This is a genomic window from Gordonia crocea, from assembly GCF_009932435.1.
GTDB classification, from domain to species: Bacteria; Actinomycetota; Actinomycetes; order Mycobacteriales; family Mycobacteriaceae; genus Gordonia; species Gordonia crocea.
This window is the reverse complement of the sequence record NZ_BJOU01000002.1, coordinates 171,114-225,922: the sequence shown is the minus strand read 5'-3', so window position 1 is coordinate 225,922 and position 54,809 is coordinate 171,114. Positions and strand designations below refer to the sequence as shown.

Annotated in this window: 63 protein-coding genes, 3 tRNA genes and 2 pseudogenes (2 of these 68 cut by a window edge); 24 read left to right on the top strand and 44 right to left on the bottom strand. The window is 68.7% G+C overall.

Going from position 1 to position 54,809, the window contains the following annotated elements; all coding sequences use genetic code 11:
• Positions 1-223 carry the 3' end of a CE1 family esterase gene (locus nbrcactino_RS12795; protein WP_228460857.1) on the top strand. 737 nt of this gene lie to the left of the window's left edge, so 223 of the gene's 960 nt are visible here — the last part of the coding sequence; its start codon lies off the left edge, out of view; its stop codon occupies positions 221-223.
• Between the two features lie 92 nt (positions 224-315).
• Here nbrcactino_RS12795 and nbrcactino_RS18215 read toward each other — a convergent pair.
• The 3 genes and pseudogenes from nbrcactino_RS18215 to nbrcactino_RS18520 all read right to left on the bottom strand — a co-directional run.
• Positions 316-444, bottom strand: a pseudogene (locus nbrcactino_RS18215) (aldehyde dehydrogenase family protein); the annotation flags it as partial.
• A 117-nt stretch (positions 445-561) separates the two neighbouring features.
• Positions 562-942: a hypothetical protein gene (locus nbrcactino_RS18210; protein ID WP_228460856.1), complete on the bottom strand. Its 381-nt coding sequence runs from the start codon at positions 940-942 to the stop codon at positions 562-564.
• A 22-nt stretch (positions 943-964) separates the two neighbouring features.
• A pseudogene (locus nbrcactino_RS18520) lies at positions 965-1,369 on the bottom strand (esterase/lipase family protein); the annotation flags it as partial.
• A gap of 187 nt (positions 1,370-1,556) precedes the next feature.
• Here nbrcactino_RS18520 and nbrcactino_RS12780 point away from each other — a divergent pair.
• Positions 1,557-2,144: a TetR/AcrR family transcriptional regulator gene (locus nbrcactino_RS12780; protein ID WP_161927930.1), complete on the top strand. Its 588-nt coding sequence runs from the start codon at positions 1,557-1,559 to the stop codon at positions 2,142-2,144.
• Positions 2,145-2,183: 39 nt separating this feature from the next.
• Here nbrcactino_RS12780 and nbrcactino_RS12775 read toward each other — a convergent pair.
• From nbrcactino_RS12775 to nbrcactino_RS18205, 6 genes are all read right to left on the bottom strand, one after another.
• Positions 2,184-2,255: transfer RNA gene (locus nbrcactino_RS12775), tRNA-Val, on the bottom strand.
• A 72-nt stretch (positions 2,256-2,327) separates the two neighbouring features.
• Positions 2,328-2,792, bottom strand: a complete 465-nt coding sequence (locus nbrcactino_RS12770; protein ID WP_161927929.1) for a peroxiredoxin — start codon at positions 2,790-2,792, stop codon at positions 2,328-2,330.
• Between the two features lies 1 nt (position 2,793).
• A complete protein-coding gene (locus tag nbrcactino_RS12765) occupies positions 2,794-3,207 on the bottom strand; it encodes a DUF3052 domain-containing protein (protein WP_161927928.1) in 414 nt (137 codons plus the stop codon).
• 108 nt (positions 3,208-3,315) lie between these two features.
• Positions 3,316-3,792: an Rv2240c family protein gene (locus tag nbrcactino_RS12760; RefSeq protein ID WP_161927927.1), complete on the bottom strand. Its 477-nt coding sequence runs from the start codon at positions 3,790-3,792 to the stop codon at positions 3,316-3,318.
• A gap of 14 nt (positions 3,793-3,806) precedes the next feature.
• Positions 3,807-4,319 carry an Rv2240c family protein gene (locus nbrcactino_RS12755; RefSeq protein WP_161927926.1) on the bottom strand — a complete coding sequence of 171 codons (513 nt, stop codon included), beginning with the start codon at positions 4,317-4,319 and terminating at the stop codon, positions 3,807-3,809.
• Positions 4,316-4,687: a hypothetical protein gene (locus nbrcactino_RS18205; protein ID WP_228460855.1), complete on the bottom strand. Its 372-nt coding sequence runs from the start codon at positions 4,685-4,687 to the stop codon at positions 4,316-4,318. The genes nbrcactino_RS12755 and nbrcactino_RS18205 overlap by 4 nt, the downstream gene beginning before the upstream one ends.
• Before the next feature lie 223 nt (positions 4,688-4,910).
• Here nbrcactino_RS18205 and aceE point away from each other — a divergent pair, with 223 nt between their 5' ends.
• The 6 genes from aceE to nbrcactino_RS12720 all read left to right on the top strand — a co-directional run bounded on the left by aceE (position 4,911) and on the right by nbrcactino_RS12720 (position 13,267).
• The gene (gene aceE, locus nbrcactino_RS12745) at positions 4,911-7,697 is read left to right on the top strand and encodes a pyruvate dehydrogenase (acetyl-transferring), homodimeric type (protein WP_228460854.1); all 2,787 of its coding nucleotides are present in this window, start codon (positions 4,911-4,913) and stop codon (positions 7,695-7,697) included.
• A 24-nt stretch (positions 7,698-7,721) separates the two neighbouring features.
• On the top strand, positions 7,722-8,993 hold the full coding sequence (locus tag nbrcactino_RS12740; RefSeq protein WP_161927925.1) for a PucR family transcriptional regulator: 1,272 nt from the start codon (positions 7,722-7,724) through the stop codon (positions 8,991-8,993).
• A gap of 195 nt (positions 8,994-9,188) precedes the next feature.
• Positions 9,189-10,097 carry an ACP S-malonyltransferase gene (locus nbrcactino_RS12735; RefSeq protein ID WP_161927924.1) on the top strand — a complete coding sequence of 303 codons (909 nt, stop codon included), beginning with the start codon at positions 9,189-9,191 and terminating at the stop codon, positions 10,095-10,097.
• Between the two features lie 91 nt (positions 10,098-10,188).
• The gene (gene acpM / locus nbrcactino_RS12730; RefSeq protein WP_161927923.1) at positions 10,189-10,494 is read left to right on the top strand and encodes a meromycolate extension acyl carrier protein AcpM; all 306 of its coding nucleotides are present in this window, start codon (positions 10,189-10,191) and stop codon (positions 10,492-10,494) included.
• Positions 10,491-11,762, top strand: a complete 1,272-nt coding sequence (locus tag nbrcactino_RS12725) for a KasA/KasB family beta-ketoacyl-ACP synthase (RefSeq protein WP_161927922.1) — start codon at positions 10,491-10,493, stop codon at positions 11,760-11,762. Before acpM ends, nbrcactino_RS12725 begins: the two co-directional genes overlap by 4 nt.
• A 56-nt stretch (positions 11,763-11,818) precedes the next feature.
• A complete protein-coding gene (locus nbrcactino_RS12720) occupies positions 11,819-13,267 on the top strand; it encodes an acyl-CoA carboxylase subunit beta (protein WP_161927921.1) in 1,449 nt (482 codons plus the stop codon).
• A gap of 99 nt (positions 13,268-13,366) precedes the next feature.
• On the opposite strand, the gene nbrcactino_RS12715 is transcribed toward nbrcactino_RS12720, so the two are convergent.
• The 9 genes from nbrcactino_RS12715 to nbrcactino_RS12675 form a co-directional block, all read right to left on the bottom strand.
• Entirely contained in the window at positions 13,367-13,885 is a 519-nt protein-coding gene (locus nbrcactino_RS12715) for a DUF3145 domain-containing protein (protein ID WP_161928032.1), read from the bottom strand.
• 86 nt (positions 13,886-13,971) lie between these two features.
• On the bottom strand, positions 13,972-14,361 hold the full coding sequence (locus nbrcactino_RS12710) for a hypothetical protein (protein WP_161927920.1): 390 nt from the start codon (positions 14,359-14,361) through the stop codon (positions 13,972-13,974).
• A 36-nt stretch (positions 14,362-14,397) separates the two neighbouring features.
• Positions 14,398-15,522 (bottom strand): baeRF11 domain-containing protein, encoded by a 1,125-nt coding sequence (locus nbrcactino_RS12705; protein ID WP_161927919.1) that lies wholly within the window; start codon positions 15,520-15,522, stop codon positions 14,398-14,400.
• Positions 15,523-15,592: 70 nt separating this feature from the next.
• Positions 15,593-16,402, bottom strand: a complete 810-nt coding sequence (locus nbrcactino_RS12700; RefSeq protein WP_161927918.1) for a serine hydrolase domain-containing protein — start codon at positions 16,400-16,402, stop codon at positions 15,593-15,595.
• A 3-nt stretch (positions 16,403-16,405) separates the two neighbouring features.
• Positions 16,406-17,296 carry a hypothetical protein gene (locus tag nbrcactino_RS12695; protein WP_161927917.1) on the bottom strand — a complete coding sequence of 297 codons (891 nt, stop codon included), beginning with the start codon at positions 17,294-17,296 and terminating at the stop codon, positions 16,406-16,408.
• Positions 17,297-17,431: 135 nt separating this feature from the next.
• Positions 17,432-18,562, bottom strand: coding sequence for an NDMA-dependent alcohol dehydrogenase (locus tag nbrcactino_RS12690; RefSeq protein WP_161927916.1), 1,131 nt, complete (start codon positions 18,560-18,562; stop codon positions 17,432-17,434).
• A 117-nt stretch (positions 18,563-18,679) separates the two neighbouring features.
• Positions 18,680-20,278, bottom strand: coding sequence for a fatty-acid--CoA ligase FadD5 (fadD5, locus tag nbrcactino_RS12685; RefSeq protein WP_161927915.1), 1,599 nt, complete (start codon positions 20,276-20,278; stop codon positions 18,680-18,682).
• A gap of 27 nt (positions 20,279-20,305) precedes the next feature.
• Positions 20,306-21,094 carry an enoyl-CoA hydratase-related protein gene (locus nbrcactino_RS12680; RefSeq protein ID WP_161927914.1) on the bottom strand — a complete coding sequence of 263 codons (789 nt, stop codon included), beginning with the start codon at positions 21,092-21,094 and terminating at the stop codon, positions 20,306-20,308.
• A 53-nt stretch (positions 21,095-21,147) separates the two neighbouring features.
• Positions 21,148-21,837 carry a hypothetical protein gene (locus nbrcactino_RS12675; protein WP_161927913.1) on the bottom strand — a complete coding sequence of 230 codons (690 nt, stop codon included), beginning with the start codon at positions 21,835-21,837 and terminating at the stop codon, positions 21,148-21,150.
• Between the two features lie 95 nt (positions 21,838-21,932).
• Between nbrcactino_RS12675 and nbrcactino_RS12670 the strand changes: the two genes are divergently transcribed.
• The 5 genes from nbrcactino_RS12670 (at position 21,933) to nbrcactino_RS12650 (ending at position 25,729) form a co-directional block, all read left to right on the top strand.
• Positions 21,933-23,066 carry an acyl-CoA dehydrogenase family protein gene (locus tag nbrcactino_RS12670; RefSeq protein ID WP_161927912.1) on the top strand — a complete coding sequence of 378 codons (1,134 nt, stop codon included), beginning with the start codon at positions 21,933-21,935 and terminating at the stop codon, positions 23,064-23,066.
• A 3-nt stretch (positions 23,067-23,069) separates the two neighbouring features.
• Positions 23,070-23,747, top strand: coding sequence for a GntR family transcriptional regulator (locus nbrcactino_RS12665; RefSeq protein WP_161927911.1), 678 nt, complete (start codon positions 23,070-23,072; stop codon positions 23,745-23,747).
• 73 nt (positions 23,748-23,820) lie between these two features.
• Positions 23,821-23,893: transfer RNA gene (locus nbrcactino_RS12660), tRNA-Asn, on the top strand.
• Positions 23,894-24,006: 113 nt separating this feature from the next.
• Complete coding sequence (locus nbrcactino_RS12655; RefSeq protein ID WP_161927910.1) at positions 24,007-25,404, top strand: threonine/serine exporter family protein; 1,398 nt, start codon at positions 24,007-24,009, stop codon at positions 25,402-25,404.
• Positions 25,405-25,504: 100 nt separating this feature from the next.
• Entirely contained in the window at positions 25,505-25,729 is a 225-nt protein-coding gene (locus nbrcactino_RS12650) for an excalibur calcium-binding domain-containing protein (RefSeq protein WP_161927909.1), read from the top strand.
• Positions 25,730-25,732: 3 nt separating this feature from the next.
• Here the strand turns inward: nbrcactino_RS12650 and nbrcactino_RS12645 are convergent, their stop codons facing one another.
• Positions 25,733-26,818, bottom strand: coding sequence for a flavin-containing monooxygenase (locus tag nbrcactino_RS12645; protein ID WP_161927908.1), 1,086 nt, complete (start codon positions 26,816-26,818; stop codon positions 25,733-25,735).
• A 213-nt stretch (positions 26,819-27,031) separates the two neighbouring features.
• Here nbrcactino_RS12645 and nbrcactino_RS12640 point away from each other — a divergent pair, with 213 nt between their 5' ends.
• Positions 27,032-27,520 (top strand): FBP domain-containing protein, encoded by a 489-nt coding sequence (locus nbrcactino_RS12640; RefSeq protein WP_161927907.1) that lies wholly within the window; start codon positions 27,032-27,034, stop codon positions 27,518-27,520.
• Positions 27,521-27,561: 41 nt separating this feature from the next.
• A tRNA-Ile gene (locus tag nbrcactino_RS12635) sits at positions 27,562-27,638 on the top strand.
• On the opposite strand, the gene nbrcactino_RS12630 is transcribed toward nbrcactino_RS12635, so the two are convergent.
• Positions 27,595-28,791: an aminotransferase class I/II-fold pyridoxal phosphate-dependent enzyme gene (locus nbrcactino_RS12630; protein WP_161928031.1), complete on the bottom strand. Its 1,197-nt coding sequence runs from the start codon at positions 28,789-28,791 to the stop codon at positions 27,595-27,597. The genes nbrcactino_RS12635 and nbrcactino_RS12630 overlap by 44 nt on opposite strands.
• A gap of 82 nt (positions 28,792-28,873) precedes the next feature.
• On the opposite strand from nbrcactino_RS12630, the gene nbrcactino_RS12625 reads away from it, so the two are divergent.
• The gene (locus nbrcactino_RS12625; protein ID WP_161927906.1) at positions 28,874-29,317 is read left to right on the top strand and encodes a hypothetical protein; all 444 of its coding nucleotides are present in this window, start codon (positions 28,874-28,876) and stop codon (positions 29,315-29,317) included.
• 1 nt (position 29,318) lies between these two features.
• Here nbrcactino_RS12625 and nbrcactino_RS12620 read toward each other — a convergent pair whose 3' ends face one another.
• Together nbrcactino_RS12620 and nbrcactino_RS12615 are read right to left on the bottom strand one after the other, a co-directional pair.
• Positions 29,319-29,480 (bottom strand): hypothetical protein, encoded by a 162-nt coding sequence (locus tag nbrcactino_RS12620; RefSeq protein WP_161927905.1) that lies wholly within the window; start codon positions 29,478-29,480, stop codon positions 29,319-29,321.
• Position 29,481: 1 nt separating this feature from the next.
• Positions 29,482-30,189: a TetR/AcrR family transcriptional regulator gene (locus tag nbrcactino_RS12615; RefSeq protein ID WP_161927904.1), complete on the bottom strand. Its 708-nt coding sequence runs from the start codon at positions 30,187-30,189 to the stop codon at positions 29,482-29,484.
• Between the two features lie 88 nt (positions 30,190-30,277).
• Between nbrcactino_RS12615 and nbrcactino_RS18365 the strand changes: the two genes are divergently transcribed.
• Positions 30,278-30,886, top strand: a complete 609-nt coding sequence (locus nbrcactino_RS18365; protein WP_267130404.1) for an ATP-binding cassette domain-containing protein — start codon at positions 30,278-30,280, stop codon at positions 30,884-30,886.
• Positions 30,883-31,413, top strand: coding sequence for an ATP-binding cassette domain-containing protein (locus nbrcactino_RS18360; protein WP_371864576.1), 531 nt, complete (start codon positions 30,883-30,885; stop codon positions 31,411-31,413). Before nbrcactino_RS18365 ends, nbrcactino_RS18360 begins: the two co-directional genes overlap by 4 nt.
• On the opposite strand, the gene nbrcactino_RS12605 is transcribed toward nbrcactino_RS18360, so the two are convergent.
• The 6 genes from nbrcactino_RS12605 to nbrcactino_RS12580 form a co-directional block, all read right to left on the bottom strand.
• Entirely contained in the window at positions 31,334-32,071 is a 738-nt protein-coding gene (locus nbrcactino_RS12605) for a hypothetical protein (RefSeq protein WP_161927902.1), read from the bottom strand. The two genes, nbrcactino_RS18360 and nbrcactino_RS12605, sit on opposite strands and share 80 nt — an antisense overlap.
• 131 nt (positions 32,072-32,202) lie before the next feature.
• Positions 32,203-32,982 carry an HNH endonuclease family protein gene (locus tag nbrcactino_RS12600; protein ID WP_228460853.1) on the bottom strand — a complete coding sequence of 260 codons (780 nt, stop codon included), beginning with the start codon at positions 32,980-32,982 and terminating at the stop codon, positions 32,203-32,205.
• 35 nt (positions 32,983-33,017) lie between these two features.
• A complete protein-coding gene (locus nbrcactino_RS12595) occupies positions 33,018-33,677 on the bottom strand; it encodes a hypothetical protein (protein ID WP_161927901.1) in 660 nt (219 codons plus the stop codon).
• A 3-nt stretch (positions 33,678-33,680) separates the two neighbouring features.
• A complete protein-coding gene (dnaG, locus tag nbrcactino_RS12590) occupies positions 33,681-35,591 on the bottom strand; it encodes a DNA primase (protein WP_161927900.1) in 1,911 nt (636 codons plus the stop codon).
• A gap of 65 nt (positions 35,592-35,656) precedes the next feature.
• Entirely contained in the window at positions 35,657-36,937 is a 1,281-nt protein-coding gene (locus nbrcactino_RS12585) for a deoxyguanosinetriphosphate triphosphohydrolase (RefSeq protein ID WP_161927899.1), read from the bottom strand.
• Positions 36,930-37,409: a cold-shock protein gene (locus nbrcactino_RS12580; RefSeq protein ID WP_161927898.1), complete on the bottom strand. Its 480-nt coding sequence runs from the start codon at positions 37,407-37,409 to the stop codon at positions 36,930-36,932. Before nbrcactino_RS12580 ends, nbrcactino_RS12585 begins: the two co-directional genes overlap by 8 nt.
• A gap of 94 nt (positions 37,410-37,503) precedes the next feature.
• On the opposite strand from nbrcactino_RS12580, the gene nbrcactino_RS12575 reads away from it, so the two are divergent.
• Positions 37,504-37,923: a VOC family protein gene (locus nbrcactino_RS12575; RefSeq protein WP_161927897.1), complete on the top strand. Its 420-nt coding sequence runs from the start codon at positions 37,504-37,506 to the stop codon at positions 37,921-37,923.
• Positions 37,924-37,935: 12 nt separating this feature from the next.
• Here the strand turns inward: nbrcactino_RS12575 and nbrcactino_RS12570 are convergent, their stop codons facing one another.
• From nbrcactino_RS12570 to nbrcactino_RS12560, 3 genes are all read right to left on the bottom strand, one after another.
• Positions 37,936-38,439 carry an O-acetyl-ADP-ribose deacetylase gene (locus nbrcactino_RS12570; RefSeq protein ID WP_161927896.1) on the bottom strand — a complete coding sequence of 168 codons (504 nt, stop codon included), beginning with the start codon at positions 38,437-38,439 and terminating at the stop codon, positions 37,936-37,938.
• 92 nt (positions 38,440-38,531) lie between these two features.
• Positions 38,532-39,923, bottom strand: coding sequence for a glycine--tRNA ligase (locus tag nbrcactino_RS12565; RefSeq protein WP_161927895.1), 1,392 nt, complete (start codon positions 39,921-39,923; stop codon positions 38,532-38,534).
• A 96-nt stretch (positions 39,924-40,019) separates the two neighbouring features.
• On the bottom strand, positions 40,020-40,523 hold the full coding sequence (locus nbrcactino_RS12560; protein ID WP_161927894.1) for a VOC family protein: 504 nt from the start codon (positions 40,521-40,523) through the stop codon (positions 40,020-40,022).
• Positions 40,524-40,600: 77 nt separating this feature from the next.
• On the opposite strand from nbrcactino_RS12560, the gene nbrcactino_RS12555 reads away from it, so the two are divergent.
• Genes nbrcactino_RS12555 through nbrcactino_RS12545 form a run of 3 tightly spaced genes read left to right on the top strand, consistent with a single transcriptional unit; the run spans position 40,601 to position 42,204 of the window.
• Complete coding sequence (locus nbrcactino_RS12555) at positions 40,601-41,401, top strand: helix-turn-helix domain-containing protein (RefSeq protein WP_161927893.1); 801 nt, start codon at positions 40,601-40,603, stop codon at positions 41,399-41,401.
• A 42-nt stretch (positions 41,402-41,443) separates the two neighbouring features.
• Complete coding sequence (locus nbrcactino_RS12550) at positions 41,444-41,797, top strand: ArsR/SmtB family transcription factor (protein ID WP_161927892.1); 354 nt, start codon at positions 41,444-41,446, stop codon at positions 41,795-41,797.
• Complete coding sequence (locus nbrcactino_RS12545; RefSeq protein ID WP_161927891.1) at positions 41,794-42,204, top strand: Fur family transcriptional regulator; 411 nt, start codon at positions 41,794-41,796, stop codon at positions 42,202-42,204. The genes nbrcactino_RS12550 and nbrcactino_RS12545 overlap by 4 nt, the downstream gene beginning before the upstream one ends.
• 28 nt (positions 42,205-42,232) lie before the next feature.
• Here the strand turns inward: nbrcactino_RS12545 and nbrcactino_RS12540 are convergent, their stop codons facing one another.
• From nbrcactino_RS12540 to nbrcactino_RS12525, 4 genes are read right to left on the bottom strand one after another with little or no spacing between them, the layout of a single operon-like run.
• Positions 42,233-42,616 carry a hypothetical protein gene (locus nbrcactino_RS12540; protein WP_161927890.1) on the bottom strand — a complete coding sequence of 128 codons (384 nt, stop codon included), beginning with the start codon at positions 42,614-42,616 and terminating at the stop codon, positions 42,233-42,235.
• Positions 42,613-43,377: an isoprenyl transferase gene (locus nbrcactino_RS12535; protein WP_161927889.1), complete on the bottom strand. Its 765-nt coding sequence runs from the start codon at positions 43,375-43,377 to the stop codon at positions 42,613-42,615. The genes nbrcactino_RS12540 and nbrcactino_RS12535 overlap by 4 nt, the downstream gene beginning before the upstream one ends.
• The gene (gene recO, locus nbrcactino_RS12530) at positions 43,374-44,126 is read right to left on the bottom strand and encodes a DNA repair protein RecO (RefSeq protein ID WP_161927888.1); all 753 of its coding nucleotides are present in this window, start codon (positions 44,124-44,126) and stop codon (positions 43,374-43,376) included. The genes nbrcactino_RS12535 and recO overlap by 4 nt, the downstream gene beginning before the upstream one ends.
• 12 nt (positions 44,127-44,138) lie before the next feature.
• Positions 44,139-45,623 carry a YhgE/Pip domain-containing protein gene (locus nbrcactino_RS12525; protein WP_161927887.1) on the bottom strand — a complete coding sequence of 495 codons (1,485 nt, stop codon included), beginning with the start codon at positions 45,621-45,623 and terminating at the stop codon, positions 44,139-44,141.
• A 34-nt stretch (positions 45,624-45,657) separates the two neighbouring features.
• Between nbrcactino_RS12525 and nbrcactino_RS12520 the strand changes: the two genes are divergently transcribed.
• A complete protein-coding gene (locus tag nbrcactino_RS12520) occupies positions 45,658-46,620 on the top strand; it encodes a hypothetical protein (protein ID WP_161927886.1) in 963 nt (320 codons plus the stop codon).
• On the opposite strand, the gene era is transcribed toward nbrcactino_RS12520, so the two are convergent.
• From era to hrcA, 9 genes are all read right to left on the bottom strand, one after another.
• Entirely contained in the window at positions 46,617-47,534 is a 918-nt protein-coding gene (gene era / locus nbrcactino_RS12515; RefSeq protein WP_161927885.1) for a GTPase Era, read from the bottom strand. The two genes, nbrcactino_RS12520 and era, sit on opposite strands and share 4 nt — an antisense overlap.
• Positions 47,527-47,850: a cytidine deaminase-like protein gene (locus nbrcactino_RS12510; RefSeq protein ID WP_161927884.1), complete on the bottom strand. Its 324-nt coding sequence runs from the start codon at positions 47,848-47,850 to the stop codon at positions 47,527-47,529. Before nbrcactino_RS12510 ends, era begins: the two co-directional genes overlap by 8 nt.
• Complete coding sequence (locus tag nbrcactino_RS12505) at positions 47,837-49,159, bottom strand: hemolysin family protein (protein ID WP_161927883.1); 1,323 nt, start codon at positions 49,157-49,159, stop codon at positions 47,837-47,839. The genes nbrcactino_RS12510 and nbrcactino_RS12505 overlap by 14 nt, the downstream gene beginning before the upstream one ends.
• A gap of 4 nt (positions 49,160-49,163) precedes the next feature.
• The gene (ybeY, locus tag nbrcactino_RS12500; protein ID WP_161927882.1) at positions 49,164-49,703 is read right to left on the bottom strand and encodes an rRNA maturation RNase YbeY; all 540 of its coding nucleotides are present in this window, start codon (positions 49,701-49,703) and stop codon (positions 49,164-49,166) included.
• Complete coding sequence (locus tag nbrcactino_RS12495) at positions 49,700-50,719, bottom strand: PhoH family protein (RefSeq protein ID WP_161927881.1); 1,020 nt, start codon at positions 50,717-50,719, stop codon at positions 49,700-49,702. The genes ybeY and nbrcactino_RS12495 overlap by 4 nt, the downstream gene beginning before the upstream one ends.
• A 63-nt stretch (positions 50,720-50,782) precedes the next feature.
• On the bottom strand, positions 50,783-51,574 hold the full coding sequence (locus nbrcactino_RS12490) for an alpha/beta hydrolase family protein (RefSeq protein WP_228460852.1): 792 nt from the start codon (positions 51,572-51,574) through the stop codon (positions 50,783-50,785).
• A complete protein-coding gene (locus tag nbrcactino_RS12485) occupies positions 51,553-52,314 on the bottom strand; it encodes a 16S rRNA (uracil(1498)-N(3))-methyltransferase (RefSeq protein ID WP_161927880.1) in 762 nt (253 codons plus the stop codon). Before nbrcactino_RS12485 ends, nbrcactino_RS12490 begins: the two co-directional genes overlap by 22 nt.
• 4 nt (positions 52,315-52,318) lie before the next feature.
• Positions 52,319-53,470: a molecular chaperone DnaJ gene (gene dnaJ / locus nbrcactino_RS12480; RefSeq protein ID WP_161927879.1), complete on the bottom strand. Its 1,152-nt coding sequence runs from the start codon at positions 53,468-53,470 to the stop codon at positions 52,319-52,321.
• Between the two features lie 68 nt (positions 53,471-53,538).
• Entirely contained in the window at positions 53,539-54,573 is a 1,035-nt protein-coding gene (hrcA, locus tag nbrcactino_RS12475) for a heat-inducible transcriptional repressor HrcA (protein ID WP_161927878.1), read from the bottom strand.
• A gap of 67 nt (positions 54,574-54,640) precedes the next feature.
• Here hrcA and nbrcactino_RS12470 point away from each other — a divergent pair, with 67 nt between their 5' ends.
• Positions 54,641-54,809 carry the beginning of a type II toxin-antitoxin system VapB family antitoxin gene (locus nbrcactino_RS12470; protein WP_161927877.1) on the top strand. Its footprint extends 215 nt past the window's final position, so 169 of the gene's 384 nt are visible here — the first part of the coding sequence; the start codon lies at positions 54,641-54,643; its stop codon lies beyond the right edge, outside the window.

Sequence of the window (54,809 nt, the reverse complement as noted above, 5' to 3'; positions counted from 1 at the left end):
TCAACCGCCGGTGCAGCGCCGAATCGCCGCGGAGACCGTGCGCACCGACTGGTACCTGTGCCGCCCGCTGGGCATCATGATCAGCCACGTGCGGATCGACGGCGGGACCCATCGCTGGCCGGGATCCACCGACGCCGGGTGGCGGCCGTCGAACCGGATCAACGCCGCCGCCCTGATCTGGCAATTCTTCGCCCTCCAACGCCCCGGGCTGTACGGGAGCTGAGTAGCGTGCCCGAATCGGTACGCCCCGTGAATCTCTGTCGAACACAGTGGGCGTACCCCGGCCGGAGGTCGGCAAAGATGTGCCAGCGCCGCGGCGAATCGTTCCAGAATGTCTGCACGATCATCAGGGCTCATCGCGGACCATCCCGGGAGTGCGGCTCGCGCGGCGGACACCGCCGCGTCGATGTCCGTGATGCGGTTTCGCGAACGGTGGCGCGTCACGGCAGCACAGCGGCGAACGGGAGAACCGGGACACACCGCGGTGTCCTCGGGCGGGCCGGATCGAGCGCTTTCCGGATCAAGTCGAGGGCGCGAGGATCGAAGAGTCCGGAGAGGTGATCAGACAGATCGATTGGGCACCCGTTCTGCAGGACGATGTTGCGTACCCCCGGGTGCCGAAGGAACTGAGACGGGGAGGGGGGTGACCACTTCGTCATACCTGCTGGCGATCATGGTGTATTCGACCCCGCGCTGGATTTCGCCGGCGAACCGCTCGCCCGGATAGTGCGTCGCGCTGTTCAGGCGCCGCATGGACTCCGAGTGTGGGTAGAACTGCTGGCAGGCACGGCACGCAAACCTCAGCGGGTCCGCCTTGGGCGGGACGTGCTCGATGAGCGCGCTGGTGCCGAACATCGTCGTGCCGTGCGTGCCGGGGTTGAGGCCGACAAAGGCGCCGACTTTGGGTGTTCCGTCGGGCCACACGGAGTCGCCGTAACGCATCCAATAGCGGCATTGCCCCACCTTGAGACTGACCGACGATGTCAACCCGCCGGGTGCCGGTCGCCCGAAGCACCCGGTTGAGGAAGGGGCCGAACTGCTTCATCGCCGAGACTTCCACCGGTCCGGTGCCCTTGAAGATCGAACCGACGGGCGCGCCGTAGTTGAGGGCGTATACGCAGTACCCGTCGTTCTTCAGCAGCGGTGACAAGGTGTTCCAAGCCAGACCGCGCGGGGAAATGGTCCCGTGTACCAGTATCACCGGTCGCCGATGAGCCTTCGACGGTTTGCATGACCAGTCGTTCGCACCGGGCGGCACCGCGTCCGGGGCGGCGAGCCATGAAGCATATGCGGGCGCTGCGCTGTACGACACGGGGAGAGTCGCTGCGGCAGGTGCGGCATGGGCGAGTGCTGCCGGCACGAACAGCATCGTCGCGAAGATGATTGTCACTATGCGTGCACGCATGGACCGGGTCCTTCCGCTAGTTCTTGGATCAATCGAGGGCGTGGAACTGCGAGCCCGGGTACCGCCCGGTGGGCGACTCCCACTTCTTGACAATTAGTCACGTTTTGAGCACGTACGATGATCTGACAATCTGTCAACCTTCGGAGGGGCGATGGCGCAAGCGCGGCGAAACAAACGTGGTGAGGCCCAGCGACAGGAGCTGCTTGAGGCGGCGGCACAGAGATTCGCCCACGAGCCGTATGACCAGGTCTCGTTGGACGCGATCGCAGCTGACGCGGGCATGTCGCGGCCGAGCCTGTACTACTACTTCGGCTCCAAGCGCGACTGCTATCTGGCGGTCATCGAATCTTGGGGCAGCCAGATGTTGATCACCGCGGATGCCGCGAAGGGTCTGGGGAGGGACGACGTCGTCGCCCGCTTGCTGGACACGTACCTGGACTTCGCGGAGAACTCCGAGGAGGCTTACCGCACGGTCATGGGCGGCGGCCTGGGCAACGATCCACAGGTGCAAGCCTTCATCAATCAATGGCGGACGCGATTCAGCGAGCTCATCATGCATCTCGCCGGGAGGGATGCGCCCGTGACTCCAGCGATCCGGATACAACTCAGCGGGTTCCTGGGCTTCATCGAAGGAGCGACGCTTGATTGGCTAGATCACCGCGACGTACCCCGCTCGGACCTCAGTGCGCTGCTTCGCGACGCCGGCAAGCAGATCATGCTCGAACACTCGCAGGCCTGAACATCACGATGCCAAGCTGACCGGCGCGTGGTTTGACGGTGCGCGCAAAGGGATTCGAACCCCTGACCGCTGGTGTGTAAGACCAGAGCTCTACCGCTGAGCTATACGCGCCTATCCCCCGCGACCCGCGGTGGAACCCCGCAAATCTAGCGCGCCCGGCGCCACGGGTTCAAACGAGAGCGGTCAGGCCAGACTCAGCGCGCGCTCCCACACCGTCTCGTCGCGCGGCGCGCCCGGTTCGGCGACGTCGGAGAACCGCACGCGGCGGTCCCGGTCGACCAGGACGGTGCCGCGCAGCGGGTAGCCGTGCTGCTCGCTGAACACCCCGTACTGCTGTGCGACGGCCCCGTGCGGCCAGAAATCACTCAACAGGGGAAACAGGAAGCCCTGGGCACTCGACCAGACCTTGTGCGTCGGCGGGGGTCCGACCGACAGCGCCACCGTCGTCAGCGACTCGTTGTCGAACTCCGGCTCCCGGTCTCGGATCAGCGCCAACTCTCCTTCGCAGTTCCCGGTGAAGGCGAGCGGGAAAAAGACCAGCAGTACCTGCCGGTCGGCCGCGAGAGCGGCGAGGTTCACCCGACGGTTGTTCTGGTCGGGCAGGGTGAAGTCCGGTGCGAGGTCCCCGACGGCAATCAGATCCCGCATCTCAGCGGGAACCGCGCGACTTGGGCTGGACCAGTCGCGTCGCAGTCCAGTCGCCCAGGTTGATGACGCTGGTCTGGGTGAGCCCGGTCGTGGCCGCAGCTTCGCTGACCTCGCTCGGCTCGACGTGCCCGTTGCGCCCCGTCTTGGGCGAGAGGACCCATAGGTAGCCGTCATCGGCCAGCGGGCCGATGGCCTCGATCAGCGCATCGGTCAGGTCGCCGTCGTCGTCGCGCCACCACAGCACCACCACGTCGATGACCTCGATCGCGTCCTCGTCGAGCATCTCGGCGTCGATGATGTCTTCGATGTCAGCTCGCAGGTCGTCGTCGGTATCGTCGTCCCAGCCCAACTCCTGGACGACGAGCCCCTTGCTCAGTCCCAACTTTTGCGCACCGGAACCATCGGCGGCGACCACGCGCAACCTCCCTCGATCTGGACGGGCGCCGAGTGGATCTCGACGACCTGTGTTGTTATCCCACCGTCTCGCGGCCGTGAGCGCAAGCCGAAACCCCGATCCCGACGACTATCGGGGAAGAAACCTGCCGCATACCCGGACCAACCGCTGGCGCGCCCGGTCCCACCGACGGGCGGCGGGGTTGAGCTCGTCGCGCTTCTTGCCGACCACCGCCTTGCGGATCGCCGAGGTTGCCTCGGCGGCCCCGGCGAACGGTTGTGTCAAGCCGGCGGGCAACGACTTGCCCTGAGCCGCACGGAGGTTCGCCAAATCGTGGTCGAGCCGAATGATCACCGCGCGGTCGGCGCCGCCAAGTGAGCCCATGTCCTGGGATGAGTTCAGCGCGCTGATCATGGTGTTGTACGCGGCAACCGAGGCACGCATGCCGGCCAGCGTGGTGGCGCATGCCGCCTCGCCGTTGGCGTGTTCGCGCGCGGCCGACCGCTCGGCGACGTAGGACTCGACCTGGGCGCGCGGGGTCTGCGCCTGCCCGGTCACCGTGCACCCCGTCGCCCCGACGATGACGGCGACGACGGCCGCCGCCACCGCTACGACCGGGTTCAGCCGACGTAGGTCTTGCACAAGTCGCGGAACCGGTCCCGCTCGGCATTCATGTCCCGAGCCGCCGAGTTCATGGTGTTGGTATTGCGGGACAGGACGGCGGCGCGCTGGGCCTCTCGGCCGGTGATCATCTTGGCCATCTGCGCCTTGAGGTCCTCGGGCAGATTCCGCTGCGACGACTCGCGCAGCTTGTTGATGTCCAGGTCGATCCGCGCGATCGCCTTGTTCACCAGGTTCGGGTCCCACCCGCCGGAGGCGTTGAAGGCACGCACCATCTCGTTGTAGACGTCGACGCTCTCGCGCATCGTGATCGGGATGGTGACGCATTCCACGAGCGCGTTGGCCTTCTGCTTCTTGACCTCCTGCTGCGCCTTGTAGGCCGCAACCTCGGCGGTCGGAGCGGTGGCCGAGCCCGAGACGGTACACCCGCTCAGCACCCCCACCGCAGTCGCGGCAGCGGCTACGCCGACCACCAGACGACGACGTGCGGATCCAGCGATGGCGTGGTTCATGATTCTCCGTATTGTTTGGCGATGGCCTTGACCCGGCTCAACTCCGAGATATTGCCAAAGATTGCGATCCAGTTGTAGATCAGCGCGGACAAGATCCCGAACCAGCCGAGGCACAGGCAGTGCGCCTGCGCCGCCCAAAACGCCCGGCGCACGTCGGCCAGCGACCCGGTCACCTGCTTCGGACTTGTCAACGACATGATGAGCAGCCCGGTGTGGGCCTTGAAGACCGCGGTGTACACACCCGGGCCCTGGGCGTACTGCGGCTGGGCATACTGCGGCTGCGCGGTCGGAGGCTGAACGGGCGGTGCGATCGGCGCGTACTCCCCCTGCGGCAACGAACCCGGCTGCGGCGGAACGGGTGCGGTCATTGGATCCCCCTCGGATGTCTCAGGCCTCCGACGCTGTTTCCGCCGGTTGCGTCCTTGAGGATAATCGCACGGGCGCCCGGGCACACGCCGAGCCATCCGGCCGCGGGAACCGATGCCACCCCCGGGCCCTCCCCTGAGACCCGCGACACCATTAGGCTGGAGGTGCGAGGCACCTCACCCATGGTGTCCGCCAACCCATTCCACCGCGCACCACCACCGTGCGGTGACAACAGAATCAGAGGAACCGATCACCGTGTCTGACGAGTCGACAACCACCAACCGCGTCCGCGTCATCCGAGAGGGCGTGGCCTCCTATCTGCCCGACATCGACCCGGAGGAAACCTCCGAGTGGGTCAACTCCCTGGACGGGCTGATCGATGCGGCGGGGCCGGCCCGCGCACGGTACCTGATGTTGCGCCTCCTCGAGCGCGCCGGCGAGCGACACGTGTCGATCCCCGCGCTCACCTCGACCGACTACGTCAACACCATCCCCACCGAGAACGAACCCTGGTTCCCCGGCGACGAAGAAGTCGAACGCAACTTCCGCCGCCTCATCCGCTGGAACGCCGCGATCATGGTGCACCGCGCCCAGCGCCCGGGCATCGGGGTCGGCGGCCACATCTCCACCTACGCGTCATCGGCGTCGCTCTACGAAGTCGGTTTCAACCACTTCTTCCGCGGCCAAGACCATCCCGGCGGCGGCGACCAGGTCTTCATCCAAGGTCACGCCTCGCCGGGCATCTACGCCCGCGCCTTCCTCGAGGGCAGACTCACCGAGAGCCAACTCGACGGCTTCCGGCAGGAGCACAGCCATGCCGGGGCCGGCGGTGGGCTGCCGTCCTATCCGCACCCGCGACTGATGCCCGACTTCTGGCAGTTCCCGACGGTGTCGATGGGCCTCGGCCCGATGAACGCGATCATGCAGGCGCGCTTCAACCACTACCTCCACGACCGCGGCCTCACCGACACGAGTGAGCAGCACGTATGGGCGTTTTTGGGCGACGGTGAGATGGACGAGCCCGAATCCCGCGGACTGCTCCAGGTCGCTGCCACCGAGGGCCTGGACAACCTGACCTTCGTCGTCAACTGCAACCTGCAGCGCCTCGACGGCCCGGTCCGCGGCAACGGCAAGATCATCCAGGAACTCGAGTCCTTCTTCCGCGGGGCCGGATGGAACGTCATCAAGGTCGTGTGGGGCCGCGAATGGGACGCCCTCCTGCACGCCGACCGCGACGGCGCCCTGGTCAACCTGATGAACTCAACGCCCGACGGCGACTACCAGACCTATCGCGCCAACGACGGCGCCTTCGTCCGCGAGCACTTCTTCAACCGTGACCCGCGCACCAAGGAACTCGTCAAGAACCTCTCCGACCAGGAGATCTGGAACCTCAAGCGCGGCGGCCACGACTACCGCAAGATCTACGCCGCCTACGCCGCGGCGATGGCCCACAAGGGCCAGCCGACGGTCATCCTGGCGAAGACCATCAAGGGCTACACGCTGGGCAAGCATTTCGAGGGCCGCAATGCGACGCACCAGATGAAAAAGCTGGCCCTCGACGACCTGATCGCCCTGCGGGACACCCTGCGCATCCCCTTCACCGACGAGCAGCTCGAGGCCGACCCGTACCTCCCGCCGTACTACCACCCCGGCGCGGATTCCCCAGAAGTCCGCTACATGGTGGAACGGCGGCACAACCTCGGTGGTTTCGTGCCGAGCCGGCGCACCGCGTCGACTCCGTTGCACCCCGACACCGCCCCCGCCATCGCCGCGGTCGCCAAGGGTTCGGGCAAACAGCAGGTGGCGACCACGATGGCGCTGGTCCGCATCTTCAAGGAACTGCTGCGCGACTCCGAGATCGGTCAGCGGATCGTCCCGATCATCCCGGACGAGGCGCGCACCTTCGGCATGGATTCCTGGTTCCCGTCGCTGAAGATCTACAACCGCCACGGCCAGCTCTACACCTCGGTCGACGCCGAGCTGATGCTCGCCTACAAGGAGAGCCACGCCGGCCAGATCCTGCACGAGGGCATCAACGAGGCCGGTTCCACCGCGAGCTTCACCGCCGTCGGCAGTTCCTATTCGACCCACGGCCTGCCGATGATCCCGCTCTACATCTTCTATTCGATGTTCGGGTTCCAGCGGACCGGGGACAGCTTCTGGGCCGCCGCCGACCAGATGGCGCGCGGGTTCGTCATCGGCGCCACCGCCGGGCGCACCACCCTGACCGGCGAGGGCCTTCAACACAACGACGGCCAGTCGCCGCTCCTCGCGTCGAGCAATCCCGCCGCCGTCATCTACGACCCCGCGTTCGCCTACGAACTCGCCTACATCGTCGACAGCGGCTTGACGCGGATGTACGGGGATTCACCCGAAGACGTCTTCTTCTACATCACCGTCTACAACGAGCCGTTCCACCAGCCGGCGGTACCCGAGGGCCTCGACGTCGACGCACTGCTGCGGGGCATCTACCGCTACTCGCCGGCACCCCAGGTCACGAACGGGGCCCCGGCCAACATCCTCGTCTCGGGGGTCACGATGCCCGACGCCCTGCGGGCGCAGGAATTGCTCGCCGCCGACTGGAACGTCGCGGCCACCGTCTACTCGGTGACGTCGTGGGCCGAACTCGCCCGCGACGGCATCCGGGCCGATCGAGCGACTCTGTTGTCCCCGTCCGCCGACATCGAAGCACCGTTCGTGACGCGTCAGCTCAGTGCCGATGCCACCGTCGCGGTCAGCGACTACCAGCGGGCGGTCCAGGAACAGATCCGCGCCTACGTGCCGGGCACCTACCTGACGCTGGGCACCGACGGCTTCGGCTTCTCCGACACCCGGCCGGCCGCGCGCCGGGTGTTCAACGTCGACGCCGAGTCGATCGTCGTCGGTGTCCTGCTCGCGCTGGCCCGCGACGGGAAGCTGGACAGGTCGGTCGCCGCGCAAGCCGCACAGCGGTACCGGATCGACGACGTCAATGCCGCGCCGGAGCAGACCAGCGACCCAGGGGTGGCGTAGGCCCGGCGGCCATACACTGAGGGGATGCCCGACGCGCAACCGAGTCAACAGTTCCCCGGCATGGATGTGTTCGGGGAACGCGGCGCGCACGTGCCCACCCCGGCGAACGTGCGTGACGCACTCCCGGACACACTGCTGCGCCGGATCAAGCAGTACAGCGGACGCCTGGCCACCGAGGCCGTGCATTCGATGTCCGACCAGCTCCCCTATTTCTCCGAACTCGACGCCGCCCAGCGCGCCTCGGTGCAGTTGGTCGTCCAGACCGCGGTGGTCAACTTCGCGGAGTGGATCCAGGACCCCGAGGGGAACGTCAAGTTCACCGTCGAGGCCTTCCAGGTGGTCCCGCAGGACCTCGCCCGCCGGATCACACTGCTGCAGACCGTCGAAATGGTTCGCGCGGCGATGGAGTTCTTCGAGAAGTGGCTGCCGCTGCTCGCCCGCAACGACGAACAGCTGCGGGCGCTGACCGAATCGGTCCTGCGCTACGGACGCGAGATCGGCTTCGCCGCCGCTTCGATCTACGCCACCGCGGCCGAGTCGCGCGGCGCATGGGACTCGCGGCTGGAGGCGCTGGTCGTCGACGCCGTCGTGCGCGGCGACACCGGCCCGCAGCTGATGTCGCGCGCGGCCGCGTTGAACTGGGCCTCCGACGCCGCCGCGACGGTGATCGTCGGCAACCCGCCGCCGGAACAGAACGTGTCGGTTCCGCTCACGATCCACAACACCGCGGTCGCGCACGACCGCTCGGCGCTCTCCGTCGTCCAGGGGTCGGCGCTGGTCACCATCGTGAGCGGGCCCATCACCGCCACCGAACCGTTCGTCGCCGAGTTGCTGGACAACTTCGCCGAGGGCCCGGTGGTCATCGGTCCGACCATGCCCGACCTCGAGAGCGCCCACACCAGCGCCGTCGAGGCGCTGGCCGGAATGGAGGCGGTCGTCGGATGGCCGGGCGCCCCGCGCCCGGTGCACAGCCTGGAGCTGTTGCCCGAACGCGCACTGGCCGGGGACCCGACCGCGGCGGTCACCCTCATCCAAACCCTCACCAAGCCGCTCAGCGCCGCGGGGGCGAATCTCACGGCGACGTTGGAGGCCTACCTGGACGCCGGCGGGTCGGTCGAGTCATGCGCCCGGACGCTGTTCGTCCACCCCAATACTGTCCGATATCGACTAAAACGAATCGCCGAAATCACCGGGCGTGACGCAACTAACCCGCGTGACGCCTATGTCTTGCGCGTGGCAACTACTGTCGGTCGTTTGACTCACTTCCGAGACAAATTGCAATCACCAGCCACTTGAGTCACACGGGCAACATGGGCGTCTTACTGTTTTCCCAGGTTGAGGGGGTTTGGACTCGATTTGGTAACGGATAACGACCCGGCGTCGGAGACGGCACACCCAGGGGCGCCTTTGTAGGAATCCTACAAATTGCGCCGTCAAGGTTCATGCTCGACAACACCGTCATCAGATGCGTTTAGGGTGTTCCCTAACAAGGTGCTTACGTTGCTTGCGCCCGGACAGGGCTCTCAGACGCCCGGCATGCTCACCGATTGGTTGGAGCTTGCCGGCGCCCGCGATCAGCTGGCGACTTGGTCGAAGCTGACCGGGCTCGAGCTGGAACGGCTCGGGACCACCGCGACGGCCGAGGAGATCACCGACACCGCGATCACCCAGCCGCTCGTCGTCGCCGCGGCCCTCCTCGCCTACGACGAGGTCGCCAAGCAACATCCGCTTCCCGCCGACACCATCGTCGCCGGACACTCGGTCGGCGAGTTGGCCGCCGCCGCCATCGCCGGCGTGATCACCGCGGACGAGGCCGTCACCCTGGCCGCGATCCGGGGCCGGGAGATGGCCCGCGCCTGCGCGCTCACCCCGACCACGATGGCCGCCGTTCTCGGCGGCAACGAGGACGAGGTCCTCGCCCGCCTCGACGAACTCGACCTGGTGCCCGCCAACCGCAACGCCGTCGGGCAGATCGTCGCCGCCGGCACTGTCGATGCCATCGATGAGCTCGTCGCGAACCCGCCGGAGAAGGCACGCACCCGCAAACTGGCCGTGGCCGGCGCCTTCCACACCGCATATATGGAACCCGCCCAGCAGGCCGTTGCCGAGGCCGCGGCCGCCATCACCCCGTCCGATCCCGCGCTCACACTGCTGTCGAACTCGGACGGCAAGGCCGTCACCGACGGCGCCGAGGCGCTGGCCAAGCTCGTCGCCCAGGTGACCCGGCCGGTGCGCTGGGACCTGTGCTCGGTGACGATGCGCGAATTGGGTACCACCGGCCTCGCCGAACTGCCCCCCGCCGGGACCCTCGTCGGGATTGCCAAGCGCGAACTCAAGGGCACCCCCACCCTGGCCCTGAAGACCCCCGACAGCATCGCGGGCCTCAAAGAACTTGGATGAACCGGAACTCACCAGAGTTGTCCAAGCAGCCGTAGCCGCTGCTCCGGTAGGTAATCGAACACCGAATTCGTAGACAGAAGGGAGCCACATCGTGGCCGCCACCCAGGAAGAACTCATTGCCGGCATCGCCGAGATCATCGAGGAAGTCACCGGTATCGACCCGTCCGAGGTGACGATCGAGAAGTCCTTCGTCGACGACCTGGACATCGACTCGCTGTCGCTCGTCGAGATCGCCGTGCAGATCGAGGACAAGTACGGCGTCAAGGTTCCCGACGAGGACCTCGCCGGCCTGCGCACCGTCGGTGACGCCGTCAGTTACATCCAGAAGCTCGAGGCCGAGAACCCCGAGGCTGCCGCTGCGATCGCCGCCAGCGTCAAGGAGGGCAAGGACGCGTGACCGCATCGCTTCGCGAGTACTCCACGCTGGGAGGGAACTTTCCCAGCGTGGTGGTGACGTCGATGGTCGCCACCACCTCGCTGGGCGTCGACCTCGATTCCACGTGGGACGGACTGCTCAAGGGTGAGTCCGGTATCCGCGAGCTGACCGGAGACTTCGTCACCAAATACGGCGAACTCCCTTGCCGCATCGGCGGCAAGCTCCTCCAGGACCCGTCCGAGGAAGTCACGCGCGTCGAGGCTCGCCGCATGGCCTACGTCGAGAGGGTCGCGCACGTCATGAGCAAGCGCCTCTGGGCGCATGCCGGCGAGCCCGAAGTGGATCCCAACCGTCTCGCAGTCGTCCTTGGCACCGGCCAGGGTGGCGGCGACGCGATGATCCACAACTGGGCCGCCATGGAAGAGTCGATGAACTACCGCAAGGTGTCACCGCTCGCCGTCCAGATGGCCATGCCCAACGGTCCGGCCGGCGTCGTCGGCCTGAACGTGGGCGCGCGCGCCGGCGTGATCACCCCGGTCTCGGCGTGTTCGTCGGGTGCCGAGGCGATTGCCCACGCGTGGCGACACATCGTCCTGGGCGACGCAGACATGGTCGTCTGCGGTGGTGTCGAGGGATACATCGATGCGATTCCGATCGCCGCATTCACCATGATGCGGGCGATGAGCACCCGTAACGACGAGCCGGCCGCCGCGTCGCGCCCGTTCGACAAGGACCGCGACGGCTTCGTGTTCGGTGAAGCCGCCGCCATGCTCATCCTCGAGCGCGAGGAGCACGCCAAGGCGCGCGGGGCGCACATCCACGCCCGCGTCCTCGGTGCCGGTATCACCTCAGATGGTTTCCACCTGGTGGCACCCGATCCCAGCGGACAGGGGAACTCGCGGGCGATGTCCCGCGCGATCCAGACCGCTGGATTGAGTCCCAAGGACATCAGCCACATCAACGCCCATGCCACGTCGACCCCGGTCGGCGATACCGCCGAGGCGGCAGGCATCCAGGCGGCGGTGGGCAACCACGCGGCGATCTACGCTCCCAAGTCGGCGCTGGGCCACTCGATCGGCGCCGTGGGTGCCCTCGAGTCGGTGCTGACGATGAAGGCGGTGGAGGAAGGCGTTGTTCCGCCGACCCTCAACCTGGAGAATCTGGATCCCGAGTGCGGTGACATCGACGTCGTCCACGGCGAACCCCGTCGCGGCGACTTCGAGTACGCGCTCAACAACTCGTTCGGTTTCGGCGGCCACAACGTGGCCATCGCGATCGGGCGGTACTAACCGAAGATGTGACGCACAACCGGCCACTCCGCTAACACCGACGCGAGGAGGAAGCGATGACCACCTTGGCACCACTGACCAGCCAGGAGGGATCGGCGGATCCGCGAGATCCGCTGCTTCGCTTGACCAACTTCTTCGACGAGGGGACCGTGCAGCTCCTGCATCCCCGGGATCGTTCCGGGGTGCAGGCGGCCACCGGTCTGGTGAACGGAGTCGAGACCGTCTCCTACTGCACCGATGGCACCGTCATGGGCGGGGCCATGGGGGTGGTCGGTTGTGCACACATCGTCGATGCCATCGACACCGCGATTGCCAAGCAGGCACCGGTCGTCGGCATCTGGCACTCCGGCGGGGCCCGCCTCGCCGAGGGGGTGGAGGCCCTCCACGCGGTCGGCCGGGTCTTTGAGGCCATGGTCCGCGCCTCGGGCTACATCCCCCAGCTTTCCGTCGTCGTCGGCTTTGCCGCCGGCGGCGCCGCCTACGGCCCGGCGCTGACCGACGTCGTCATCATGGCTCCGGCCGGACGGGTCTTCGTGACCGGCCCCGACGTCGTGCGCAGTGTCACCGGCGAGGACGTCGACATGGAGACGCTGGGCGGGCCGCACACCCACGGCAAGAAGTCCGGCGTCTGCCACATCACCGCCGATTCCGAGTCCGATGCCCTGTGGCGGGCACGGCGCCTCGTCGCGACCTTCGGCAAGCAAGGCGACGTCGACGAGGATCGGGCACGGGCCGGCGACACCGACCTGCGGGCCCTGCTGCCCGAGTCCAACCGCCGCGCCTACGACGTACACCCGATCGTGCGCCAACTCCTCGACACCGACACCGGTGTCGACGGCACCGAGATCTCCTCGTTCGAGGAGCTCCAGGCCAAGTGGGCCCCCAACATCGTCATCGGCTTCGGCCGCCTCGCCGGGCGCAGCGTCGGCGTCATCGCCAACAACCCCCTGCGGATGGGCGGTTGTCTCAACTCCCTCAGCGCCGAGAAGGCCTCGAGGTTCGTCCGCCTGTGCGACTCCTTCGGCATCCCGCTCGTGGTGCTCACCGACGTCCCCGGGTATCTCCCCGGCGTCGGACAGGAGTGGGAGGGTGTCGTGCGCCGCGGTGCCAAGCTCCTGCACGCGTTCGCCGAGTGCAGCGTCCCCCGGGTCACCCTGGTGACGCGCAAGATCTACGGCGGCGCCTACATCGCGATGAACTCCCGCGCCCTGGGCGCCACGGCGGTCTTCGCCTGGCCGGGCTCCGAAGTGGCCGTGATGGGCGCCAAGGCGGCCGTCGGCATCCTGCACAAGAAGGCCCTGGCCGCCGCACCCGACGATGAGCGGGAGGCCCTGCACGAGCAATTGGCCGCCGAGCACGAGGCGATCGCGGGCGGCGTCGGCCGCGCCCAGTCGATCGGCGTGGTGGACGAGATCATCGATCCCGCCGTCACGCGCAGCACGCTGGCCGCGGCGATCGCGCAAGCGCCGGCCCGCCGCGGGCGACACAAGAACATCCCCCTCTGACCGTCCGTCCGACCCTCAGTCACAACGGGCCGCCAGACACCACGAGCCCCCCGCATCCGTTGACGCGGGGGGTTCGTGTCATCCAACGTTTGCGGTCTACTACCCCACCCGTTGGGCAAGCCAGGTCGCCTCGGCCCCGACGGAGCCCATGCGATAGTTCTCCAGTTCGTTGTCCCAGGCGGTGCCCAGGGCCGCGTGCAACTCGCCGGCGAGGCCGCGGCCGTCCGGCTGGGCGTCCATCAGCGACCGAACCTGCATCTCGCCCAGGATCACGTCGCCGTTGGCGGCCGTCGAACCGTGCCACAGCCCCAATCCGGGCACGTAGCTGAAACGCTGGCCGTCGACGCCGTCACTGGGATCCTCGGTGACCTCGAAGCGCAGCGAGGACCACTCGCGCAGGGCCGTGACCAGGCGCGCGGCAGTCGCGACCGGCCCCACCCAGTCCGCGGTGGCCCGCTGCATGCCGGGCTCGGCATCCTGCGGCGACCACTTCAACTGGGCGCGGACATTCAGGGTCGACGACAACGCCCACTCCACATGTGGGCAGAGCGCCACGGGAGCGGCATGGATGTACACCACACCCGTCGCGTAGTCCGCAAACTGCGTCAGGTTGCGCACCTTGATCACCTCCGGTTCGACGAGGAACGTCTTCCCCAACACACCTCGTCGACGCCCGGTGGCGCTTGTTATCACATCTCTCGTGTCTAGTGTGCCCTATGGGACGCGTGTTGCGCTAGTTCTTCGTGGTGTAAATGTTTCTCGAATCCGACCTCGGTGATTCGCCGGATCCGCGCCCACACCGACTCGAACGTCAGGAACACCGCACACGCGATCGCCACCGAGCCCGGAATGAAGACGAGCAGGTTGTCGATCCGCTCCCAGGCGCGCGGGCTCCACAGCGCGACCCACGTCAGCAGCAGCGCGATCACCGTCGCCGCCTCCCCCAAGAAGCTCGCGACCACGAAGACGATCGCCGCCTTGCGGTGCCGCTGGACCATCTTCGACGAGAAGTGGAAGTTCGCGGCGAAGGCCAGCAGCAGGACCGCGTAGACCGACAGGAGTAGACCGAGGTCATCGGACGAGAGCTCGCGCATGCGCCGAGGTTAACCGAGTCCGGTGCCGCCTGCGGCCTACTGCGACAACGGGTGGCGCAGCCGGGCCACCGCCGTTCCGTTCCAGATCTCCGCGTCGATGTCGGCGGCGCGCACCGGCACCACCGTGCCGCCGTTGGCCAGCACGACGATCGCGATCCGCGACAGCAGGTCGTACCCGTCGTCGGAGTACTCGAGGGCCCCGGTGTCGTTGTGCAGCCGACCCAAGACGTCGACGGTGAAGTCGTAGACCAGGGTGTCGACGGAGCCGCCGACCGCAGCGCGGGCGATGTCGACGAGATCGGTGGCGACCAGCCCCTTGCCGACCCCGTCGGCGATGGTGTTGACCGTCGTGCTGGCCCGGGCGGCGTTGATCCCGTCCAGTCGGGAGCGGATGGCCTCGTCGATCTGGTCGGCCCGCAGCTCATCCGGGCTACCGGGGACGACCACGACCTCGCGGGTGCCGAAACCGACGTGGCCGACCATGTCCTGCAGCGGATCGGCGGCGAAGAGGAACAACGGCCGCTGGCCGGTGGGGTCATCGCGGTTCAGCGCGAGCCCGACGGTCTCGGCGACCTGCTTGGCGTAGCTCTCCAGCAACACTTTGTTGCCCTCGTCGCCCTGCAGCCGGCGCACGGCCGCGCGCCCCCGCACGGTCGCACGGTTGGTGGCCTCGGCGACGTCGCCGATGCCCTCGGCGTCGATCTCGAACTCGTGGGCCACCTCGTCGGCCGAGGCGTGCCAGACGTTCCAGCCGTGGGCGGAGACCGTCAACGCGTAGGCATCCTGCGGGCCGGCCACGGCGCGCACGAACTGGCCCAGGTCGAAGTACTTGCTCACCTGCAGCTGGTGCGCCAGGTTGTTCGGCACGACGAAGATCTCCGCCTTCTCGGCAGTGCTGAAGATCGCCAGCGAACGCGACAGCCGGTGCCAGCAATCATCCGCCAAGATCTCCGCGGAGCGCTCACGGAAGGCGGTCTCCAGCGCATGGTTGGCGCCGCGCTCGCGCAGGGTGCGGATCGCTTCATCCATCGAGCTCTTGACCGTGGTCTTCGCCACTTCGTGCTCGGCCGCGGTCGCCGGCAGATAGACCGTCACCGCGTTCTCCTGGGGAGCGCCCATCTCGATCAACTCGGCGGTGGTGGGGAATTCGTAGCGGGCCACTGACGCTGTCTCCTTGCAGTCGTCAACCGGTCAATCTGACCGCCCTCACCCTAGCGCGGAATCCGGCCCCCTACGGCGCTAAAAGGCGGGCATAAATGCTCTCGTTGAAGTCGGCCCACAACGGCTTGGCCCACGGCCCGAAGGCACGGTCGGTCAGGACCACGCAGGCGGCCGGAAGGTCCGGGTCGACCCACAGGAATGTCCCCGACTGGCCGAAATGGCCGAACGTCGACGGGGAGGCGCTCGGCGCGGTCCAGTGCGGCGACTTGTAGCCGCGGATTTCGACGCCGAGGCCCCAGTCGCACGGCCGGTGCCGGCCGTATCCCGGGACGAAACCGTCCAGCCCGGGGCACCACACCGACCGCGCCGCCAGCGCGGTCTCGGGCGAGAGCAGCCGCGGGACGAGCAGGTCCCGGGCGTAGGCGGCGAGGTCGGCGACGCACGAGGTCGCCCCGTGCCCGGCCGGGCCGTCGAGGGTGGTCGTCGCCATGCCGAGGGGCTCGGCGACGGCTTCGGCCAGGTAGTCGGGGAAGGCTATCCCGGTGGCCCGTTCCACCGTCTCGGCGACCAACTCGAATCCCGCCGACGAGTAGATGCGCTGGGTGCCGACCGGCGCGATCTGTTCGCGCGAGTCGAAGGCCAGCCCCGAGGCATGCGCGAGTAGATGCGCCACGGTCGAGCCGGGCGGTCCGACCGGGGTGTCGAGCTCGACCGCACCCTCTTCCACCGCGACCAAGACCGCCGACGCGACCAGCGGCTTGGTGACCGAGGCCAACGCAAAAGCCCGGGCGGTGTCACCGAAGGTCTCGATGACACCGCCCGGGCCGATGAGCGCGCCGGCGACGTTGTCGACCGGCCAGTGCCCCAGTTCTTGCAGCACTCGTCAGGCGGCGGGGCGCTGCGTGGTGGTGGCGGGCTTGGACGGCAGCGGGGTCACGTTGCCCGGCGCCTCGGTGCCCGGCTCACTCGGCACGGCCGACGGCTCGGTCGAGGCCTCGATCGCCGCCAGGCCCTTGTTGACCCGGTCGACATCGGCCTGGGTGAAGCCGCAGTAGTTGATCGCCTCGGACTCCCAGCGCGCGGTCAGCCGGTCCTTCCCCGCCTCGTGGGCGGCGGCGACGGTGCCGTTGTAGATGGTGTTGTCCTTGGACTGCTTGTTCACGTCGGGGACCTTCTCGCAGACGTGGAACACCTTGCCGCTCTTGGTCCAGAACACCTCGTCGACGCCGTTCTTCAGCAGCTTGATGGTGTTGGTCTCCACCGTGTACTGCTCCTTGGAGGGCGCATTCCAGTCGGCGCTGAGCAGGCCGACGGCCACCGCGACGGCGATCGCGATACCGCCCACGATCCCCTTCTGCTTCCCGTCCATGTCCTTGTCCAGGAAGATCAGGACGATCAGCGGCAGGAAGGCGATCACGGTGATGATCACGCCCAGCTGGTTCTGGATGAAGAAGCGGAACTTGTCCTTCTCCGATGCCGGGTCGAGGCGGTTGGCCTTCTTCCACAGGAACGAGCCGGCCAGCGCGAAGACACCGATACCGACGATGAATCCGATGAGCCACCACAGCTTCTCGTCGCCGGAGCGGTCGGAGCGGATGATCCAGAAGATGGCGACAATCTCGGCGGCGATGGCGATCGCCCACAGGATTGCCGCGAAGATGCGGAAGCGGATCGCCTTCGACTTGGCCTCGGGAGTCGGCTCCCAGGTCCGCGCCGCCTCGGCGGCCTCAGCCGAGGCCGACGCCTTGACGCTGACCTTCTTCTTCTCTGCCATGTGACAAACTGCCCTTCAAGAGGTTGGTCTCGCGACGGGGATCGCGACGACATGACTGTAATGCACAAGCGGGCCCCGACGCCCGATGACCGGACTCACGCTAGGTGAGCCCGGTCACCCGGCGGGATTAATCGATCACCAATCCTCTTCGGTGTAGCGGATGACGCCGCGGATGTTGCGGCCCTCCAGCATGTCGGTGTAGCCCTCGTTGATCTGGTCCAGCTTGTACTCGCGGGTGATCATGTCGGCGATGTTGAGCCGGCCGGCGCGATACATCGACAGCAACAGCGGAATGTCGAGCTTGGGGTTGGCGCCGCCGAAGATCGAACCCTGCAGGTTCTTCTGCAGCAGCGTGAGCATCGCCAGGTTCAAGGTCACCTGGTTCTCCACCATGTTGCCCATGCCGGTCAGCACACAGGTGCCGCCCTTGGCGGTGATCCCCATCCAGGTGTCGACGTCGGAACCGTGAACCTCGCCGACGGTGACGATGACCTTCTGGCACATCCCCCACTCGGTGGCGTTGCCGATGTCGTTCATCGCCTCCTCGACCGTGGCGAACGCCTGCGTCGCACCGAACTTCAGCGCCTGCTCGCGCTTCCACTCCACCGGGTCGATGGCGAACACGTGGCGGGCACCGGCGATCACCGCGCCCTGCAGGGCCGCGGTACCGACGCCGCCGACGCCGATGATCGCGACGTCCTCACCCGGCCGGACGTCGCCGCTGCGCGTCGACGAACCGTAGCCGGTGGGAATGCCGCAGCCACAGAGCGCGGCCACCTCGAACGGAATCTCCTTGTCGATCTTCACCACCGACGCCTCGTGCACCACCATGTACGGGCTGAAGGTGCCCAGCAGTGTCATCGGGTAGACGTTCTCCCCGTCGGCGGTGTGGATGCGGAAGGTGTGGTCGGACACGGCCTCGCCCTGCAGGAGCATCGCGCCGAAGTCACACAGGTTCGCCATCCCCGACTGACACGACTTGCACTTGCCGCACGACGGGATGAACGACAGCACGACGTGGTCGCCCACCTGGTAGTCGGTGACACCCTCGCCGATCTCGACGACCTCGCCGGCGCCCTCGTGGCCACCGAGGATCGGGAAGCCGCCCATCGGGATGCCGCCGGTCATCAGGTGGTGGTCGGAGTGGCACATGCCCGCGGCATGCATCTTGATCTTGACCTCGTGGGCCTGGGGATCGCCGATGTCGATCTCCTCGATCTTCCACGGCGAATTCAGTTCCCGGAGAAGCGCACCTTTAGTCTTCACTGTCCATCCTCACTCGTGACTTTGTCGGCGGGCCGTCCCGCCCTCGGATGTGAGCGTAGTCACCCGTACCAAGAATTGGAACACGTTCCAATTCCAGTGTCGCGAGCGGGTCGGGGTTCAGCCCCGCAGACCGGCGTCCTTACTGCCGTATTCGCTGCGCAACGACGGTTTCACCACCTTGCCGCCGGCGTTGCGGGGCAACTCGTCGACGAGGACCAGGTCCTTCGGGTGCTTGTACCGCGCAAGGTTCTCGTTGAGGAAGGGCTCCAGCTCTGCCAGCGTCAGATCGCCGCCGTCGGCCACCACGACGACCGCGACCGGCACCTCGCCCCACTTGTCGTCGGCCCGGCCGATGATCGCCGCCTCGGCGACGCGCGGATGGGCGAACAGCACGTTCTCGACCTCGGCGCAGTAGATGTTCTCCCCGCCGGAGATGATCATGTCCTTGGCCCGGTCGACGACGTAGACGAAGCCCTCCTCGTCGCGGCGGACGAGGTCGCCGGAGTGGAACCACCCGCCGGCGAACGCGTCAGCGGTACCGCGCGGGTTCTGCCAATACCCGGCCATCAGCTGCGGCCCCCGGTAGACGATCTCGCCGACCTCGCCGTCGGGCACGTCGTCGCCGTTGGCGTCGATGATCCGCGCGGTCACCGACGGGACGACCCGTCCCACCGAACCCAGCTTGCGCAGGGCGTCACGCCCCTCGAGGACACAGGTGATCGGCGACATCTCGGTCTGGCCGAACACCGCGACGTTGAGCGCATCCGGGAAGACCTCGTTCATCGCGTTCAGCACGGTGTCCGACGCGGGCGCCGCACCCCAACTGATCACCCGCAGCGACAGTCGGCGCGGCTTGGCCTGCTGCGCCGCGCACACGGCTTGCCACTGTGCGGGCACCAGGAAGATCGACGTGGTGCCCTCCGCTTCGAGGGTGTCGAGCAGTTCGTTCGGGTCGAAGGCGCCGAGCGGGTGGATGACCGACAGTGCGCCGGCGTAGAACAGCGGTGTCATGGCACCCAACGCGGCGATGTGGAACATCGGGGCGACACACGACCCGACGTCATCGGGCCGGGTGCCCAACGCGTCCAGACAGGTCATCGCCTGCGACTGCAGGTTCTGGTGGGTGAGCATGGCGCCCTTGGGCTTTCCGGTGGTGCCCGAGGTGTACATGATCAGCGCGACGGTCTCCTCCGGGACGTCGAGGTCCGGCAGGTCCGAGGCGTCCTCGGCCATCAGGTCCTCGAACCGCAGGTGCCCCTCGCCGGCCTCGCCGACGGTCACGATGTGGTCGATCGCGCCGGTCGCGGCGGCGACCCCGTCGGCCAGCGGCGCAAGCATCGTCTCGGTGACGATCCAGCGGGCACCGCTGTCGGCGACCAGGAAGCCGACCTCGGCCGGGGCCATCCGGAAGTTGACCGGCACCGCGATCGCCCCGATCAGGTTGGCCCCGAGGACCGCCTCGACGTATTCGGAGCGGTTCAGCATCAGGATCATGATGCGGTCGCCGAACTTGACGCCGCGGCGGTGCAGGGCGGCGGCGAAGGCCCGGGTCCGCTCGTCGAGCCGGCGCCAAGACGTCTCGTTGCCCAGGAAGCGCAGCGCCGGGGCGTCCGGCTTCATCAGTGCGTGGCGCCGGACCTGGGTGTTCCAGTGGTTGCGGCGCGACCGCATCGGCTCGGCGGTCAGGTCGACGGCAGCAGGGGTGGCCGTGCTCATGGCGTGCTCCTGGATCGGTGGTGGCGGTTACGAATCGGACTTGGTGAACAGGGCGAGGGTCTGGCGGAACTCCGGCGACTGGAGCAGGCGGGTCTGCCCGTCCATCTCCTCGCCGAGCGCGGTCTCGAAGGCAGCCATCGTGATGGCGTCGGACGCCGCTTTCGTGATCCGCAGCGCCGCCGGCGACTTGGCGGCGAGCTTGGCCACCACTTCGTCGACGCGCGCACTCAGCGCGGCCGCATCCTCGAGCACCTCGGTGACCAGACCGGCGTCGAAAGCCGCTGCGGCACGGAACTTTTCACCGAGCAACAGCAACGCGTTCGCGCGCACGCGCCCGATCGACGCGGCCACCAACATGCTGGCCCCGCCGTCGGGCATGAGTCCGATGTTGACGAACGGGAAGAGGAAGTAGGCGCGGTTCGTCGCGTAGACCAGGTCGGCGCCCAGGGCCAGCGATGCGCCGATCCCGACGGCCGCTCCGTCCACCGCGGCGACGACGGGCACGCGGATCGCCCGCAGTGCCCGGGCCAGGTCGGAGCCGTTGGAGATGATGGCCACCGCGCCCGCCTCGTCGACGCCGGCGTCCCCGGCGTTGGCCGCGATGTCGGTGATGTCGGCGCCCGCGGAGAAGCTCCCGCCGGAACCGGAGAGGACGACGACGCGCAGGTCGTCGCGCTGGGCCCACTCCCCCAACACCCGCCGGATCTCGAGCGACACACCGCCGCTCAGGGCGTTCATCCGCTCCGGTCGGTTGATGGTCAGACGGGCGATACCGCCGTCGTCGACGGTGGCGATGAGTTCTTCGGATTCGGTCACGCCATGTTTCTAGCACAGCATGACCGACCCCACTTCCGGCGTCGCGGTGTGACTCAGACGACGGTGAAGTCGTCGAGCAGCCACCGATCGCCGTCGCGGACGAGGGTCACTTTGACCCGGGATTGGTACAGATGGCCGTCGGGCAACTCGGCGGCGATCTCCGGCGCGGTGATGGTCTGGTCCAGCGACACGAGGACCTCGGCGCGGTCGGCCGAGAGCGAGATGAGGCCCGCTGCCGGGGCGGTCGCCTTGCTCGACGCGCCCGCTGCGGAATTGCCCTTTCGCGCGGCGGCCGACGATTCGATGAACTTCTCGGCGAAGTCCGTCGTCGACACCTCGCGGATCCGCCGGTCGAGATCGCCGTAGTCCTTCACGTCGTAGGTCATCACCGTCGCCACGTACTTGCGGGCGGCGTTCATCGCGTCCTGGCCGTGGGCCGATTGCGGGTTGGTGTGGGCCGCCGACCGCGACTCGGCCAGCCCCCACACCCCGACCCCGACGGTGCTGATGGCCAGCAGGGCACACAGGGCGGCGAGAACGGTGATCACCCGGCGCGAATCCCACCGACGCGTCAGCGAGCCGACCACCGACGAGCCCGGCGCGGCCACCTTGCCGGGGGTGCGCGACGCCTGGCGCTGCGCCTCCCGCGCGGCGTCGGCCTTGGCCTGCGCCCGCTTCCGGCGGTTGGCTTCCAGGAACGCCTTGCCCGAGTGCGGGGATTCGTGATCGTCGGTGCCTGCCATGGCTCCACAGCGTAGGCCACGCCAATCCCCTGTTCATCTATCACATATATGTGATAGGAATATGGGCGAACGCCCAACGAAAGGTCTCCCACCCCATGGTTGAATTCACCCCCGAGCAGCAGGCCTTTGCGCAGGCCGTCCGCGACTTCTGTGAGCGCGAAGTCGGCACCCGCGAGCAGCGCGCCAAGTACACCGCCGACGGCCCGCACAGCGAGGAGCTTTACCGCAAGATGGCTGAGCTCGGCTGGGCCGGGATCATCGTCGGCGAGGAGTACGGCGGCGCCGGGGCCGGCAACGTCGAGCTGTGCATCTTCCTCGAGGAGAGCCTGCGCGGGATGGCCCCGGTCGGCGGCATCGGCCCCACCTTCATCACCGCAGCGGCCTACGAGCGCTTCGCCTCCGAGGAACTCAAGAAGGAGGTGCTCGCCAACGTGGTCGCCGGCGACTCGCTGTCGATCGCGATGAGCGAGCCCGAGGCCGGTTCCGACGTCGCAAACCTGTCGTGTCGCGCCGAGAAGGTCGACGGCGGTTGGCTGATCAACGGCCAGAAGACCTGGATCTCCAACGCCGCCATCGCGTCGTCGATCCTGCTGATCGCCCGGACCGAGCGCACCGACAAGAAGCACGAGGGCATCACCCAGTTCCACGTCCCGGCCGGCACCAAGGGCCTGGAAATCGTCCCCATCGAGACGCTTGGCGGGCGCGAGCAGAACGACCTCTACTTCACCGACTGCTTCATCCCCGACGACTACGTGGTCGGCGAGGTGAACCAGGGCTGGTGGCAGCTGATGGCCGGCCTGAACACCGAGCGGTTGATCCTGGGCGCCATGCAGTTGGGCCTGGCCGAGCGCTCCTTCGACGACACCTTGAAGTTCATCACCGAGCGCAAGCAGTTCGGCCGCCCGGTCGGCACCTTCCAGGCCCTGCGCCACCGGATGGCCGACCACGCCACCGAGATCGAGTGCACCAAGCTGCTCGTCTACAGCTTGGCGGCCAAGGCCGACGCCAACCCGACGAAGATGTTCCCGCGCGAGGCGTCGATGGTGAAGCTGAAGTCCACCGAGGTCTCCAAGGCGATGACCATCGACGGGATGCAGATGATGGGCGGCTACGGGTACACCAAGGAGTTCGACGCCGAGGCCCTGATGCGCAGCGCGATCATCTCGACCGTGTACGGCGGCACCAACGAGATCCAGCGCGACATCATCGGCAAGACCTACGGGCTCTAGTCGATGGCCATTGGAGGCGGGCTCCGCCGACGCCCACAGCTCTCCGAGGAAGTCGCCGGGGCGATCCGTCACCGGATCATGACCGGCGACTACCGCCCGGGCGATCACATCCGGATGGATGAGACCGCTGCGGACCTCGGGGTGAGCGTCACCCCGGTGCGGGAGGCACTTCTCACCCTGCGGGGCGAGGGGATGGTGAACCTGGCCCCACACCGGGGCTACGTCGTCGCCGACCTCACGCGCACCGACGTCGAGGACATCTTCTGGCTGCAGGGCCAAATCGCGATCAAGATCGCCCTGCGCACCGCCGAGACGATCACCGACGACGACCTCGCCGTGCTCTCCGCCTGCAACGACCGGCTCCGGCGGGCCGTTGCGGCGGGGGCCGTCGACGAGATCGTCGACGCGGAGTTCGACTTCCACCGGACGCACAACCGGATCTCCCACAGCGGCAAGCTGGCCTGGTTCCTGCTCAACGCCACGCACTACACGCCACACCGGATCTACGCAGCCGACCCCGACTGGGGGGCCGTTGCGGTCGACAGCCATGACCGGCTGATCGAGGGGTATCGATCTGGCGACCGGACCGCGATCACCGATCAGGTCCGGCGCCAGTTCGATGACGGGGCGCAACGATTGGCGGTCCGGTTGACCGCCGCCGGCATCTGGGACGAGGACTAGCGTTGACCTGCGATTTTGTCCACAATGGAGGCATGCGCTAAAGTCATCATTCGGCTCACCGAGCCGAATGCATTCCCCCATAGCTCAATTGGCAGAGCATTCGACTGTTAATCGAACGGTTACTGGTTCGAGTCCAGTTGGGGGAGCAAGGAACCGCCTGCGTGCAGGCGGTTTTTTTGTTGCCCGCGGCGCGATCGGCGACGCGACACCTACGGTGGAAGTCGGACGCGCCCCGAACAACAGCAAGGAGGGATACTGCGTGCGCGAACTCCTCCGACGCACGGTGAACCGCATCGCCGGCTCTCGCCCCGCCACCATCGACACCATCGAACCCGGCAGCATCGTCGTCGCCCCGCGCAAACCGATCGACCTGCGCGACGAGGCGGCCATCACCGAGGTGCTCGACCTGGCCGCCCGCATCGGGGCGGTTCTCCTCGACGCCGGTACCGGCGCCATCGACACCACCCACCAGGTCGAATTCGTCGCGGGGATCTACGGCCTCGACGACGTCGACGTGGACGTCACGTTCAACACCGTGCTGATCTGCGCGCGGCGCGGCAGCACGCTCCCCCCGATCACCGCCTCCCGTTCGGTCTACTACCGCTCCCTCGACTTCACCCGGCTCGCCCAGGTGGACCGCCTCGTGCGCAAGATCCGGCAGCTCTCGATCACCCCGGCGACCGCGCACGCCATCGTCGACGAGATCACCGAGGCGCCGCACCCCTACCCGTATTGGGTCTCCACCGTCGCCTGGGGCCTGATGGCCTCGGGCGTCGGCATCTACCTGGGCGGCACCTGGATCGTCTGGTTGACCGCCTTCGCCACCACGATCGCGATCGTCACCGTCAACCGGTTCCTCAACCGCATCGGGACACCGCCCTTCTTCCAACAGCTGGCCGGCGGATTCCTCGCCGTGCTGCCGGCCGCACTGCTCTACCCCGCACTTGAAGGCAGCGGCCTGGGGTTCCGGCCGGCCCAGATCATCGCCGCCGGGATCATCGTGCTGCTGTCCGGGCTCACCCTGGTGGGCGCGGTCCAGGACGCGATCACCGGCGCCCCCATCACCGCCACCGCGCGTGTCGCCGAAGTGCTGGTGATGACCGGCGGAATCCTCGTCGGCGTGGCGATGTCGGTCGGCTTCGTCGGGCTGTTCGACGTCGACCTGCCCGCCCTGACGACGGTGGCACCGTTCGGTGCAGCCGACGTCCCGTCCCGCGTCATCGGCGGCGCTCTGGCGGCGGTGGCCTTCGCCTTGGCCAGCTATGCCGAGCGCCGTGCCCTCCCGGCCGCCTTCTTCGCCGGGGCCCTGGGTGCGGGCGTCGCCGCCGCCTTGTATCTGACGACGATCGGCCCGGTCTTCAGCTACGCCGCAGCCGCGGTCATCGTCGGGCTGCTCGGCGGTTTGGCCGCGCGGCGGGCGCTGACGCCGCCGTTGGTCATCGCGGTCGCCGGGATCACCCCGTTGCTGCCCGGCAGCGCCATCTACCGCGGGATGTACGGCCTGATGACCGGCACCGGCGGCGGCCCGGAGATGGCGACCGCCTTCCTGATCGGGTGTGCACTGGCCGCCGGGGTCACGCTCGGCGAGTTCATCGCCCGAACCCTGCGCCGACCCCGCCTGCCCAGCGTGTTCACCGCCTATCGCCGCCCCCGGTAGGGCCTTTGGGCCCGGGTTCTCGACAGGGGTACCAACGGCGCTGTGCGCGACGTATCTTTATCCGATCCGGGGGGACGTTGTTGGAGAATCGGAGTCCGCCATGTCCACCGTCAAACTGTTCGGCGCTGCACTGTTCGCCGCTGCCGGCCTTGCCGTCGCCGTCGCCCCGACCGCCGTCGCGGCACCCGGGCCCGGCGCCACCGCGGTCAAGTCGTACAAGAACTGCACCGAGGCGCGCGAAGATGGTGCAGCGCCGATCCACAGGGGCGAGGACGGCTATGCCGATCACCTCGACCGCGACGGCGACGGCATCGCCTGCGAGTAGCGGCTACGCCGCGTACTCGCGCACTGCGCGGGCCGCGGCCCGACCGGCGCGCGTCGCACCCAGAGTCGACGCGCTGCGGCCGTAACCGACGAGGAACAACCCGGGCGCCTTGACGACGCTCACGTCGTCGTCGGCCATGAGCACTCCCCCGCCGGGCTCACGCAGGTGCAGCGGTGCCAGGTGGTCGAGCGAGGCCCGGAAGCCGGTCGCCCACAGGATGACGTCCACGTCGGCGCGACTGCCGTCGGCGAAGTCGACGCCGGTCTCGGTGAGGCGTTCGATGGGCCCGCGCGAGACGAGCAGGCCCGACTCGATCGCCTCGGCGTACCGCGGGATGAGGGGCAACCCGGTCGCCGCAACGACGCTGAGCGGCTGCAGCCCGCGCCGCGTCCGCGCGGCCACGCCCCGTTCCACCTCGGCGCCCCAGTTCTCGTCGAAGGGCCGCTCGACCCACTGCGGCGCCCGCCGCGTCGACCACACCGTCGACGCTCCGTGCCGGTTCAGCAGCAACACGAACTGCACCGCGGAGGTCCCGCCGCCGACGACGAGGACGCGCCGGCCGCGGAACTCGTCGGGGTCGGTGAAGTCGCGGGTGGTGAGCTGCCGGCCGCCGAATCGACCCGGGTAGTACGGGATGAACGGCCGGTCCCACGTGCCGGTCGCGCTGATGACGGCGTCGGCGCGGTACTCGCGCCGCGCACCCGCCGGATCCTCCGCCTCGACGACGAACAGACCGTCGTCGTCCCGGCGAACCTGGGTGACCCGCCACGGCCGTTCGACGGCGAATCCGTGCTCGTCTTCGTACTGCCCGTAGTAGCGCTTCACCACTTCCCGGGCCGGTTCGGCGGGGTCGGGTGCCGCCAAGGTCGATGCCGGGAGCGGGTGCAGTCCGTGGGCGTCGTCGAAAGTCAGGGCGTCCCACCGGTGGCTCCACGCGCCGCCGGGCGTCGGGTTGGCGTCGAGGACGTCGAAATCGCTTCCAGCGACGAGGCCGTTGCGGCTCAGGTGGTACGCCGCGGACAGGCCGGCTTGACCGGCGCCGATCACGACCACCCGGCGCCGGATCGTCGACTCCTGATTGATGGCCATACCGCTGCCAACGAAAACTCGGGTGCGGACATTCCGCCGACCGCGCTAGTCTCGTCGTGTGAGTGTCCCGCGAATCGAGGAGTCCGGCGCCAATCGCGCCCGCAACAGTTGACCCCGCACCGAAGCCGATCATGGTGATCGGCGGGTCGGTCCTGTCTCCACTCGATTCCGGCGCCCCACAGCGCCGGCCCCACCACACAGGTTGGTCAACCCATGCAACCACTCACCGAACAAACGATCCGATCCGCGTTTCGCGGCGCGACGCGCAGCGAAGTCAACCGGGTGTCCTACCCCGATCTCGACGAGGTCGACTTCGACCGCCTGGAGTACCTCGGGTGGCGCGACCGCAAGATCCCGCGGCGCGCCTACCTCGTCGTCGACCACGACACCGGCCCGGTGGCACTGCTGCTCACCCGCGCCGAGGCGAAACCGCGCGGGCGCACCATGTGCACCTGGTGCAACGACGTCAACCTCACTGACGACGCCGTCCTCTACACCGTGCGCCGGGCCGGCCCGGCGGGACGGCGCGGGGCAACCCTGGGCGTGTTGATCTGTGAGAACTTCGGCTGCTCGCGCAACGCGCGCCAGCTTCCGCCGGCGTACCACCGCGGCACCGACCTCGACGCGGTGCGCGCCGAACGGCTGGCTGATCTGCGACGTCGGATCCACGCCTTCGTCGACGAGGCCCTCACTGAGGTGTGACCGGCGTGCCGGTACTCTTCTCTGCGGGCCGCACGGCCCGCGGGGCGATAGCTCAGTTGGTTAGAGCCGCGGACTCATAATCCGCTGGTCCCGGGTTCGAGCCCCGGTCGCCCCACCAACTCGCCGAGGCGCTCCAGGCCGAGCGCCAGGTCGTCCTCGCCGGTGGCGTAGGACAGGCGCACGTACTGCTCGGCGCCCTCGTCGCCGAAGTCTTTGCCCGGGGTGAGCGCGACCTGGGCGTGTGTCAGGGCCCGGTCGCAGAACTGCGACGCGGTCATCCCCGTGCCAGAGACGTCGACGTAGACGTAGAAGGCCCCGTCGGGGATGACGGGGACCGGCAGGCCGATGCGCGCCAGCCCGTCGAGAACCAATTGCCGGCGCCGGCGCAGCACGGCGCGCCGCGCTTGCGCCAGTGCCAGGGTCTCCGGTGTGAAGCACTCCAGCGCCGCCCACTGGGCCGGCGTCGGCGGGCAGACGTAGTAGTTCTGCGCCAGCTTCTCGGCGATGCCGACCATCTCGTCGGGTACCACCGCCCAGCCCAGGCGCCACCCGGTCATGCCGAAGTACTTCGAGAAGCTGTTCACCACCACTGCCCCCGGGTCGTCGGCAGCGATGCTGCGCGGGCCGTGGCCGTCGGCGTCGTCGGCCAGTCCGAGGTAGATCTCGTCAACGATGCGCCACCCGCCCCGCTGCTCGACCGTCCGGACGGTGGCCACGAGTTCGTCATACGGGATCGACGTCCCCGTCGGGTTGGACGGCGACGCGATCATCACGCCACGGGTCCGCTCGGTCCACGCGTCGGCGACGGATCGCGCGTCCAGTTGGAACCGGCGCTGCGGCCCGGTGGACAGCAGGGTGACCTCGGCGCCGAAGCCGGCCGCGAACGACCGGTTGCAGGGATAGGACGGATCGGCGACCAGGACCTCGTCGCCGGGGTTGACCAGCGCCGCACACGCCAACAGCAGGGCCGCCGACGCGCCGGTCGTGACCACCACGCGCCCCGGGTCGATCGGCGCGTCGAAATGGTCACGGCTGAAATCGGCTATCGCACGGCGCAATTCGTCGATGCCCAGCGCACCCGTGTACGGCAGCGGGCGGCCGTCGCTGAGCTCGCGGATCCTGGCCAGAAACGCCGGCGGGGCACCGAAATCGGGCTCCCCGATATTCAGCTTCACCACCGAGACGCCCTGCGCCTCCAGTTCGGCCGCCCGGCGCCCGTACTCCATCGCGTAGAACGGCGCCACGTCCTGCGCACGCCGGGAAAACTCCATGGCGGTCATCGTAGTGATGCGGCACCAACGGCACCCACACCGATCGACTGTCCCGGGTTCGACCACGGGCACCGTCGGGCAGATGGCATATTCGATAGCCATGTACGCCTCTCACCGGATCCGCCGGATCCTGCCCGCCCTCGTCGCACTCCCCCTCGCCCTCGGCGCCGCCACCCTCGGTCCCGCGTCCGCCGACGCGAAGCCGACCATCGGGCCGAATGTGTCGCCGACGATGTTCACCGGCAAACACGGGACGGGCTGCCGCTACGAGGTGACCGTGGTGGTGAGCGATCCGGTCGCCCCGGTGCAGCTGCTCATGGTCGACCATCGCGGCCGCGTCCTGGACCGGCTCGTCACGCGCAACGAGCGGCGCACCGACGCCAAGCGGGTCGTCGAGGGTTACTGGGTCCCCCGGCACACCGGGATGATCCATGCCGTCGCCGTGCAGAACGGAATCCGCAAGGTCGGCAAACCCTTCCCGGTGACCCCGGGATACCACAACGGGTCGCTGTGTTTCGGTCTCTGACTCAGGCCTGATCGCCGCGGGCGACGGCGTAGCCGAGCAGGAGCAGGGCGGCCACGCCGACCACGACCGCCCACGTCTGCCACGAGGCACCGACGGCGATCAGCCAGGCGATGGCGATCGCGAATGCGGTGTTGATCGTGCGCCAGTTGAGGAATCGGCTCATCTCACTTCCCTTCGAGCTTGCGCTCGATCGCACCGACCGCACGGTCGACGAGTTGCTCGAACAAGTCGTCGGGCGTGTATCGGCGCTCGGCCGCGGCCCGCGCCAGCGGCGCGTCGACCTCCGGCTTCGTGTCCAGCCAGGCCAGCGGCACGGGCTGTCCCAGCATCTCCCGCGTCGTGTCGTCGGCCCGGTCGTAGCGGTAGTCCAACAACATGACGAACCCGAACACCTCGACCAGGAACGCGCCGCGGACCGCCAACGCCTCATCGAGTGTGAGTCCGAGGCCGACGAGGAAGGCCAACTCCTGCTCGGGCGCCAGCATCCGCTTCACCGGGACCTCGGTGGGGGTGACGGTCTCATCCAGCGAGATCAGCGTCGCCCGCGGAAACGTCCGGTACACCGCGCGGGCGTCGTGATACATCTGCCGGACCGTCTCGCGCCAATCATCGCGCCCGAAGTCGTGTACCGGAAGCGCGTCGAGCATCTGGGCCGCCACCAGGTCGACAACCTCTTGGCGATCGGCGACGACGTTGTAAAGGGCCCGGACGGTGACGCCCAATTCCGCGGCCACCCGGCGCATCGTCAGGTTCGGGAACCCCTCGTCCCCCGCGATTGCCAGACCCACCTCGGCGATCCGCGCCTTGGTGAGCGGTTCACGCTTGTCGGCCCTTGCGGGTCGTCCGCGCTTGCGCCGCTCGGTGCTGGTCATAGCCCTCCAACCTACCCGGTCGAAGGGTTTTCAGCGTCGTACTTCACACAGTGCTGATTTAATTGGTGCGCGAAGTTAGTCTGCCCTAATGAACTCGCCGGACACGTTGCGCTCCGTCATCTCCCGCCGCCGCGCGGGGTTGATCGTCGCCTCCCTACTCGCCCTCGTCGCCGCCGGACTGGCGCTGGCCCCCTACGTCGCGGTGTACCGCGTCGCGGTGGAACTGTTCACCGACGACGGTGATCCCGGCGCGATCGGCGCCATCGCCTCGTGGACCGCGGTGGCCATCGCCGCCCGGGCCCTGCTGTCGGGCCTCTCCTCACAGATCGCACACATCACCGCATACCGGGTCCTCGCCGATTTGCGCCTCGCCCTGGCCGACAAGCTCAAGGTGGAGCAGATCGCCGCCCGGATCGCCGAGGTGTGGGACGAACCGATCCTCCCCGAACCGGCGACCCCGGCGGTGCTGGCCGACGCCTCGCTGCAGTTCGAGCACGTCGGCTTCGGCTACGACGAGCGGCGGGTGCTGCACGACGTCGGCTTCACCGCCGCACCGGGCACCGTCACCGCGCTCGTCGGACCGTCCGGATCCGGGAAGTCGACGATCGCCAGCCTCGCCGCCGGCTGTGGGACGTCGACGAGGGACGCATCCTCCTCGGCGGGCCAGCCATCCCCGACATCGGCAGCCAGGGCGTGATGTCCATGGTCACCACGGTCTACCAAGAGGTGTACCTGTTCCCCGACGCGGTGCGGTTCAACGTGACCCTGGGCCGACCCGACGCCACCGACGACGAGATCTGGGCGGCACTGGCCGCGGCCCAGTGCGACGACGTCGTCGCCGCCTTGCCGGACAGCCTGGCCACCGTCATCGGCGAGGGTGGTTCGAACCTGTCGGGCGGACAACGCCAACGGCTGTCCATCGCCCGGGCACTGCTGAAGGATTCGCCCGTGCTGGTCCTCGACGAAGCGGTGTCGGCCGTCGACCCGGAGACCGAGGCACGCATCCAACGCGCCATCGGGTCGCTGGCGGCCGGGCGCACGGTCCTGGTCATCGCCCACCGCCTCGACACCATCCGCCACGCCGACCAGATAGTCGTGCTCGACGGCGGCCGGGTGGATGCGGTGGGGCCGCGATCGCCGCAGATCAGACCTGGTCGGCGGCGATCGCGGCCTCGAACCAGTTGGAGAACTCGCACGCCAGATGCCAGCGGTGGCCGCGGATGATCGTGCCGAGCATCGGCAACGGGAACTCCACGGCGAGGCGGGCGTGGACCCCGTCGGGAGTATCGCGGAACTGGTGGCGCACTCCCCCGATCGGCTTGCCGTTGGAGCCGATCGCGACGCCGTCGAGGCGGACGGGGAACGCGGGGTCGACCGGTGTGGTGATCGACGAGACGTCGTCGTAGTCGATGTCGAACAGGGCGGCGAACGGGCTGCCGCCGTTGGTCTCCAGGACCTCCTGCTTACCGTCGACGATCCGCAAGACGAAGTGGTCCGGGCAGGCGCGTTCCATCTCGTCTTGGTTCGACGAGAAGGTGATCTCTTCGAACCACTCGGCAAACCGGGTCGCCGACCCGCCCGGGACGAACAGTTCGGTGACGCAGTGGCGGCGCCGCTTGCTCACCTTGGCCTGGAGGACTCCCAGCCGGTCGGCGATCGTGGCGTCCCGGGCCAGTCGGCGATGGATCTCGTCGTTGCCCAGTGCCCGCTTGATCTGCAGCCACGACTCGCGGCGCTGGGCGATCGGCGCCGCCGGCGGTGCGGCGACGCCGAGCTTGCGGGCCGCCGCGTCGATCCGCTTGTCCTCCCACGCGAGGACATCGGCCCGCGGGTGCCGCTCGTCGCCGATCTTGGCGACGATTGCCAACTCCTGAACTGCCACACCACGTCCTAACGCTAGCCATACTTTCGTTTAGGCGAGCCTATGTGGCTCCCGTCACGGAGTCAACATCCCCGACGACAACGCTGATCCGACACGGACCACCGAGCAGCACCATCGCCACGTACCGCCGATCAAACGCAGGAGGTCAGCACCCGCCGCATCGCCTCGGCCTCGGCGGGCACCACCCACAAGCCATAGGCCCGTTTGACGCCGATCTGGCGGGCGACATACGTGCACCGATACGAACGGTTCGGCGGCAACCAGGAGGCGGCGTTGGACGCGCTTTTCTGCCTGTTCGCCGACCCCGCGGTCGCCTGGAGGTTGCGCGGGTCGTTGGCGAACTCCAACCGCTTCTGCGGCGTCCACTGCTGCGCCCCCGTGCGCCAGGCATCGGCGAGCGCGACGACGTGGTCGATCTGGATCGCGCGGACGTCCACGCCGCGCTCGAAATGCAGTCGGGTGGCGGTGTAGGGGTCGTCGAGCCACCCGCTCAGCACGGTGCAGCGGCCGCGCAGGGTGACATCGGTCAGGTCGCGGCGCAGCACGTCGTCGCGGGTGCGACACCCGTTGTGCCCCAGCTCGACCGACACGTCGTCGGACCAGGCCCGCCCGAACACCGAACGCCGATAGCCGGTGCTGGGCGCCTTGCCCTTGACCGGGATCCGGTCCAGTTCGGCCAGCGCCGCCGTCGCCATCTCGACCAGCGATGCCGCCGAGGTCGGCGCGCCGCTCGACGGTGGTGTCGCCGACGGGACCGACTCCGATGCTGCGACCGGCGTCGAGGTCGGGATGGCCGGCGACGACGAGGCACCCGCCCCGACCTGCGCCTCCGGAACAGTCACCGTGCAGGCGGTCAGGGCCGTCCAGGTCAGCAGCACACCCGCGCCGCAGCGCCACGTCGTCGATCTCACCCGACCAGTGTCGCGCACCGCCCCGACATCTCGTTCTAGGACGCCGACTGGACGCACACGTCGGTCGGCGCGATCGCGAGCATGACGGTCACCTCCCCGGCCCGGGCCCGCCACCGGGCATCCCCGTGCGGCAGGTCCTCGCGGGTGACGCTGATCCGGTCGGCGTCGGCGCGCTCGACGTTGGTGACGGGTCCCGGGCGAAACGCACACACCATCGGATAGGCCGCCGCCGTGTCGCCCGGGTTGACCGGGGCGCCCTGGGACCGCAGGATGAAACGCCGCGCGAGGTGGCCCGCGTACTCGTCGGTGTAGAGCCGCTCCCCCGCGCCGAGCACCACCCGCGGACACGGATAGTCCGACCGTCCCTCGGTCCACGGCACGTAGCCGTGCGGCCCTGTGTGGTCCCCCCAGATCACCCCCGCCTGGGCCGGCGTGGGACGGTGGGCGAAGATCGCCGCCAGGGCCGTCGGGTCGCGGAAATACCGGTCGCGGATATAGCCGGGCGCCACCGTCCAACACTTGGCCACCACGGTCGCCACGTCGCCGCGCGAGACGTCGGCCGCCCAATTCTGCATGCTGCCCGGCGCGACCTCGGTCCGCAGGCCCGCCGTGTTCACCACGAGATCGACGGAATCGGGTGCGGGCCGGGCACAGGCGGTCGAGGCGGCCAGGACCACCGCCGCCCGGGCCCGCATCGGCTAGGGCACCTCGGCGACCGGGTCCACCGCCTGCTCCAACAGGCTGCGCCGGTAGGCCTCGAGGGCGACGAGGTCGCCGAACACCCCGTTGTACGAGGCGGCATCCTCGGTCGGCGACATCCGTCGCAGCCGGGACTTGATGTCGGCGATCTGCTGACCCACCCACACCTCTTGCAGTCGCGCCAACACCGAGCCGATGTAGCGCGGCACGGCGTCGTCGTCGACCCGCATCGGTTCGACCGCGAGCTCGGTGACCAGCGGGCCGATCACCGGGTCGTCGACGGCGTGGTTCACCGCGTCGACCCACTGCGCGCCGCTCACCCCCGACGCGGTATCACCGAGCGACCGCATGGCCGACCGGATCGACGCGTAGGCGGGCTCGGTGAAGCACTCCAGCGGAAGCGAGTCGAAGACCGTCCCCGCGATCGCCGGGTACTGCAGGCCGGCCTTGAGCGCCTCGCGCTGGGGCCACAGTCGAGGGTCGCCGGGCAGGGGCTTCGCCGTCGGCGGTGCCGTCGACGACGCCTCGGGCCTCATCCGCTTCGGTTCGGGCCGGTGCGTCCTGCCGCGCTGGCGGGAGTTGCGCGCCGCCTCCTCGCGGACCCGCTTCAAGACCTGGGCCACCTCGTCCCAACCGACCCAGCCGGCCAGTTGGCGCGCATACTCGTCGCGCAGCGCGACGTCCTTGATCCGTGCCACCACCGGCACGGTCTCGCGCAGCGCGTGGACCCGCCCCTCGGCGGTGTCGAGGTCGTGGTTGCGCAACAGGGTTTTGATCGCGAACTCGAACATCGGGATGCGCCGGGCCACCAGGTCGCGCACCGCGGTCTCGCCCTGGCGCTGGCGCAGCTCACACGGATCCATCCCGTCGGGCGCGATGGCCACGAAGGTCTGCCCGGCGATCGCCTGCTCCCCTTCGAACGCCTTCATCGCGGCGGCCTGACCCGCAGCGTCCCCGTCGAAGGTGTAAATCACCTCGCCGCGGTAGTACGAGTCGTCCATCATCAGCCGCCGGATGAGCGACAGGTGGTCGTCGCCGAAGGCGGTACCACAGCTGGCGACGGCGGTGGTCACGCCGGCCAGGTGCATGGCCATCACGTCGGTATAGCCCTCGACGACGACGACCTGGTGGCCCTTGGCGATGTGCTTTTTCGCATGGTCCAGGCCGAACAGCACCTGGGACTTCTTGTAGAGCATCGTCTCGGGAGTGTTCATGTACTTGCCGAGGTTGTCGTCGTCGTAGAGCTTGCGCGCCCCGAAGCCGATGATGTCGCCGCCGAGGTTCTTGATCGGCCACAGCAGGCGGCGGTGGAACCGGTCGATCGGCCCCTGCCGGCCCTGCTTGGACAGCCCGGCGGCCTCGAGCTCCTTGAACTCGAACCCTTGGGACAACAGGGCTTTCGTCATCGTGTCCCACCCGGCGGGGGCATAGCCGCAGCCGAACTTCAGTGCCGCCTGGCCGTCGAAATCGCGCTCGGTCAAATAGTCGCGGGCCGCCTGGGCCTCCGGCGTGCGCAGCTGCTCGGCGTAGAACTTCTGCGCGGCGGCGTTCGCCGCGACGAGGCGGGCGCGGGTGCCGCGGTCGCGTTGGACGCTGGTGCCGCCGCCCTCGTAGTCGATCCGGTAGCCGACCTTGTCGGCGAGTTGCTCGACGGCCTCGACGAAGCTGATGTGTTCCTGCTTCTGCAGGAAGGTGTAGACATCGCCGCCCTCGCCGCAGCCGAAGCAGTGGAAGTGGCCGTGGTTGGGCCGCACGTGGAAGGACGGGGTCTTCTCGTCGTGGAACGGGCAGAGTCCGGTCAACCGGTCTGCGCCGGTGCGGCGCAGCGCCACGTAGTCGCCGATGACATCCTCGATCCGGACCTGTTCACGGATGGCCGTGATGTCGCGGTCGGGGATTCTGCCTGGCACGCCGACCAGTCTAGTGTGCGCGGACGCCGACGCGCCCCCGGTAACGCCCGCTTGTGGACAAGGCGCTAACCCAGGTGGGCTTGGATGTCGGAGTTGCGCTTGTCGGTGCGCTCCAGCCGACCCTCGGTCATCGAGGCGATCTGGTCGACGACGACCCGCAGCCGCTCCCCGTCGTCGGCGGCGTTCTCCCAGGCTGGCACGAACAACGGGTCCAATCCGCCGGGGCCGGCCTGCACCATCCACGTCGCGACCCGGTGGATGCGTTCGCGCTGGCGGTCCTGCACCGCCAGGTGGCGCTGGTCGGAGAAGATGAACTGCAGCGCCATCGTCTTGAGAACCGCCACCTCGGCGGCGACCAGCGGCGGGACCGCCAAGTCGGTGTCATACCGGGAAACCGGGCCGTCGATCTGCTCGCGCGTGGCCATCACCGCCGCCGTCGCGAACCGGCCGATCAGCTCCGAGGTCATCCGCTTGAGCGCCACCGACGTCGCCAGGGTGCCGTCGTACTCGCCCACCGCGACCACGACGTCGAGCCGCGAAAGCCGTTGCGCCGCATCCACCAGCGCCGCCTCGTCCAGCCCCCGGAAGTGGGTGACTGCCAGATCGGCAAGGGTCTGTTGCTCGGCCGGATCGGCCAGCGCCCGCAGGTCGAGCCGGCCGGAGATGACGCCGTCCTCCACGTCGTGCACCGAGTAGGCGATATCGTCGGCCCAGTCCATCACCTGCGACTCCAGCGCCTGCCCGGCCCCGGGGGCGCCGAGGCGGATCCAGGCGAGCGCATCGGCGTCGTCGTCGTAGGCGCCGAACTTGCTGCCCGGCGTCGCCCGCGTCCACGGGTACTTGAGCGTGGCGTCGAGCGAGGCCCGGGTGAGGTTCAGCCCGGCGCTGTTGCCGTCGGCGTCGAGGATCTTCGGTTCCAGCCGGGTGAGTATCCGCAGGTTCTGCGCGTTGCCCTCGAATCCGCCGATGTCGGCGGCCACCTCGTCGAGCGCGCGCTCGCCGTTGTGCCCGTACGGCGGGTGACCGATGTCGTGGGCCAGGCCCGCGAGCTCGACCAGGTCCGGGTCGCACCCGATGCCGCCGGCGATACCCCGACCGATTTGGCCGACCTCCAGCGAGTGCGTCAGCCGGGTGCGGGGCGTGTCGCCCTCGCGCGGCCCGACCACCTGCGTCTTGTCGGCCAGGCGGCGCAGCGCCGCGCAGTGCAGTACCCGGGCCCGGTCGCGGGAGAACGCGCTGCGGTGTTCGGTGGTGCTGCCGGGCAGGCCGGCGACCTTGTCCCCTTCGCCGACGCGGCGGTCGAGATCGGCCGCGGTGTACGAGGCCTCGCCGATCGGGTCAGTCAAGCACCCAGCCCCGGTCCACGGCGAAATCGGTGACGCGCTGGCGGATGGCGACGATCTGCGCGGCGGTCAGCGTTCCCGACGAGTCCAGCAGCAGTTCGGTCAACTCTTCGGTGAACGCCGCGGCCTCCATCGAACCGTGGCCACCACGGGAACGGCGCGGGCGGTCGAAGCGTCGGTCGTCGCGCCGATCGTCGCGGCGGTCGTCGCGGCGGTGGTCGGAGCGGCGCTCGGGTCGGGCATCGGACTCGAAGCCGCCGGGCGGGGCTTCCTGGGTGATCACCACGTTGGTCGCCTTGGCGCCCCGGTCGGTCTCCTCGATGTCGAAATCGACAAGTGCACCCGGCTTCAACTGAGTCTCGTCGACGTCGAGGTCGTTGATGTGGATGAACACATCCGCGCCGCCCTCGTCCGGCGCGAGGAACCCGAAACCCTTGTTCGTATCGAAATGCACGATCTTGCCGCTGACAGTCACAACCCTTACCCACTTCCACACACTCAAACCATGTCCACCGCGGCCAAACAGCGCGGCTGGCCCCAATTCTCGCAGATCGTGGTTGGCTTGGGAGATGGACCAGCGGATCAGCTTCATCACCTTGGCCGTGGCCGACGTCGAGCGCTCGCGCCAGTTCTACATCGACGGTCTCGGCTGGCATCCCGAACTCGTCGTTCCCGACGAGGTGCTGATGATCCGCGCCGGGGAGCACCTGATGCTCTCGCTGTGGGCGGAATCCGGGTTCGAGGCCGAAGTCGGGCCGATCCGCCGCGGTGCCGGTGCCGTGCCGATCACCCTGTCGCACAACGTCCGCACCGAAGGCGAGGTCGACGAGATCCTTGCCCTGGCGCAACGCATCGGGGCCGATCCGGTGAGCCCCGCGACACGACGGGAGTGGGGCGGCTACTCCGGTTATTTCGCCGACCCGGACGGCTTCCGCTGGGAGGTCGCGGTGAACCCCGGTCCCACGGGCGACTTGGTACTGCCGGACTGACTCCGGGCTCGCTCAGATCCGCGATACCCGCTCTGACAGGAGATCGTGGATGTCGCTGCCGAACGCGACGAACACCGCCGCTTCCACCACGGTGTCGGCGGCCGCGACGGTGTCCACGGCAACGGCGACGGCATCGTCGAGGGGCCATCCGTAGATGCCCGCGCTGATCAGCGGAAACGCCACGGTTCGCACCCCGAGCTCGTCGGCCACGGCCAGGGAGCGCTGATAGCAGGACACCAGCAGACGGCGGTCCCGCTGACCGGCGGCATAGTTGGGCCCGACCGTGTGGATCACCCAGCGCGCCGGCAGATCACCACCGGTGGTCCACCCGGCATCGCCGGTGGCCAGACCGTCGGGGAACCGGCGGATGCAGTCCTCGAGGATGGCGGGCCCGCCCGCACGGTGGATGGCCCCGTCGACGCCACCCCCACCGCGCATCCTCGAGTTGGCCGCATTCACCACGGCGTCCGCCTCGACCCGGGTGATGTCGTCGCGGAGGACGGTAATCGTGGGCATGCCCCCATTGTGCTGCTGACATCGTTCCCCTGACGACCATCAAAGGGAAATGTTCCCCCGGTGGGTCACCGGGGGAACATTCTCAGCAGGATCTACGCGCCGACGAGCTTTCCGCCGAGGTATTCCACGACCTTGTCCAACGCGATGCGCTCCTGCGACATGGTGTCGCGCTCGCGAATGGTGACGGCCTGGTCGTCGAGGGTGTCGAAGTCGACGGTGATGCAGAACGGAGTGCCGATCTCGTCCTGGCGGCGGTAGCGCTTGCCGATGCCCTGTGCGTCGTCGAACTCGATGTTCCAGTGCTGGCGCAGTTCGGCGGCCAAATCGCGGGCCTTCGGCGACAGCGCCTCGTTGCGTGAGAGCGGCAGCACCGCGGCCTTGACCGGGGCCAAGCGCCGATCCAGCTTGAGCACGGTCCGGGAATCGGTGCCGCCCTTGGCGTTCGGCACCTCCTCCTCGGTGTACGCGTCGCAGAGGAAGGCCATCAGGCTGCGGCCCAGACCAGCTGCGGGTTCGATCACGTACGGCGTGTAGCGCTCGCCGCTGGCCTGCTCGAAGTACTCCAACTTCTCGCCGGAGTGCTCGGTGTGCGTCGACAGGTCGAAGTCGGTGCGGTTGGCAATGCCCTCCAGCTCACCCCACGGGCTGCCGGCGAAACCGAACTTGTACTCGACGTCGGTGGTGCCCTTGGAGTAGTGCGACAGCTTCTCCAGCGGATGCTCGAACAGCCGCAGGTTATCGCGCTCGATGCCCAGGTTGACGTACCAGTTGAGGCGTTCTTCGATCCAGTACTCGTGCCACTTCTCGTCCTCGCCGGGCTTGACGAAGAACTCCATCTCCATCTGCTCGAACTCGCGGGTGCGGAAGATGAAGTTGCCCGGGGTGATCTCGTTGCGGAAGCTCTTGCCGATCTGGGCGATGCCGAACGGCGGCTTCTTCCGCGACGTCGTGAGCACGTTCTTGAAGTTCACGAAGATGCCCTGTGCGGTTTCCGGCCGGAGGTAGTGCAGGCCCTCCTCGGTCTCGACCGGGCCCAGGAAGGTCTTGAGCATCATGTTGAAGTCGCGCGGCTCAGTCCACTTGCCCTTGGTGCCGCAGTCCGGGCAGACGATCTCGGTCATGGCGACCGCGTCCGGGTCGTCGAGGCCCTTCTTCTCCGCGTACGCCTCCTGCAGGTGGTCCTGGCGGTGGCGCTTGTGGCAGTTCAGACACTCGACCAGCGGGTCGTTGAACACGGCGACGTGGCCGGAGGCCACCCACACCTGCCGCGGCAGGATGACCGAGGAGTCCAGGCCGACGACGTCGTCGCGGCTGGTCACCATCGACCGCCACCACTGGCGCTTGATGTTCTCCTTCAGCTCGACCCCGAGCGGACCGTAGTCCCAGGCCGAGCGGGTGCCGCCGTAGATCTCACCACACGGAAACACCAGGCCCCGCCGCTTGGCGAGGTTGACGACAGCATCGACTTTGGACTGGACGGCCACGGGTTTCGGTTCTCCCACTCGGACGGCTGGACAGGGTGATCGGGATCAACCTCCCAGCCTAGTCGCTGCAGGTGGGTGCGGCCCGCCGCCCCCGCCTCAGCGCTCGCCCAACGACGCGGCCCACTCCGCGACGCGCGCGTCGCTTTCCTCCGGCGAGAGGTCTTCGACGCGGGTCATGATCGACCACCGCACGCCGAACGGGTCGCGGATCGAGGAGAACCGGTCGCCGGAGACGAAGGTGCTCGGGGCCTCGCGCACCGCCGCCCCCGCGGCCTGTGCCCGTGCGGTGAGCTCGTCGACGTCGGGGCAGTAGAAGCCCAGCGAGTAGCAGTCGTCCTCCCCGGCCGGCGCATCCACCAGGTGGTAGTCGGGCGCCGGCTCCCCCAACTGGAGGCGCCCGTTGCCGAAGTCCAGTTCGGCGTGGCCGACGAGGCCGTCGACCTCGGTGACGCCCAGGACGCTGGCGCCGAAAACCTCCCGGTAGAACTCGATTGCCGCCTTGGCGCCCCGGATCGCCAGGAACGGGGTGATCGAGGTGGCGCCGTGGGGTGTGCCGTCGGTGGTGTGGCGGCCATTCGCCGCGGTGATTGTTTCGGTCATGTCGTCGACGCTACGAGCCGGCCCCGGCACCGTTCTTGGAGATTCGCGACAGGTCCGGATGGGCCTATGCTGGCCCCATGGCGGTCGATCGCTCCCGCGGGATCCTGTATCCGACCAAGCTTCCCGCGCTGACCCGGTTGGATCCGCCGGCCCGCGCGGCCGACCTGGTCGATTGGTTCTGGATACCCGAGTGGGATATCCCCGCCGGGCGCACCTCGCGCCAGGACATCGTGGCCTATCCCGCGTCGAACCTGGTCGTCGAACCGGACGGCTGCGGGCTCTCCGGCCCGACGACCCGACTGTCGTACCGAGACCTGTCCGGTTCGGGCTGGGCGGTCGGCGCGTTGTTACGGCCGGCCGCAGTCGGTGCCCTGACCGCAGGTCCCGGTGGACTCGTCGACGGATACACATCGTTCGAGGCTCCGCAGCTGGCACAGACCGTGTGCACGGCGATGACCGGCGGCCCCGCCGGGCAGCGCCACGCCCGGGCCGTCGAGGCGTTCACCGATTGGCTCGCGAACCGCGTGGGCGCGCCGTCCGCGGACGCCCTGCTCGCCAACGCGATGGTCCGCCTGTTGATGACCGATTCAACGGTCACCCGACTCGACGATGCCGCCGCCGCGTTGGCCGCCTCACCACGGACCCTGCAGCGGCTGGCCCGCCGCTACGTCGGGCTCTCGCCGGCGGCGATCATCCGCCGGCGCCGTCTGCAGGAGGCCGCCCAGCAGATCCGGGACGACCCCGCTGTCGACCTGTCGGCCATCGCCGCCGACCTCGGCTACAGCGACCACGCACACCTGACCAACGACTTCCACGCGGTCCTCGGCTTCACCCCGAGTTCCTATCGGCGTGCATCTCACACGCCAAATGAAAACTGATTCCGATAAGCTGTGGGTGTCGCATCCCCAAAGGAGCATCGCGTGACCAGCCCCTCGCCTTCTGCCGTCGACGTCCGGACCGATCCGGCCGCCCTCGAGGCCGCCAGTGATCTGCTCCGCGCCCTGGCCGCCCCCGCCCGGATCGCCATCGTCATGCTGCTGTCGACGGCACCGCGCTGCGTCCACCAGCTCGTCGACGAACTCGGTCTGAACCAGCCCCAGGTCAGCCAGCATTTGCGGGTGTTGCGCGACATGGGCCTCGTCGACGGCCGACGCCGGGGCCGCGAAGTCGAATACGCCCTGGTCGACGACCACGTGACCCACATCGTGACCGACGCGATCGTGCATGCCTGCGAACCGGTCGAGCAGCGCCCGATCACCGCGACGGCACCGTGACCGAGGCGACCAAGCCCCTCACCGGCCAGCGCACCACCCGGCAGCGCGAGGCCATCGCCGCCACCCTGGCGGGCACCGAGGACTTCCGTTCGGCCCAACAGATCCACGACGAACTCCTCGCCAACGGCAAGTCGATCGGGCTCACCACCGTCTACCGCAACCTGCAGGCGCTGGCGCAGACCGGACTCGTCGACGTCCTGTGGGACGGCTCCGGCGAGATGCGCTACCGGCACTGTTCCACCTCGCACCACCACCACCTGGTGTGCCGCTCGTGCGGCAAGACCGTGGAGATCCAGGCCGACGAGGTGGAGACCTGGGCGTCGAAAGTCGCCAAGTCGCACAAGTTCGCCGACATCAGCCACACCGTCGAGATCTTCGGCGTGTGCGCGGCCTGCCAGAACCGCTGATCCGCCGCCGAGTGACGCGCGGCAGGACTCAGGCCAGATCCTCGGCCAACGACGACCCGCCCGCCAGGACCAGGTGCAGCACGGTCAGCAGCGGAACGTCCGCCAACTCGCCCAGCGGGAAGGCGTAGGACAACAGCACGTCGGTGTGGCGCTCGTGCGGCGACGACCGGCGCAGCGACCCGAAACTCAGCGCGGCACCGCGCTCCTCCAGCAGGTCGCGCAGGCGCTCGTCGTTGGTGACGGCACGCGCGACGAGTTGGGTGACCGAGACGACGTCCAGGTCGTCGGCCAACTCGAGCACGCGGATCGACGCCCGGGTCGTGCCGATGTGCACCAGCACCGAATCCGCGTCGGACTCCTCCACCGACCCCAGCGCTGCGACCAGGCCCGCGATCCGGGCGACCTCGCTCACTTGACCCCGCCGAACCGACGGTCGCGCTGGGCATACTCCAGGCACGCCGCCCACAGGTCGCGGCGATCGAAATCGGGGAACAGCTTCTCCTGGTAGACCATCTCGGCGTAGGCCGACTGCCACAGCAGGAAGTTGGAGATCCGCTGCTCCCCCGACGGCCGCAGGAACAGATCGACGTCGGGCATGTCCGGCTCGTCGAGGTAGCGGGCGAACATCGACTCGTTGACCCGCTTGGGGTCGAGCTCGCCGCGGGCGACGCGCATCGCGATCTTTTGCGCGGCGTCGGCGATCTCGGCGCGGCCGCCGTAGTTCACACACATCGTCAGCGTCATCACCGTGTTGTCCTTGGTCAGCTCCTCGGCGACCTCGAGTTCGCGAATCACGCTGCGCCACAAGCGGGGTCGGCGGCCAGCCCACCGGACGCGCACGCCCATCTCGTTCATCTCGTCACGACGACGACGGATGACGTCGCGGTTGAAGCCCATGAGGAAGCGGACCTCGTCGGGGCTGCGGCTCCAGTTCTCGGTGGAGAAGGCGTAGGCCGACAGCCACGTCACACCGAGCTCGATACAGCCGCAGACGGTGTCCATCAGGACGGCCTCACCGCGCTTGTGCCCCTCGGTGCGGGGCAGCCCGCGCTCGGTGGCCCACCGGCCGTTGCCGTCCATCACCAGCGCGACGTGGCGCGGGACGAACTGGGCGGGGATGGCCGGCGGCCGGGCGCCGGAGGGATGCGGATCGGGCGGTCGGACAGGGCTCACATCGCCAGCCTATGGGGGTCGCCGCGCTCGATGAGCGGAAGGGTCCGCAGCTGCCGTTCCAGATGCCACTGCAGATGCGCGGCGATCAGCCCGCTGGCCTGCCGCCGCTGCGACTCGCTCGACTCGTCGGTGGCCTCCCACTGACCGCGGAACATCGCATCCATCAGGTCGAGCACCCCCACCGACGGCAGGGCCGCCCCGGCCGGACGGCAGTGCACACAGACCGCGCCACCGGCCGCGACGTGGAAGGCGCGGTGCGGCCCGGGCGTGGCACACCGCGCGCACACCTCCAACGCCGGCATCCACCCGGCACAGTGCATCGCCCGCAACAGGAACGCGTCGAGGATCAGTTGGTTGTCCCGGGTCTGCGCCGCCAGCGCGCGCAGCGCCCCGACGGTCAGCCGGTGCAGGTCGGGCGCGGGGGCCCGCTCCTCCCCGGCCAACCGCTCGGCGGTCTCGAGGACGGCGCAGGCCGTCGTGTACCGCCCGTAGTCGGCGACAATCTCGTCGGCGAGCGCGTCGATACTCTGAACCTGGGTGATGGTGTCGAGGTTGCGGCCCGGGTAGAGGCACACGTCGACGTGGGCAAACGGTTCGAGTCGTGCACCGAACTTGGAGCGGGTGCGCCGCACACCCTTGGCCACCGCGCGCACCAACCCGTGCTGACGGGTCAGCAGCGTGATGATGCGGTCGGCCTCGCCCAGCTTGTGCTGGCGCAGGACGACGGCCTCGTCACGGTAGAACCTCACCGAGTCATTCTGTCACCGATGCCGGGTGACGTTGGGATGTGACACGGCCCCCGCCGCGGACTCCGGTGCCAGGTGCCGCGGACCACCGGCAGATTGGATCGGGGCCTCGACGACGGTCACCGATTCGTCGGACTCCGCGTCGACGAGCTTGGCCAGGCGCGGCGGCACGGACAGCGCGTTGGGGCGGCGGAACCATCCCTTGCGGTCGTAGTACTTGGTGCCGATAACCCCGAGCAGCAGGCCGAACACCAGGCCCACCACGCTCATAATCACCGAGCGCGCCAACCCCGATTCCAGGTCGGCGTCGAAGTACAGGATCGACCGGACCCCGTAGTACACCAGGTGCATCGGTTCGATCGCCGCGATCGCGCTGAACACCCGCGGACTCGCCTCCAGCGGCACCGTCCCACCCGATGACGGCAATCCCAAGATGACGAAGAAGACCAGGTTGATCAGCAACCCGGGGTTGCCGAACACCGCCATCATCGCGCTCGCGGTCACCCCCACCGCGGTGATGACAAGGACTGAGAACGCCCATAACGGAAAGGCGTTGGGCAATGATGTCCCCACCATGGCACACACGGCGATGAACAGTGCCGCCTGCACCGCCGCGATGATGAGCATGATCGTCCACTTCGCCGCCAACGTCCCCCACCGCGAGATCGCCAGGCGCTTGCGCAATAAGAACAGCGGCCCGAACTCGATCGGCAGCTGCCCCAGCTGGCCGTCGACGATGATCGAGACCATCATCGCGCCGGTGAATCCGGCGAGGATGAGCAGCAGGGTGAAGTAGAACGCACTCAACCCGTTGGCCGCGCCGTCGGGCAGGGGTTGCGGCTCGGAGACCGCAATGTGCACCGGTTGCGAGAGCGCCAGCTGCGTCGCACCGCTCAGCTTCGCGTCGGGACCCAACTCGTTCCGGACGTTCTCCAGGAGTTGCTTGCCGGCCTGCTCATTGACCTGCTCGTCCATCGACTGCGCCATCACCGTGGTGATCGAAGACGCGAAGGCGCCCGAACCGCGGTGGATCAACACGTCGATCTTGGGCCGCACCGGCTGGTTCTGCAGAACCGCCGATCGCGCCAGTCCCAGCATCAGGTTGGTGAAGTTGGAGTCGATGGCGATGACGCCGTACACCCGGCCCGTGCTGAGCTTGCGCATCGCGTCGGCCCGGCTCATCGGCTGCAACACGATGCCCTGCTTGGCCGTGGTGGGCACCAGCTGCTCGACGATCTGCTTGCCGAGGTTCATCTCGGGGCTGTCGGCGGTCGCCCGGCCGCCCACGTCCTCGTTGACCAGTGCGACGTGGAAGTCGTGCAGGTTCTCCCGGGTGTTGACCACGGCGCCGAGATACACCGCCGCCATCAGGCTCATCAGCGCGATGACCACCGCCACCGGCGCGAGCCAGAACCTCGGATGGCCCACGACGTCGCGGATCGCCGCCCGCGCCTGTTCGTCGTGCTGTGCGTCGGTTTCGATTGCCGCCCTCGCATTCATTCGGACATTCTCGCACTACTGCTACCGTCGCGACGTGTCCGCCGTCGTCAAACCCACCACCGTCGAACCCAGCGCCGCCAAACCTTCCGTCGTCAAACCTTCCGTCGTCAAACCTTCCGTCGTCGTGAACACCTGCCGTGCACTGTTCCTCGCTGCCGCGGTCGTCGCCTGCGTACTCAAGGTGCCCACGCCGACCCTGGTCATTCTCGGCGGATTCGTGGCCGTCTCACTGATCCCCACCCGCTCCGCCGGCTGGCTGCGGGGATGGCGCTACGGCGTCGTCGGGTACGGGATGGCGGTTCTCGCGACCGGCCCGTTGGCGCCCCTCTTCATCACCGACGAGAAGTTGGGCACCCATTACGCCGTGGTGATCCCCGCGTCCGGCATCGCCTTGCTCGGAACCTGGGGCTGGCAGCGGTCCAAGCCGTCCCGCCCACCGCAAGCGACGGTCCACCAGCGGTGGCCGATGCACACCCTGCAGGCGGTCTATGCGGTGACTGCCGTGCTCTCCGCCGTCATCAGCGGTGCCACGTGGCCGCTGTATCTCGTCTTAGGATTCCTGGTGGCGTCCCTGGTGCCGGCGCCGCGCGTGGTGAGTATTGCCTCATGGTGCACCGGCATGCAGATTTACAGCAGTTTCGCCTTGATCGCGTTGGCCTCATTGCTGAACGTCATGCCCGACCGCGCCGGGTTCGGCATCCTTCTGGTCCTGTTCCTCATCGCAATCACCGGGATCGGGATTCCGGTGTGGCAGGTGGTGGTGACCCTCAACGAGGCGCACGCCGCGCGGATGGCCGCGGCACCTCCGGTCGGGGCATCCAGGCTCATCTCGCCGGGGCCCATCCCGCCGGGGTCCATCCCGCCGGGGCCGATCGCACCGCCCGGTGCCGTCGCACCCCGGCCCGGGGTACCGGTACCGCCGCTTCCCGGTCAGCAACCGCCGCACCAGGTCCCGTACGGCCCATACCACGCGTGGACGCCGTCGCCCCCGCGCTAGAAGCCCATTCGCCGCAGTTGTTTGGGGTCGCGCTGCCAGTCCTTGGCCACCTTGACCCGCAGGTCCAGGTAGACCTTGCAGCCGAGCAACCGCTCGATCTGCTGCCGGGCCTGCGTCCCCACGGCCTTCAGCCGTGACCCGCGGTGCCCGATGATGATGCCCTTCTGGCTGTCACGCTCGACGTAGAGGATCGCGTAGACGTCGACGATCGGCGGATCGGAGTCCTCGCGCGGGATCACCTCGTCGATGACGACCGCCAGCGAGTGCGGCAGCTCGTCGCGGACGCCCTCCAGGGCCGCCTCGCGGATGAACTCGGCCATCAGGACCTGTTCGGGCTCGTCTGTCAGCTCCCCGTCGGGGTAGAACGCCGGCCCGGGCTCCATGAGGGAGACCAGGACGTCGGCGAGGATGTCGAGTTGCTCGCCCTTCTTCGCCGATACCGGCACGACCTCGCTGTTTCCACCCAACAACCGCGACAGCGCCAACAGCTGTTCGGCGACCTTGTCGGGGGTGACCCGGTCGATCTTCGTGACGATGCCGACGATGGTCGTCTTCGGCGCCATGGTCCGCACCTGATCGATGATCCACCGGTCCCCCGGGCCGATCGCCTCGTCGGCGGGGACGCAGATGCACACCACGTCGACCTCGGAGTAGGTGTCGCGCACCAGGTCGTTGAGGCGCTGGCCCAGCAGCGTGCGCGGCCGGTGCAGCCCCGGGGTGTCGACGAGGATGATCTGCGCGTCGGGCCGGTTCACGATGCCGCGGATCGTGTGGCGAGTCGTCTGCGGACGGTTCGACGTGATCGCGATCTTCTCACCGACCAGCGCATTGGTCAGCGTCGACTTGCCGGTGTTGGGCCGGCCGACGAAACACACGAAACCGGAGCGGAACTCCCCTGGCTGGTTCTCAGACATCACGTGGCTCTCCGCGTAGATCGGTGTGGATGACGGCCGCTGTCGGACTCGTCTCGGTCAGGGCGGCCAGCCCGGGGTCGTCGGGTGACGAGCCGACGAGGACGGCGGCCTCGAATCCCGGCGCCCCGCTCGACAGTGCTGTCGCCACCGCCACCTGCAGCGCGCTGAGCCGCAACGACGCCAGTGCCACCGGCGCGCCGGCATAGGTCCGGCCGTCGGTGTCGCGCACCGCGGCCCCCGACGACGCTCCCGCTCTCGCCAGCGCGCCGCGCGCGAGGGTCACCAACTTCGCGTCCTCGGCGTCAAGCTGCGCCATGATCGGCCCCTCGTTTCGTCTCGTCGGGCGACTCGTCGGATTCCGCCGGTTCCAGGCGGGTGACCAGGACCGAGGTGATGCGCTGGCGCCCCTGGCGGTTCGGGCCGCCCTCGGCCACCAGGTTCAACCCGTGGCATTGGACCTGTGCCCCGGGCAGCGGCACGCGGCCCAAGACCAGCGCCACCAGCCCGCCGACGGTCTCCACGTCGTCTTCGTCGATGTCGATGCCGAACAGCTCGCCCAGATCCTCGACCGGCAGCCGCGACGACACGCGGTAACCGCCGTCCTCGAGCTCGGTGACCGGCGCGACCTCGCCGCGGTCGTATTCGTCGGTGATCTCGCCGACGATCTCCTCCAGGACGTCCTCGATGGTCACCAAGCCGGCGATCCCGCCGTACTCGTCGACGAGCATCGCCATGTGGTTGCGGGTCCGCTGCATGTCGGCCAACACCCGGTCGAGCGTCTTGGAGTCGGGGATGAACTGCGCCTGACGCATCACGTCGACGACCTTGACCGAGGCGGCCAGGCCGGCGATCGCGCGGCCCGTCACGTCTTTGAGGTAGACCACGCCGCGGATGTCATCGGGGTTCTCCCCGATCACCGGCAGCCGCGAGTGCCCCGAACGGATCGCCAGGCTCGCGGCCTGGGCCGCGCTCTTGTCCTGCTCGATCCACACCATCTCCGGGCGCGGCACCATCACTTCGCGCGCATTGGTGTCGGCCAGGTCGATCACCGACTGGATCATGCGCCGCTCGTCGTCCTCCACGACCCCGCGCTCGGTGGCCATGTCGACCACTTCGCGCAGCTCGATCTCGGTTGAGAACGGACCGTTGCGGAACCCCTTGCCCGGGGTGACGGCGTTACCGATCAGGATCAGCAGCCTCGTGAGCGGGGTCAGCAGCACCCCGACGGCGGTGAGCACCGGGGCGCTGACGATGCCGATCGTGTAGGCGTTTTGCCGGCCCAGCGTCCGCGGTCCGACGCCGACGGCGACGAAGGACACCACCGCCATCACGGCAATGGCGGCGAACAAGCCCCATCCGCTGCCCCACAAGCGGACCAGGGCCACCGCCGCGAAGGCGATCGCGGCGGTCTCGCAAATGACGCGCAGGAAGACCACGAGCGCGACGTAGGTGGACCGCTGCTCCAGGATCGTCTCCAGGCGGCGGGCACCCGCGCGGCCCTGGCTGACGAGGTCGGCGACGCGGGCCTGCGACGCGGTGGTCAGGGCGGCGTCGATCGCGGCGAACAACCCGCCCACCGGGGTGAGCGCCGCCGCCACGATCAGGAAGACGACTTCGGTCGGCACGGCCTCAGTCCTCGTCCGCGTCGGCGAACCCGGTCTTGCGCAGCAAGTCCTCGTCGCGCCGCGACTGGCGCACCGAGCGGTCCCGGCGTCGGCGGTCCTCGTACCACTCGTCGAGGATCCGGGCCTGCAGGCCGAACATCTCGCGCTCTTCCTCGGGTTCGGCGTGGTCGTAACCGAGCAGGTGCAGCACGCCGTGCACGGTGAGCACCGCCAACTCGTGCTCAAACGAATGCCGCGCCTGCTTGGCCTGGTCCTTGGCGAAGGCCGGGCAGAGCACGATGTCGCCGAGGGTCGCCGGACCGGGCTCGTCGGATCCGTGCGATCCCGGCGTCAACTCGTCCATCGGGAAGCTCATGACGTCGGTCGGGCCGGGCAGGTCCATCCACTTCATGTGAAGTTCGGCCATCGTGTCGAGGTCGACGAAGATGACCGACAGCTCGGCCCCGGGGTGCACGTCCATCCGGGCGATCGCGAACCGTGCGGCGTCCAGAACGAGGTCGACCGGGACCTCCATGCCCGATTCATTGGCCAGCTCGATGCTCACCGGCGCCGCCCCCGTCCGCCGCGGTGCTCGGCGCTACCGCCACCGTTCTCGTCGCGGTCATAGGCGTCGACGATGTTCGCGACCAGGCGGTGCCGCACGACGTCGGCACTGGTCAGGCGGGAAAAGTGGATGTCGTCGATGCCTTCGAGGATGCGGGTGGCGGCACGCAGTCCGCTCTCCGCGCCACCGGGCAGGTCGACCTGGGTGCCGTCGCCGGTGACGACCACCTTGGAGCCGAAGCCCAGGCGGGTCAGGAACATCTTCATCTGTTCACCGGTGGTGTTCTGCGCCTCGTCGAGGATGATGAACGAGTCGTTGAGCGTCCGGCCGCGCATGTATGCCAGGGGCGCGACCTCGATGACGCCGGCGGCCATCAGCTTCGGGATGGCGTCCGGGTCCATCATGTCGTGCAGGGCGTCGTAGAGCGGACGCAGATACGGGTCGATCTTCTCGCTCAGGGTGCCCGGCAGAAAGCCCAGTCGCTCGCCGGCCTCGACCGCCGGGCGGGTCAGGATGATCCGGGTGACCTCCTTGGCCTGCAGGGCGGCCACGGCCTTCGCCATGGCGAGGTAGGTCTTGCCGGTACCGGCGGGCCCCAGCCCGAACACGATGGTGTTCTCGTCGATCGCATCGACGTAACGCTTCTGGTTGAGGGTCTTGGGTCGGATCGTCTTTCCGCGCCGCGAGATGATGTCGAGGCTGAGCACCTGTGCCGGCGATTCCGCGGACGGGTCGTCCAGCATCGCCACCGACCGCCGGACCGCGTCCGGGGTCAGCGGGGCGCCCCGCCCGACGACGTCGAGCAGTTCGGCGATGACCCGGTCGGCGGTGGCGACCTCGGCGGGGGTGCCCGAGAGGGTGATCCGGTTGCCGCGGGCGTGGATGTCGGCGTCGAGGAGCTCTTCGAGCACCCGCAGGTTCACATCGCCGGTGCCGAGCAAACCGATGATCCGCTCGGGCGCGACCTCCACCACCGTTTCGGCGTGCGGTTGATCGGCTTGCGTCACGTGCGACATCACTCCTTCAGAATCTCCACCCGTATCCAAACGGGCTTGGGCCAGTCTATCCGCGTCGCCAACTCAAATTCCCAACAAGCGCAGCGTCTGGCGGGTACAGGCGCTGCGCGGGTCGACGAAGGCGTCGTGTCCCTCGCCCGGCACGACGACCAATTCGGCCGACTGTCCGCGCTCGGCGACCGCCGCCACATAGCGCCGACTCGACTCCACCGGGATCGCGGCATCGTCGCCGGCGTGGATGGCGATGACGTGGGCGTCGTGCACCGGGGCCAGGATCGGCGAGGCCTGCGAGTACCGGTCCGGGATCTCGCCGTAGGGCGCACCCATCAGGTTGCGCGGGGTCGGGCGGTTGCGGGTCTGCGGGTTGGTCAGGTCGACCAGCGCCGACTGCGCGACGACCCGGGTGATCCGGGACCGGGCGGTGCGGGCGCCCAGGGCCGCGGTGGCCCACAGGGCCAACAGCCCACCGGCGGAATGGCCGACGACGGCGACGTCGTCGAGGGCCAGGCAATCCACCAGACCGTCTGGCAGGGCGGCGGGCAGCACTTCGTCGACGGCGCGCAGGGCGGCCAGTGCATCCGCGCCGGTGCCGGGCCAGCGACCACCGGGCTCCTCGGTGCGCCGGTACTCGATGTTCCACACGGCCGCGCCGCGTTCGGCGAGTAGCCGGGCGATCGCGGTCTCGATGGTCAGGGCGAAGCGGGTCGAGAAGAAGCCGCCGTGGATCAGGACGACGAGCGGGACGCGGCCGTCTCCCGTCGGCGACACCGCGGCCGGCTCGTAGAGGTGTCCGAACTGGGATTCGTGCGGGCCGTAGGCGATCTTGTGCCGGTTCAGGGCCGGCCCCGATCCCACCGGTCGCTCAGGGCGCCCAACGCCCCCAAGGCCACCGCCGCGGTCGTCGAGGTGCGCAACACCTGCGGCCCCAGGACCGCGGTGTGGGCGCCGATTGCGGCGAGGTCCACCAACTCGTCCTCGGCGAGCCCACCCTCGGGCCCGACGACGAGCACGACCTGGGGGGCGTCCCGGAAGGCGATGCCGTGAAAGGACTCGCTGCCGCTCTCGTGTAGCGCGACGACGATGCCACCGCCTTCGATCGCCTCGGCGCATCGGGCGCGCACCGACGTCGTCGACGCCAAGTCGGCAATCTCGGGGATCCAGGCGCGGCGGCTCTGTTTGGCCGCGGTCGCGGCGGCACTGCGCCACTTGGCCACCCCTTTGTCGGCCTTCGACCCGACCCATCGGGCGACGCTGCGCGAGCTCTGCCACGGCACGATCACGTCGGCGCCGGCCTCGGTGGCCAGTTCGACGAACAGCTCGGAGCGCTCCGACTTGGGCAGGGCCTGCACGACGGTGACGAGTGGGCGCGGCCGGTCGACGAAGCGGTACTCCACGGCGCGGACGCGCAGCGTGTCCTTGCCGCGGGTGGCCACGACCTCGCAGGTCGCCGATGCGCCGGCGCCGTCGCCGAGGATCACCGTCTCCCCCACGGCGATGCGGGTGACGGTGACCGCGTGCCGGCCTTCGGCCCCGGTCAGCTCGGTCTCGGTGCCCGCGGCCGGCGCCTCGTCGACCCAGAACAGCGGCGGGCTCATCGCCTCAGCGCCCCGCGAAGGCGTTGCGCAACCGCGAGAACAGTCCGCTGCTGGTGCCGGTCGAGGTGGCCGAGGCCAGTTCGATGCTGTCGCCGATGTGCTCGCGGTACTGCTGGAGCAGTTCGACCGCGCGCGAGTCCAGCTTGGTGGGCACGCTGACCTCGAGGTGTGCGTGCAGGTCGCCGCGGACCCCGCTGTTGACGTGCGGCATACCGTGGCCGCGGATGGTGACGATCTGGCCGGGCTGGGTGCCCGAGGGGATCGTGATGTCGATCTGCTCGTCGTCGAGGATGCCGTCGATCCTCAGTGCACCGCCCAGCGCGGCATCGGCGAACGGGACGTTGACCGTCACGTGCAGATCCGTCTGGTCGCGCACGAAGACTTCGTGGCGGCGTTCCTTGATCTCGACGTACAGGTCGCCCGCGGCGCCACCGCCGGGGCCGACTTCGCCCTGGCCGGACAACCGCACCCGCATCCCGGCCTCGACGCCGGCCGGGATCTTGACGGTCACGGTGCGCCGGGTGCGCACCCGCCCGTCGCCGCCGCACTTGTGGCACGGGTCGGGGATGACCTCGCCGGTGCCCATGCAGGTCGGGCACTGGCGGACGGTCATGACCTGGCCGAGGAACGAGCGTTGGACCGCCTGGATCTCGCCGGCGCCGTGGCAGGTCTCGCAGGCGACCGGCGACGAATCGCCGTTGGTTCCCGCACCCGCGCACACGTCGCACAGGATCGCCGTGTCGACGGTGATCTCCTTGTTGACCCCGGCCGCACATTCGTGCAGGTCGAGGGTGGTGTGGACCAGTGCGGGCTCGCCCGGCTGAACGCGGCTGCGCGGCCCGCGGCCGCCACCGAAGCCCCCGCCGCCGCCGAAGCTGCCGCCACCGAAGAACTGCTCAAAGATGTCACCGAGCCCGCCACCGGCAAACCCGCCCGACCCCGCGCTGGCGAGGGGATCGCCGCCGGCGTCGACGATGCGCCGCTTCTCCGGGTCGCTGAGGACCTCGTAGGCAGCGGTGACCTCTTTGAACCGGTCTTCTTCCTCGGGGTTCAGGTCAGGGTGCAGTTCGCGCGCCAGCTTGCGGTAAGCGCGCTTGATCTCTTGGGCGTCCGCTCCCGGGCGCACGCCCAGGATTCCGTAGTAATCACGAGCCACTTGGTACTTCTGTCCTTACATCGATTCCGGGTTCCAGCGCGCCGCCGATCCGTGCGACCGGCGCACGGTCATCGCTCACCCAGTACTTCTCCAACGTACTTGGCCACCGCGGCCACCGACGCAATGGTGTTCGGGTAGTCCATCCGGGTCGGTCCGAGCACGCCCACGCTGCCCAGCACGGTGCCGCTCGCGCCGTAGGCGGTGGAGACCACCGAGGCACCGCGCAGATTGTCGCTGCGGGTCTCCCGCCCGATCTGCACCGTGACGCGGTCGGTGCTCTGGGTGCGCGCCAACAGTTTGAGGACGACGACCTGTTCCTCGAGTGCGTCGAGGACCGCGTCCATCCCGCCGAGGTCGGCGGAGAAGTCCGCCGATGCCCGGGCCAGGTTCGAGGTACCACCCAAGACCAGGCGGTCCGCCTCCCGCTCCACCAGCGTCTCGATGAGCACGGCGGCGATCGCGATGACGACTTCGCTCATCTCCGGCGGTGCGGAGTTGGCCACCTCGGCGACGGCGGCCGACGCCTCGGCCAGGCGCTTGCCGTCGAGGGCCGCGGCGAACAAGTCGCGCAGCAGGATCATTTCGTCGTCGCTGACGTCGCGACCCAGGGCGACCATCCGCTGCTCGACCCGGCCGCTGTCGGTGATCACCACCAGCAGCAGACGCGACGGGGTCAGCGCGACGACCTCGAGGTGGCGCACCGTCGCCCGCGACAACACGGGGTATTGGATCACCGCGACCTGCCTGGTGAGCTCGGCGAGGAGCTTGACCGAGCGGCGCAGCACGTCGTCGAGGTCGACGCTGGAGTCGAGGACCGACAGGATCGCCCGGCGCTCCGCGCGCGACAGCGGCTTGACCTCGGCGATCCGGTCGACGAAGAGTCGGTAGCCCTTGTCGGTGGGGACGCGCCCGGAGCTGGTGTGCGGCTGGGCGATGTACCCTTCCGCCTCCAGGACGGCCATGTCGTTGCGGACCGTCGCACTGGAGACTCCCAGCTTGTGTCGGTCGAGCAGCGCTTTGGACCCGATCGGCTCCTGGGTGGCCACGTAGTCGGTGACGATCGCGCGAAGGACCTCGAACCGCCGTTCGTCGGTCGCCGTCATCCCGGGCCCTCCTCCCGCGCCGTGCCATAAGGTGAATACGTCCATATTAGTCGGGATCGGTGGGGCGATGATCTTCAAGTCGGTGCAGGACGGGAAACCGTATCCGGCGCACAACCTCTCGCCGCGCGCTTGGGCAAAGATCCCGCCCCGCCAGTTCCGCCTCGACCAGCTGACCACGGTGACGACGGTCCTCGCCCTCGACAAGCTGCTGAGCGAGGATTCGACGTTCTACGGCG

Excerpts from the sequence above, each read along its gene's own strand:
- nbrcactino_RS18210 (WP_228460856.1), bottom strand. The coding sequence starts at position 942 with ATGCGTTACGGCGACTCCGTGTGGCCCGACGGAACACCCAAAGTCGGC.
- nbrcactino_RS12780 (WP_161927930.1), top strand. The coding sequence starts at position 1,557 with ATGGCGCAAGCGCGGCGAAACAAACGTGGTGAGGCCCAGCGACAGGAG.
- nbrcactino_RS12770 (WP_161927929.1), bottom strand. The coding sequence starts at position 2,792 with ATGCGGGATCTGATTGCCGTCGGGGACCTCGCACCGGACTTCACCCTG.
- nbrcactino_RS12755 (WP_161927926.1), bottom strand. The coding sequence starts at position 4,319 with ATGAACCACGCCATCGCTGGATCCGCACGTCGTCGTCTGGTGGTCGGC.
- nbrcactino_RS18205 (WP_228460855.1), bottom strand. The coding sequence starts at position 4,687 with ATGACCGCACCCGTTCCGCCGCAGCCGGGTTCGTTGCCGCAGGGGGAG.
- nbrcactino_RS12740 (WP_161927925.1), top strand. The coding sequence starts at position 7,722 with ATGCCCGACGCGCAACCGAGTCAACAGTTCCCCGGCATGGATGTGTTC.
- nbrcactino_RS12720 (WP_161927921.1), top strand. The coding sequence starts at position 11,819 with ATGACCACCTTGGCACCACTGACCAGCCAGGAGGGATCGGCGGATCCG.
- nbrcactino_RS12710 (WP_161927920.1), bottom strand. The coding sequence starts at position 14,361 with ATGCGCGAGCTCTCGTCCGATGACCTCGGTCTACTCCTGTCGGTCTAC.
- nbrcactino_RS12695 (WP_161927917.1), bottom strand. The coding sequence starts at position 17,296 with ATGGCAGAGAAGAAGAAGGTCAGCGTCAAGGCGTCGGCCTCGGCTGAG.
- fadD5 (WP_161927915.1), bottom strand. The coding sequence starts at position 20,278 with ATGAGCACGGCCACCCCTGCTGCCGTCGACCTGACCGCCGAGCCGATG.
- nbrcactino_RS12675 (WP_161927913.1), bottom strand. The coding sequence starts at position 21,837 with ATGGCAGGCACCGACGATCACGAATCCCCGCACTCGGGCAAGGCGTTC.
- nbrcactino_RS12670 (WP_161927912.1), top strand. The coding sequence starts at position 21,933 with ATGGTTGAATTCACCCCCGAGCAGCAGGCCTTTGCGCAGGCCGTCCGC.
- nbrcactino_RS12665 (WP_161927911.1), top strand. The coding sequence starts at position 23,070 with ATGGCCATTGGAGGCGGGCTCCGCCGACGCCCACAGCTCTCCGAGGAA.
- nbrcactino_RS12650 (WP_161927909.1), top strand. The coding sequence starts at position 25,505 with ATGTCCACCGTCAAACTGTTCGGCGCTGCACTGTTCGCCGCTGCCGGC.
- nbrcactino_RS12645 (WP_161927908.1), bottom strand. The coding sequence starts at position 26,818 with ATGGCCATCAATCAGGAGTCGACGATCCGGCGCCGGGTGGTCGTGATC.
- nbrcactino_RS12640 (WP_161927907.1), top strand. The coding sequence starts at position 27,032 with ATGCAACCACTCACCGAACAAACGATCCGATCCGCGTTTCGCGGCGCG.
- nbrcactino_RS12630 (WP_161928031.1), bottom strand. The coding sequence starts at position 28,791 with ATGGAGTTTTCCCGGCGTGCGCAGGACGTGGCGCCGTTCTACGCGATG.
- nbrcactino_RS12625 (WP_161927906.1), top strand. The coding sequence starts at position 28,874 with ATGGCATATTCGATAGCCATGTACGCCTCTCACCGGATCCGCCGGATC.
- nbrcactino_RS12620 (WP_161927905.1), bottom strand. The coding sequence starts at position 29,480 with ATGAGCCGATTCCTCAACTGGCGCACGATCAACACCGCATTCGCGATC.
- nbrcactino_RS12615 (WP_161927904.1), bottom strand. The coding sequence starts at position 30,189 with ATGACCAGCACCGAGCGGCGCAAGCGCGGACGACCCGCAAGGGCCGAC.
- nbrcactino_RS18365 (WP_267130404.1), top strand. The coding sequence starts at position 30,278 with ATGAACTCGCCGGACACGTTGCGCTCCGTCATCTCCCGCCGCCGCGCG.
- nbrcactino_RS12595 (WP_161927901.1), bottom strand. The coding sequence starts at position 33,677 with ATGCGGGCCCGGGCGGCGGTGGTCCTGGCCGCCTCGACCGCCTGTGCC.
- nbrcactino_RS12575 (WP_161927897.1), top strand. The coding sequence starts at position 37,504 with ATGGACCAGCGGATCAGCTTCATCACCTTGGCCGTGGCCGACGTCGAG.
- nbrcactino_RS12570 (WP_161927896.1), bottom strand. The coding sequence starts at position 38,439 with ATGCCCACGATTACCGTCCTCCGCGACGACATCACCCGGGTCGAGGCG.
- nbrcactino_RS12560 (WP_161927894.1), bottom strand. The coding sequence starts at position 40,523 with ATGACCGAAACAATCACCGCGGCGAATGGCCGCCACACCACCGACGGC.
- nbrcactino_RS12555 (WP_161927893.1), top strand. The coding sequence starts at position 40,601 with ATGGCGGTCGATCGCTCCCGCGGGATCCTGTATCCGACCAAGCTTCCC.
- nbrcactino_RS12525 (WP_161927887.1), bottom strand. The coding sequence starts at position 45,623 with ATGAATGCGAGGGCGGCAATCGAAACCGACGCACAGCACGACGAACAG.
- era (WP_161927885.1), bottom strand. The coding sequence starts at position 47,534 with ATGTCTGAGAACCAGCCAGGGGAGTTCCGCTCCGGTTTCGTGTGTTTC.
- nbrcactino_RS12510 (WP_161927884.1), bottom strand. The coding sequence starts at position 47,850 with ATGGCGCAGCTTGACGCCGAGGACGCGAAGTTGGTGACCCTCGCGCGC.
- nbrcactino_RS12495 (WP_161927881.1), bottom strand. The coding sequence starts at position 50,719 with ATGTCGCACGTGACGCAAGCCGATCAACCGCACGCCGAAACGGTGGTG.
- nbrcactino_RS12485 (WP_161927880.1), bottom strand. The coding sequence starts at position 52,314 with ATGAGCCCGCCGCTGTTCTGGGTCGACGAGGCGCCGGCCGCGGGCACC.
- hrcA (WP_161927878.1), bottom strand. The coding sequence starts at position 54,573 with ATGACGGCGACCGACGAACGGCGGTTCGAGGTCCTTCGCGCGATCGTC.